At 59.4% G+C, this 56366-nt stretch carries 54 protein-coding genes, 3 tRNA genes and 2 pseudogenes (2 of these 59 cut by a window edge); 38 read left to right on the top strand and 21 right to left on the bottom strand.

Going from position 1 to position 56366, the window contains the following annotated elements; translation table 11 throughout:
* The 3 genes from rsxB to G5287_RS10190 form a co-directional block, all read right to left on the bottom strand.
* Positions 1–35 carry the start of an electron transport complex subunit RsxB gene (gene rsxB / locus G5287_RS10200; RefSeq protein ID WP_005350799.1) on the bottom strand. It extends 544 nt beyond the left edge of the window, so 35 of the gene's 579 nt are visible here — the first part of the coding sequence; it begins with the start codon at positions 33–35; the stop codon falls past the left edge of the window.
* 2 nt (positions 36–37) lie between these two features.
* Positions 38–619 carry an electron transport complex subunit RsxA gene (gene rsxA, locus G5287_RS10195; protein ID WP_005337600.1) on the bottom strand — a complete coding sequence of 194 codons (582 nt, stop codon included), beginning with the start codon at positions 617–619 and terminating at the stop codon, positions 38–40.
* Positions 620–800: 181 nt separating this feature from the next.
* Positions 801–3944: a DUF3427 domain-containing protein gene (locus G5287_RS10190; RefSeq protein WP_421231243.1), complete on the bottom strand. Its 3144-nt coding sequence runs from the start codon at positions 3942–3944 to the stop codon at positions 801–803.
* Between the two features lie 153 nt (positions 3945–4097).
* Here G5287_RS10190 and G5287_RS10185 point away from each other — a divergent pair, with 153 nt between their 5' ends.
* Together G5287_RS10185 and G5287_RS10180 are read left to right on the top strand one after the other, a co-directional pair.
* The gene (locus G5287_RS10185) at positions 4098–4565 is read left to right on the top strand and encodes a hypothetical protein (protein ID WP_421231242.1); all 468 of its coding nucleotides are present in this window, start codon (positions 4098–4100) and stop codon (positions 4563–4565) included.
* A gap of 163 nt (positions 4566–4728) precedes the next feature.
* Positions 4729–5097 carry a VOC family protein gene (locus G5287_RS10180; RefSeq protein ID WP_043825666.1) on the top strand — a complete coding sequence of 123 codons (369 nt, stop codon included), beginning with the start codon at positions 4729–4731 and terminating at the stop codon, positions 5095–5097.
* 221 nt (positions 5098–5318) lie between these two features.
* Here the strand turns inward: G5287_RS10180 and G5287_RS10175 are convergent, their stop codons facing one another.
* Entirely contained in the window at positions 5319–6899 is a 1581-nt protein-coding gene (locus tag G5287_RS10175; protein WP_421231241.1) for an alpha/beta hydrolase, read from the bottom strand.
* A 343-nt stretch (positions 6900–7242) separates the two neighbouring features.
* Here G5287_RS10175 and G5287_RS10170 point away from each other — a divergent pair, with 343 nt between their 5' ends.
* Both G5287_RS10170 and rluF read left to right on the top strand, forming a co-directional pair.
* Positions 7243–7365 (top strand): hypothetical protein, encoded by a 123-nt coding sequence (locus G5287_RS10170; RefSeq protein ID WP_005337590.1) that lies wholly within the window; start codon positions 7243–7245, stop codon positions 7363–7365.
* On the top strand, positions 7355–8371 hold the full coding sequence (gene rluF, locus G5287_RS10165) for a 23S rRNA pseudouridine(2604) synthase RluF (RefSeq protein ID WP_115544538.1): 1017 nt from the start codon (positions 7355–7357) through the stop codon (positions 8369–8371). Before G5287_RS10170 ends, rluF begins: the two co-directional genes overlap by 11 nt.
* A 68-nt stretch (positions 8372–8439) precedes the next feature.
* On the opposite strand, the gene G5287_RS10160 is transcribed toward rluF, so the two are convergent.
* Positions 8440–9702 carry a cyanate transporter gene (locus tag G5287_RS10160; protein ID WP_421231240.1) on the bottom strand — a complete coding sequence of 421 codons (1263 nt, stop codon included), beginning with the start codon at positions 9700–9702 and terminating at the stop codon, positions 8440–8442.
* 176 nt (positions 9703–9878) lie between these two features.
* On the opposite strand from G5287_RS10160, the gene G5287_RS10155 reads away from it, so the two are divergent.
* Positions 9879–10721: a LysR family transcriptional regulator gene (locus tag G5287_RS10155; protein WP_421231239.1), complete on the top strand. Its 843-nt coding sequence runs from the start codon at positions 9879–9881 to the stop codon at positions 10719–10721.
* 45 nt (positions 10722–10766) lie between these two features.
* Here G5287_RS10155 and rsmS read toward each other — a convergent pair whose 3' ends face one another.
* Together rsmS and G5287_RS10145 are read right to left on the bottom strand one after the other, a co-directional pair.
* Positions 10767–10922: a pleiotropic regulatory protein RsmS gene (gene rsmS, locus G5287_RS10150; RefSeq protein WP_005359642.1), complete on the bottom strand. Its 156-nt coding sequence runs from the start codon at positions 10920–10922 to the stop codon at positions 10767–10769.
* Positions 10923–11016: 94 nt separating this feature from the next.
* Positions 11017–11484, bottom strand: a complete 468-nt coding sequence (locus G5287_RS10145; protein WP_005337580.1) for an acyl-CoA thioesterase — start codon at positions 11482–11484, stop codon at positions 11017–11019.
* Positions 11485–11622: 138 nt separating this feature from the next.
* On the opposite strand from G5287_RS10145, the gene G5287_RS10140 reads away from it, so the two are divergent.
* Complete coding sequence (locus tag G5287_RS10140) at positions 11623–12261, top strand: tellurite resistance TerB family protein (RefSeq protein ID WP_005350838.1); 639 nt, start codon at positions 11623–11625, stop codon at positions 12259–12261.
* A 154-nt stretch (positions 12262–12415) separates the two neighbouring features.
* Entirely contained in the window at positions 12416–12874 is a 459-nt protein-coding gene (locus tag G5287_RS10135) for a GNAT family N-acetyltransferase (protein ID WP_421206461.1), read from the top strand.
* 93 nt (positions 12875–12967) lie between these two features.
* Here G5287_RS10135 and G5287_RS10130 read toward each other — a convergent pair whose 3' ends face one another.
* Complete coding sequence (locus tag G5287_RS10130; RefSeq protein ID WP_421231238.1) at positions 12968–14383, bottom strand: PLP-dependent aminotransferase family protein; 1416 nt, start codon at positions 14381–14383, stop codon at positions 12968–12970.
* Between the two features lie 122 nt (positions 14384–14505).
* Between G5287_RS10130 and G5287_RS10125 the strand changes: the two genes are divergently transcribed.
* From G5287_RS10125 to G5287_RS10090, 8 genes are all read left to right on the top strand, one after another.
* Entirely contained in the window at positions 14506–16077 is a 1572-nt protein-coding gene (locus G5287_RS10125) for a cytochrome ubiquinol oxidase subunit I (protein ID WP_216978458.1), read from the top strand.
* A complete protein-coding gene (gene cydB, locus G5287_RS10120) occupies positions 16077–17216 on the top strand; it encodes a cytochrome d ubiquinol oxidase subunit II (protein WP_421208727.1) in 1140 nt (379 codons plus the stop codon). Before G5287_RS10125 ends, cydB begins: the two co-directional genes overlap by 1 nt.
* Positions 17217–17232: 16 nt before the next feature.
* Entirely contained in the window at positions 17233–17343 is a 111-nt protein-coding gene (gene cydX, locus G5287_RS10115) for a cytochrome bd-I oxidase subunit CydX (protein WP_005337572.1), read from the top strand.
* A 129-nt stretch (positions 17344–17472) separates the two neighbouring features.
* A complete protein-coding gene (locus G5287_RS10110) occupies positions 17473–18432 on the top strand; it encodes an MBL fold metallo-hydrolase (protein WP_042081514.1) in 960 nt (319 codons plus the stop codon).
* On the top strand, positions 18425–18751 hold the full coding sequence (locus tag G5287_RS10105; protein ID WP_213386993.1) for a hypothetical protein: 327 nt from the start codon (positions 18425–18427) through the stop codon (positions 18749–18751). Before G5287_RS10110 ends, G5287_RS10105 begins: the two co-directional genes overlap by 8 nt.
* Positions 18739–19596 (top strand): DUF692 domain-containing protein, encoded by an 858-nt coding sequence (locus G5287_RS10100; RefSeq protein WP_421231237.1) that lies wholly within the window; start codon positions 18739–18741, stop codon positions 19594–19596. The genes G5287_RS10105 and G5287_RS10100 overlap by 13 nt, the downstream gene beginning before the upstream one ends.
* Complete coding sequence (locus G5287_RS10095) at positions 19589–20383, top strand: putative DNA-binding domain-containing protein (RefSeq protein ID WP_421231236.1); 795 nt, start codon at positions 19589–19591, stop codon at positions 20381–20383. The genes G5287_RS10100 and G5287_RS10095 overlap by 8 nt, the downstream gene beginning before the upstream one ends.
* Entirely contained in the window at positions 20380–20988 is a 609-nt protein-coding gene (locus tag G5287_RS10090; protein WP_041208529.1) for a DoxX family protein, read from the top strand. The genes G5287_RS10095 and G5287_RS10090 overlap by 4 nt, the downstream gene beginning before the upstream one ends.
* Before the next feature lie 113 nt (positions 20989–21101).
* Here the strand turns inward: G5287_RS10090 and G5287_RS10085 are convergent, their stop codons facing one another.
* The 7 genes from G5287_RS10085 to G5287_RS10055 form a co-directional block, all read right to left on the bottom strand.
* On the bottom strand, positions 21102–21773 hold the full coding sequence (locus tag G5287_RS10085; RefSeq protein ID WP_421231235.1) for an NAD(P)H-dependent oxidoreductase: 672 nt from the start codon (positions 21771–21773) through the stop codon (positions 21102–21104).
* 155 nt (positions 21774–21928) lie between these two features.
* Complete coding sequence (locus tag G5287_RS10080; protein WP_421231234.1) at positions 21929–23107, bottom strand: MFS transporter; 1179 nt, start codon at positions 23105–23107, stop codon at positions 21929–21931.
* Positions 23108–23657: 550 nt separating this feature from the next.
* The gene (gene dkgB / locus G5287_RS10075; protein ID WP_421231233.1) at positions 23658–24461 is read right to left on the bottom strand and encodes a 2,5-didehydrogluconate reductase DkgB; all 804 of its coding nucleotides are present in this window, start codon (positions 24459–24461) and stop codon (positions 23658–23660) included.
* A 65-nt stretch (positions 24462–24526) separates the two neighbouring features.
* Positions 24527–24823 carry a putative quinol monooxygenase gene (locus tag G5287_RS10070; protein WP_421231232.1) on the bottom strand — a complete coding sequence of 99 codons (297 nt, stop codon included), beginning with the start codon at positions 24821–24823 and terminating at the stop codon, positions 24527–24529.
* 210 nt (positions 24824–25033) lie between these two features.
* A complete protein-coding gene (locus G5287_RS10065; RefSeq protein WP_082044030.1) occupies positions 25034–25624 on the bottom strand; it encodes a HEPN domain-containing protein in 591 nt (196 codons plus the stop codon).
* Positions 25625–25889: 265 nt separating this feature from the next.
* Positions 25890–26252 (bottom strand): VOC family protein, encoded by a 363-nt coding sequence (locus tag G5287_RS10060; protein WP_421231231.1) that lies wholly within the window; start codon positions 26250–26252, stop codon positions 25890–25892.
* Entirely contained in the window at positions 26239–26637 is a 399-nt protein-coding gene (locus G5287_RS10055) for a DUF6404 family protein (protein WP_206901596.1), read from the bottom strand. Before G5287_RS10055 ends, G5287_RS10060 begins: the two co-directional genes overlap by 14 nt.
* 195 nt (positions 26638–26832) lie before the next feature.
* Between G5287_RS10055 and G5287_RS10050 the strand changes: the two genes are divergently transcribed.
* Positions 26833–27735, top strand: a complete 903-nt coding sequence (locus tag G5287_RS10050) for a LysR substrate-binding domain-containing protein (protein ID WP_042081961.1) — start codon at positions 26833–26835, stop codon at positions 27733–27735.
* A gap of 170 nt (positions 27736–27905) precedes the next feature.
* Here G5287_RS10050 and G5287_RS10045 read toward each other — a convergent pair whose 3' ends face one another.
* From G5287_RS10045 to G5287_RS10030, 4 genes are all read right to left on the bottom strand, one after another.
* Complete coding sequence (locus tag G5287_RS10045) at positions 27906–28139, bottom strand: hypothetical protein (protein WP_421231230.1); 234 nt, start codon at positions 28137–28139, stop codon at positions 27906–27908.
* 193 nt (positions 28140–28332) lie between these two features.
* Positions 28333–30309 (bottom strand): methyl-accepting chemotaxis protein, encoded by a 1977-nt coding sequence (locus G5287_RS10040; RefSeq protein WP_421231229.1) that lies wholly within the window; start codon positions 30307–30309, stop codon positions 28333–28335.
* 217 nt (positions 30310–30526) lie between these two features.
* Entirely contained in the window at positions 30527–32029 is a 1503-nt protein-coding gene (gene glpK, locus G5287_RS10035) for a glycerol kinase GlpK (protein WP_421231228.1), read from the bottom strand.
* A 54-nt stretch (positions 32030–32083) separates the two neighbouring features.
* Positions 32084–32932 (bottom strand): MIP/aquaporin family protein, encoded by an 849-nt coding sequence (locus tag G5287_RS10030; protein WP_421231227.1) that lies wholly within the window; start codon positions 32930–32932, stop codon positions 32084–32086.
* Positions 32933–33421: 489 nt separating this feature from the next.
* Between G5287_RS10030 and glpT the strand changes: the two genes are divergently transcribed.
* The 9 genes from glpT (at position 33422) to G5287_RS09985 (ending at position 43331) form a co-directional block, all read left to right on the top strand.
* A complete protein-coding gene (glpT, locus tag G5287_RS10025; protein WP_005337540.1) occupies positions 33422–34780 on the top strand; it encodes a glycerol-3-phosphate transporter in 1359 nt (452 codons plus the stop codon).
* A gap of 102 nt (positions 34781–34882) precedes the next feature.
* Complete coding sequence (locus G5287_RS10020) at positions 34883–35641, top strand: DeoR/GlpR family transcriptional regulator (protein WP_005337538.1); 759 nt, start codon at positions 34883–34885, stop codon at positions 35639–35641.
* Positions 35642–35958: 317 nt separating this feature from the next.
* Positions 35959–37446: a glycerol-3-phosphate dehydrogenase gene (gene glpD, locus G5287_RS10015; RefSeq protein WP_421231226.1), complete on the top strand. Its 1488-nt coding sequence runs from the start codon at positions 35959–35961 to the stop codon at positions 37444–37446.
* A 104-nt stretch (positions 37447–37550) separates the two neighbouring features.
* The gene (glpQ, locus tag G5287_RS10010) at positions 37551–38639 is read left to right on the top strand and encodes a glycerophosphodiester phosphodiesterase (protein ID WP_227342415.1); all 1089 of its coding nucleotides are present in this window, start codon (positions 37551–37553) and stop codon (positions 38637–38639) included.
* Positions 38640–38857: 218 nt separating this feature from the next.
* A complete protein-coding gene (eco, locus tag G5287_RS10005; RefSeq protein ID WP_005337529.1) occupies positions 38858–39340 on the top strand; it encodes a serine protease inhibitor ecotin in 483 nt (160 codons plus the stop codon).
* A gap of 298 nt (positions 39341–39638) precedes the next feature.
* Complete coding sequence (locus G5287_RS10000; protein WP_005350885.1) at positions 39639–40010, top strand: DUF413 domain-containing protein; 372 nt, start codon at positions 39639–39641, stop codon at positions 40008–40010.
* Positions 40010–40882, top strand: coding sequence for an HTH-type transcriptional regulator HdfR (gene hdfR / locus G5287_RS09995; RefSeq protein ID WP_005337525.1), 873 nt, complete (start codon positions 40010–40012; stop codon positions 40880–40882). The genes G5287_RS10000 and hdfR overlap by 1 nt, the downstream gene beginning before the upstream one ends.
* Before the next feature lie 171 nt (positions 40883–41053).
* Complete coding sequence (locus G5287_RS09990) at positions 41054–41995, top strand: hypothetical protein (RefSeq protein WP_227342417.1); 942 nt, start codon at positions 41054–41056, stop codon at positions 41993–41995.
* A 145-nt stretch (positions 41996–42140) separates the two neighbouring features.
* A complete protein-coding gene (locus G5287_RS09985; RefSeq protein ID WP_216978471.1) occupies positions 42141–43331 on the top strand; it encodes an amino acid aminotransferase in 1191 nt (396 codons plus the stop codon).
* Positions 43332–43447: 116 nt separating this feature from the next.
* Here G5287_RS09985 and G5287_RS09980 read toward each other — a convergent pair whose 3' ends face one another.
* Together G5287_RS09980 and G5287_RS09975 are read right to left on the bottom strand one after the other, a co-directional pair.
* A complete protein-coding gene (locus G5287_RS09980) occupies positions 43448–43951 on the bottom strand; it encodes a DUF2062 domain-containing protein (RefSeq protein WP_005359699.1) in 504 nt (167 codons plus the stop codon).
* A complete protein-coding gene (locus tag G5287_RS09975; protein WP_005350890.1) occupies positions 43945–44463 on the bottom strand; it encodes a DUF2062 domain-containing protein in 519 nt (172 codons plus the stop codon). Before G5287_RS09975 ends, G5287_RS09980 begins: the two co-directional genes overlap by 7 nt.
* A gap of 27 nt (positions 44464–44490) precedes the next feature.
* Here G5287_RS09975 and G5287_RS09970 point away from each other — a divergent pair, with 27 nt between their 5' ends.
* From G5287_RS09970 to G5287_RS09910, 13 genes and pseudogenes are all read left to right on the top strand, one after another.
* On the top strand, positions 44491–46692 hold the full coding sequence (locus G5287_RS09970; protein WP_421208735.1) for a DNA internalization-related competence protein ComEC/Rec2: 2202 nt from the start codon (positions 44491–44493) through the stop codon (positions 46690–46692).
* Positions 46693–46796: 104 nt separating this feature from the next.
* Entirely contained in the window at positions 46797–48560 is a 1764-nt protein-coding gene (gene msbA / locus G5287_RS09965; protein WP_157160501.1) for a lipid A ABC transporter ATP-binding protein/permease MsbA, read from the top strand.
* Positions 48560–49555 carry a tetraacyldisaccharide 4'-kinase gene (gene lpxK / locus G5287_RS09960; protein ID WP_421208736.1) on the top strand — a complete coding sequence of 332 codons (996 nt, stop codon included), beginning with the start codon at positions 48560–48562 and terminating at the stop codon, positions 49553–49555. Before msbA ends, lpxK begins: the two co-directional genes overlap by 1 nt.
* Positions 49556–49678: 123 nt before the next feature.
* Entirely contained in the window at positions 49679–49867 is a 189-nt protein-coding gene (locus G5287_RS09955) for a Trm112 family protein (protein ID WP_005347033.1), read from the top strand.
* Positions 49864–50613, top strand: a complete 750-nt coding sequence (gene kdsB, locus G5287_RS09950; RefSeq protein ID WP_421208737.1) for a 3-deoxy-manno-octulosonate cytidylyltransferase — start codon at positions 49864–49866, stop codon at positions 50611–50613. Before G5287_RS09955 ends, kdsB begins: the two co-directional genes overlap by 4 nt.
* 212 nt (positions 50614–50825) lie before the next feature.
* Positions 50826–51470 carry a UvrY/SirA/GacA family response regulator transcription factor gene (gene uvrY / locus G5287_RS09945; RefSeq protein WP_005337448.1) on the top strand — a complete coding sequence of 215 codons (645 nt, stop codon included), beginning with the start codon at positions 50826–50828 and terminating at the stop codon, positions 51468–51470.
* A gap of 127 nt (positions 51471–51597) precedes the next feature.
* Positions 51598–53451: an excinuclease ABC subunit UvrC gene (gene uvrC, locus G5287_RS09940; RefSeq protein WP_421231225.1), complete on the top strand. Its 1854-nt coding sequence runs from the start codon at positions 51598–51600 to the stop codon at positions 53449–53451.
* A gap of 199 nt (positions 53452–53650) precedes the next feature.
* A complete protein-coding gene (gene pgsA, locus G5287_RS09935; RefSeq protein ID WP_031227442.1) occupies positions 53651–54205 on the top strand; it encodes a CDP-diacylglycerol--glycerol-3-phosphate 3-phosphatidyltransferase in 555 nt (184 codons plus the stop codon).
* A gap of 181 nt (positions 54206–54386) precedes the next feature.
* A tRNA-Gly gene (locus G5287_RS09930) sits at positions 54387–54462 on the top strand.
* 35 nt (positions 54463–54497) lie between these two features.
* Positions 54498–54571, top strand: a tRNA-Cys gene (locus G5287_RS09925).
* Between the two features lie 41 nt (positions 54572–54612).
* A tRNA-Leu gene (locus G5287_RS09920) sits at positions 54613–54699 on the top strand.
* A gap of 391 nt (positions 54700–55090) precedes the next feature.
* Positions 55091–55826 (top strand): annotated as a pseudogene (locus tag G5287_RS09915) (IS3 family transposase); the annotation flags it as partial.
* A 93-nt stretch (positions 55827–55919) separates the two neighbouring features.
* Positions 55920–56366 (top strand): annotated as a pseudogene (locus G5287_RS09910) (IS5 family transposase); its annotated part runs 405 nt beyond the window's last position; the annotation flags it as partial.

Genomic DNA, 56366 nt, shown 5'->3' with positions numbered 1-56366 from the left:
GTGAGCACCAGAATGGCAAAGAGAATATGGATCATGGTTATATCTTGATAAGGCCGGTAAAGCCCATAAAGGCCAGCGACATCAGACCGGCGGTGATCATGGCAATCGACACCCCGCGAAACGGCGCGGGTACATCGGCGGCGACCAGACGCTCGCGCATGGCGGCAAACAGGATCAACACCAGCGAGAAGCCGGTCGCGGCGCCAAAGCCGTAGATCACGCTCTGGATAAAGTCGTGTCGCTCATTGATGCTGAGCAGCGCCACCCCGAGCACCGCGCAGTTGGTGGTGATGAGCGGCAGGAAGATCCCCAGCAGGCGATAGAGGGTCGGGCTGCTCTTGCGCACCACCATCTCGGTAAACTGTACCACCACGGCGATCACCAGAATAAAGGCGAGGGTACGCAGATAGGCGATATCCAGCGGCAGCAGGATATAGTGCTCCACCAGATAGGAGCTGGCACTGGCGAGGGTCATCACGAAGGTGGTCGCCAGCCCCATGCCGATGGCGGTTTCCAGCTTGCCGGAGACCCCCATAAAGGGGCAGAGGCCGAGGAATTTCACCAGCACGAAGTTGTTAACCAGCACGGTGCCGATCAATAAAAGCAGGTACTCAGTCATCAATTACCGTCACTGAAAGTCGGGTTATCGGGGTTTGAAGGCGGGCGGTATTATCTGACGTTAGGGCCAGTTAAACAACCGCAAGGCCGCATGGTTATTATGCAACTGGATAATTTAGCCGGGGTTTTGGGCGAGAATCCGGTGGGTTTTGCGTCATATCCCCACCGGGTGAGAAGCCATACTAACCAACAGCCAGTTTGGCGGCCTCTTTCCACATAAATGGCGGCATCGGAGTAGTGAGACGCCATTTTATGTTCATCGGTTGGCTGCCTGTGTGGGATACGTACTCCACCTCACCAAAGTTCACAAAGCCAAGGGTGCGGCCAAATTCATCTTTGCTCTGCTCGCGGACGAACAGAAACAAGCGCTTACCTTCTGCTCTGTGGTTTATGTAACTCAGCCCCTTACCCCGTTCTGGGCGAGCGCTGTTTTGGCTCTGCCAATGAAACAGCGACTCGTTGATGGCGTAGTCGTGATAACGGGTGGTGGGGGAGAAGTGCTGTTCCGTTTTGTTCAAGGTCACGAACAGCAACTCGATATGTTGCTCTGCGATGAGATAGACCCCTTCGCGAGCAGTGGGTTGCTGCGCGAAGGTAGTCGCGCCAAAGCCAACCAGCACCTGCTCTCTGGCATAACGGGCATGCAGCTGCAGTGGATTACCGGGAAGGTTTGGCATGGCGCTTTGTTCGTGTTGCACCCGGTTGATCAGCATGGGCAACAGATCTGCCAGCTCGGCCCTTAATTCAGGTTGATTGAGTTGTTTCAGGCTGTGCGCCAAGGAGCTAAAGCCAGCAGTGGGGCCGCTCTGTTGCCAGAAGTCGTAATGGCACATCAAGGCCATGCGTGCATCGTGCTCGGCCGTTAAGGTAAAGGCGTCTGCCACCAAGGTTTGTAAGAAGTTCAAGTAATGGAGCGCATCGCAGCCCAATAGCCGGGTTTTGATGGCCCGGGTGTAGAGAGTCGACAGCTTTTCATCGCTCATTTCAGAAATGGTATGGTTGTGGGCCTGTTTGACCAAGGCGCTCCAATTGCAGCGCTTGTAGATCTCCTCAAGGCTGATGTGAGGGTAGAACTTCAAAAAGTTCGCCAGCGTCAGCGGTAAATCACAGTCCTGTGAGAAACGGCGGATCAGGCCCATGAGGCGTGAGGTATTGAGGGTCGCCTTCTTGATATTGCTCAGAATTAACTCTTGGGTCTGTTTTGAGAGTTCGATGCGGCAGCCCAAGGGGGAGTGAGGGAAGCCCTGTTTGATCTCGTGGCTGATCGCCTTATTAGTTTTACCCACCAGTGCCCGGAATTTCTGGGCAAAGTCATACTCAGCACGGGCATTGCCAACAAAGTCCAACACGGTGCAGCACTCTTTATCGCTCGCCAGCCGCAGGCCGCGCCCTAATTGCTGCAAGAAGATAGTGAGGCTTTCCGTTGGTCGTAAAAACAGCAAGGTATCGACTTCCGGGATATCAACCCCTTCGTTGAAGATGTCCACCACGCAGAGAATATTGATAACCCCAGTGCGCAAATCTTGTTGTTTACTATGCCGCTCGTCTCGATTATCGCTGGTGAGGATGTCAGCCTTGATGCCCTTCAATAAAAATGCCTTGCACATAAAGTCGGCATGTTCACGGCTCACACAAAATGCCAGCGCTTTGATCTTGGTAATATCGGTGACGATCTCATTGAGGCTCTGGACTATTTTCTGTACCCGCTGCTGATTGTGGGTATAGATATTGGTGAGTTCAGTGATGTCATAACGGCCATTTTTCCAAGCCACTTGGCGCAAGTCAGTATCATCATCGATACCAAAATATTGGAACGGACAGAGATGGCGACGATTGATGGCCTCGGGCAAGCGGATCTCTGCTGAGATGACACCACAAAAGTCGGCAAGAATATCACCGCCATCATGGCGCTCTGGCGTTGCGGTTAATCCCAACAGAATGTGAGGTTCAAAGGCGGCGAGCAAACCACGATAACTGGCCGCCGCAATATGGTGAACCTCATCGATGACGATGTAATCGAAATAGTCTGGGCTAAGACGTAAATTAGCCAGCTGGTTATTCAAGGATTGCACCGAGGCAAATAGCTGACGGTAGTGGGTCGGCACGGCGCCGCCGACCAAGAGTTCGCCAAAATTGGATTGCTTGAGCACTCCGCGGTATGAGGCCAATGCTTGGCGCAAGATCTCCTCTTTGTGGGCGACAAACAGAAACTTGGCGTCGGGTTTGGTTTTCAGAAAACGCGCAAAATCAAAAGCGGAGATCAGGGTTTTCCCTGTACCGGTGGCCGCAACCACCAAGTTACGGAAGCGCTGGTGTAAAGCGCGCTCCATCGCCAATTGTTCAAGGATCTCCAGTTGATGGGGAAACGGCGTGATATCAAAGAAATAGGCAGGGCTATTTTTGTCCCCATCCCCACGGGCCTCTTGCAGTGCATGCTGCAATTTTGTACGGCTTTCGAGCTTGCCATCAAACAGCTCAAAATCATCGGATTCCCAATAGGTTTCAAAGGTACTTAGAGATTTCTCGATAATATGAGGGATCTCTTGCGAGGTGATTTTTAGGTTCCACTCCAAGCCGCTAGTGAGGGCAGAGTGAGAGAGATTGGAGGAACCTATATAGCCGGTATGAAAGCCGGTATTTCGGCAAAAGAGATAGCTCTTGGCATGCAACCGCTCGCGCTGGGTGTTATAGCTGAGTTTGACTTCGGTATTTGGGAGGCTGGCTAAAAATTCAACTGCCTTGGCGTCGGTCGCCCCCATATAAGAGGTAGTAATTACTTTTAATTGGCGGCCGCTGCGAGTGAACTCTTCCAGCTCATGACGGAAAATCCGGATACCTGCCCATTTGATAAATGAGACCAGCCAGCAGATGCTATCTGCCGATAATATTTCCCGTTTAATCTCCGACTCCATCGACAAACCCGCATTGCTGCCACAAAACAGTTCGCTCTGAGTGAGACCTGTCAGAGGGAAAATATCCTCGGCATATTGTTTTAAATTGGCGGAGATGGGGTTATCCAATTGGTAGAGCGCTGTCAGAATTTTTCCCTGACTATCGATGAGGTTCTCGCTAATAAAGTCTGGGTCTTGGGTGCGATCCTTTAGCCAAAGCAATAACTGGTTAGCCAGCTCGATCTGCCGTTGCAGCTGATCCTCTCCAGTTACCGAGCCCACCGCATATTCCAAAACCCGGCTCAGAAATCTGGATAACCAAACTGCCGCTTCGGCAGGTTCAAGCTGGCGTTCCCCTACGTAAAAGTGCTCGCGGTCGAGTCGAGATGTCAGCAGTTGAGTAATGAGCTGTTCATAAATACCGCATTGTTGCATCGCACTTTAGCCTTGAACGTTGTACATGAGGGTGGCGAGAAGAGTATCATTTTTTCCAACCAAATCAGTAAGCTGTTGTCGTCTGTTGCTCGTTTGAAAATCGCTCCGGTTTTCGTGATACAGCCCGACAGTGACAACCACAGGGAGGTGGTGATGGATCCGGTTTCCTATCTTTTTTCGGCTTATCTCAATCTGGTACAGCAGCAGGTCGCGGATATCTATGGCACTGAGGCCAAGACGCTGGTGGTGCAGTATGAGGGGGAGTCGGTCCCGTTCTCTTTTCAGCTGTGGCAGATCCAGCAGCCGAGCGTTTGTCGTTCCTACCAGCAGGATGTTCGGCGTTTTAGCCAGTGCACGGTCAAGGCGTCCGCCCTGTTTCACAAGCTGTGCGATGACTTGACCCGGCAGGATGACAGCAGTTGGCAACTGCCCAAATTTCGCACCATGTACTGCTCGGCGGCCATTAGTTATCGGCCGATGATTGCCGAGATTGGGGATGCCAAACAGAGTCCGGCCAAGCTGGCGGAGCGTGCCTGCAATCAGGCGATTCTGGCGGCAATGGACAGTGACGATGGCGCCCTGCTGGCCCAGCGGAATAAAGCGTGCGCAGCGGTGCAGTAACGCGAATTTATCTGACCAGATCATTTGCGCTCGCTTTGCGCGCCACGGCACACATGGGCTTCCCCTTGCCGGGTATGATGGGGTAGCCCGCCGTGGCGACGACAGTCGGATGCTTGCGGGTATATGCCGGTCACATCAGCCAGATCACCACCAGGAGGTAACCATGATCAGCCATATCGACCATCTGGTATTGACGGTCAGTGATATCGAACGGGCCGTGGAATTTTACAGTTCGGTGCTCAATATGGAGGCCATTACCTTCGGTGCGGGGCGCCGGGCGGTGGGGTTTGGCAACCAGAAGATCAATCTGCAACTGCTGGGGCAGGAGCCGCGCAATCGGGCGCAGGTAGGGTCGGGGGATGTCTGCCTGATCACCCGCTGGCCGCTGGAGCAGGTGATGGCCCAGCTTGCCTGCCACGGGGTGGAGATTGTCGAGGGACCTGTGACCAAAAGCGGTGCCTGCGGGCCGATAGAATCCATCTACTTCCTCGACCCTGACCAGAACCTGATAGAAGTGAGCATCTACCCCTGACAGGGTTGGCGTGGCGCTTAACGGTGCAACACCTATCAGAGTCACTCTATTTCCTCGATCAGGACCGGAACCTGATAGAAGTGAGCATCTATCCCTGAGCCCACCAAGCCATCAGTCCCATCGCCATCAGCAACAGAAAGGGGCCGTTAATTGACGGCCCCTTTCTCGTATCGCTATCGCGCCAAGCACGTTGGCCGCTTGGCCGATGTGGCAGAGACGCCCTAGAAAGGTGCGCTGCTCTCGTCGCTCTCCTGTAAAAACTGCTCCACTTCTGCCTGATAGGCCGCATCAGGTTGACCACTGCTGGCCGGGGTTACGGCGGCAGGCCGGGCGACGGGAGGGGCGATGAGGGTCTCCATCACCCGCTGCTGCAGATAGGGGTAGAAGGGGTTGGAGGAGGTGCGGGTGAGGGCGCCGGGGTTGACGATCAGCACGCCGCGCTCGCCACGCAGGGCCAGACCGCCGAGATTGATGCCGTATTGCTCCCGCTGCTCCGGGCGCGCCGCCATGCCATAGAGGGGGTCGTCCATCGGGAAGGGGAGCGCCACGTGGGAGAGGGAGTAGATCTCTTTGGGATAATCGATACCCAGCAGGCGAACCTGCTCAGGTTGGTCGGCGCTGGCCAGCGTTCTGGCCTGCGTTGCGGGGGCGGTTGGCTCGACATTGCCCACCACGGTGAGGCGATAGTGCCCGGGGGCGTTTGGCAGCAAGCGGTGCAGCGCCAGCTCGGAGGCCGAGCTCATCAGCGGGCCAAACAGGGTGCTGCGGTTGATATCAAACAGCACCAGTTCGCTGCCGTTGGCAGGCAGGTAGTGGTAGAGATCGGCAATGATGGAGCGGGTGCTGACGGTGTAGTCCATCACCGACTGGAAGGTGAGGGCGGGGGGAAACGCCGCCAGCTCGCCACTGGCGGCCAGTTGGCGCACCTGCTGCTGGATGGCGTGGGTCAGGCGATAGGACTGGCGCGCCCCGTTGACCGGGAACGAGTTGTATTTGAACGGGTTGAACTCCGGCATGGTGTCGAGCCAGGCGGCGCTGGCAAAGGCGGGCAGCAGGGCAGGGACCGCCTTGAGCCCGGCGAAGCGGGCAAAGCGGGTCACCCCGATCATCGGGGAGATCAGTACCAGCCGATCCGGTTTTGCCAGCGTGCCGCTCGGGTCGGCCAGCGCATCGAGCGCATATTTCACCGCCAGCGCGCCGCCGTTGGAAAAGCCCACCAGATGCAGCGGCCGCTTGCCCGGTGCCAGCAATCTGGCCTCCCGCACCGCCAGTCGGGTGGCGGCCAGCCAGGTCTCCCAATCCACATCCACGAGGCCAGCGGGCACAGTGCCGTGGCCGGGGATCCGCAGCCCCAGCGCGATAAAGCCCTGCTGCTGATAGCGTCTGGCCAGATGGCGCAGGCTGTAGGGGGAGTCGGTCAGGCCGTGCAGCAGCACAGCAACCCCTTTGACGTCCCCCTCGGGGCGCAGCAGGTAGGAGCGGTTCCAGTTCTGCTGAAAGCGGGCGGGATTGATGGGCGCGTCCTGATAGTAGCGATTGCTGGCCAGTTGCTGCTCCGGCGGCGTCTTGGCGACCACCTCGGTGGCCACCAGCTCGAACAGCTCTGCTTCGCGGGTCAGATAGGCTTGCCAGTCGCTGCTATCGAGCTCATCGGCGCTGAGTTCGGGGGGCACCACAGTGTGCCACAGTTGTAGCGGCGCTGCCTGCCAGGCGAAGTAGGCGATCACCGCCCATGCGGTCAGCAACAGCAGCAACAGAGTTAGCAGAGCACGGCGAACAAGGCGGCGAGTGTGAGCCAGCATGGTGCAATCCTTGGCGATAGGGGGGGCCGCCTTTGGGCGGGCGAGTTCGGTGCAGCACATTGGGCGCTGCCAATCGGCTTAAAGCCTAATGGAAACAAGGTGATATGTATAGTTGATGGCGTTCGGCCGCGCTGGCTGTGGGCGCCTGATCCCGCCGCTTACATCAGGCTGGCCGTTCGAAGGCTGCATCGCGGGCCATCTGGCGGCGTGAACTTGTCCGCAGATGCCCGCTTGGGCGCTGCGGCCCTGCAACTATCTGCCCCTGAAAGGGGGCAATTATGCTACTGTAGCGGCGTTTTTTGATGGATAAGCTGGCATTGGCCTTTTTTGAAGATGGAATGGTATGCAGAACTTTGACGTAGTGAATTGGCTGATGCAGCAAACAGCCTCCCCGGCACAGCCGGAACAGGCGATGGCACAACCGGGCGCGGCCCAGAACCTGTGGCAGGTGACCCATGCTGGCTAACGAATCCATGCGCCTGAACAAATACATCAGCGAGAGCGGTATCTGCTCGCGTCGCGAGGCCGACCGCTTTATTGAGCAGGGCCACGTCTTTATCAACGGCAAGCGGGCCGGGATCGGTGATCAGGTGCAGGTCGGCGATCTGGTCAAGGTGAACGGTCAGGTGATCGAGCCGCGCGAGGCGGACAGTCTGGTGCTGATCGCTCTCAACAAGCCGGTGGGCATCGTCAGTACCACAGAGGCGGGCGAGAAGGACAACATCGTCGATTTCGTCAACCACAGCACCCGGGTCTTCCCCATTGGGCGGCTCGACAAGGATTCGCAGGGGCTGATTTTTCTCACCAACCACGGCGATCTGGTCAACAAGATCCTGCGGGCGGGCAACGATCACGAGAAAGAGTATCTGGTGACCGTCGACAAGCCGGTGACCGACGAGTTTGTGCGCGGGATGGCGGCCGGGGTGCCGATCCTCGGTACTGTGACCAAGAAGTGCAAGGTGAAGAAAGAGGCGCCGTTCGTTTTTCGTATCACGCTAGTGCAGGGGCTGAATCGCCAGATCCGCCGGATGTGCGAGCACTTCGGTTTTGAAGTGACCAAGCTGGAGCGCATTCGCATCATGAACGTCAGCCTCAAGGGGCTGCCGGTGGGCGAGTGGCGCGATCTCACCGACGACGAGCTGATCGATCTGTTCAAGCTGATTGAGGACTCCTCCTCCGAGGTGAAACCGGCCAAAGGCGACAAGCCCAAGGCGGCCAAGGCCCCTGCGGCGCAAACCGCCAAACCGGGGCAGGGCAAGAAGCCGCGCCGCGATGATGATCACGAGATTGGCGGGCGTCCCAATGTGCCGGGCCCGGAAGCCTTCGAGAAGAAGCTGCCGGTGGGCAAGGGGGGCGCGGGTAAAGGTGCTGCCAACAAGGGCGGCGCTGGCAAAGGGGCTCCCAAGGGTGGCAAACCGGCCGCTGGCAAGCCGCGCACCGCTAACACCGGACGGCAGAAGAAGGGGCGCTGAGTTGCCCCCCTGAGTGGCGTCAGCCTCGTCTTGTGATCCTCAACACTGCTATCCCCAACACACCGGCCTCAGTCCGGTGTGTTGCTTTGGGTCGCAGAGTCGGTTGGGCGGGGCGCCGAAAGAGTTGGCTCGCTGGCGGTCGGTAACCGCATAACGCGGGGGTAGTGGCGCGGGTCGAGGCGCAGCACCAGCAGGCTCATCAGCAGCAAGCCCCCCAGTTGCCACTGCCAGGCGGCAGCGAAGTCGCCCACATAGTGATAGAGCCGCGCCGCCACCCAGGGGCCGGTGGCTGCCAGCATAAAGCCGAAGCCCTGCATCAGGGCGCTCAGGGTGCCGGCGCGGCGCGGGTCGGGCAGGTGATCGAGCGCAATCACCATGATGAGCGAAAAACTGCCGCCAAGACCGGCGCCGCACAGCATGCACCAGAGAATGGGGGCACTGGCTGGCGCCAGCCAGAGACCGCCGAATCCCGCCAGCTGCATGGCAATTGCCAGCGCCATCCACGGCCGCCGATCCATCTTGCGCGCCGCCAGCAGCGGCAGACCGAGGCCGCTGGCGGTCTGCGCCAGCGCCAGCCAGGCGACCAGCTCGCCCGCTTGCGCGGCGCTCCACCCTTGCGCCATATAGGCGGGGGCCAGCCAGGCCACTACGATGCCGTAACCGCTGTTGATGATGCCAAAGCAGGCGATCAGCAACCAGCTGCGGGGCAGGGTGATCAATCGCTGCTCGCCGTCGGGAATAGCGACCGCCGCGGTGCTTGGCAGACGCACTTTCCACCCCAGCCAGACGAGGGCCAGCAGCAGCGGCAGGCTCCAGAGCGCCAGTGCCTGCGACCAGTCGAGGCTCGCTGCCAGCCTTGGGGTAAGGCTGGCCCCCAATGCCCCGCCCCCCATCATGCAGGCGGAGAAGATCCCCATCACCAGCGGTACCTTGTGGGCGAAGGCCTGCTTGATCAGTGCGGGCAGCACCCCCTGTACCAGTGCCGAGCCCAATCCACACAGCGCAGCACTGGCGATCAGCAAGCTGCCGCTTTGGGCATCGAAGCGCATGGCGCTGCCAATGCCGAGCAGCAGCAGGGCCGCCCCCAGCAGTTGGCACGCACTGGCGCGTCTACGCAGGCTGGGGGTGAGCAGCACGCCGACCCCGATGAGCCACAGCGGCAGCAGGGTGAGCCAGGCGACGGTGTCCATCCCCAGCGACAGGGCGCGGCCAATCTCGCCGCTCAACGGGCCGATGGCGGTAAGAAAGGGGCGCAGGTTAAGGCCAATCAGGATCACCAGCACCAGCAGTGCGGTCTGGCCTGCGGGTTGATCCGTATTTCGTTGATTCATCGGGTGCTGTTTCCGGTTCTGGGAGAGACAGGGGGCACTCGGGACACGGAGTCATCGGGGCTGAACATGGCAGATCACCGTCAAAGGAGGCAAAAGCGCCAGCCTAACGGGCTCGAAAGTCATTTGGAAATTAAATGATAGAATGGGTTTAAGTGGTTTTGTAAATGGAGTGCCCCATGCTGGATCCCCTGTTACTGCGCAGTTTTGTCGCCATTATCGACACCGGCAGCTTTACCCGCGCCGGTGAACGGGTCCATCTGACCCAATCCACCATCAGCCAGCAGATCCGCCGCCTTGAGCAGCAGCTTGGCTGCCCGCTGCTCGATCGTGCTGGCCGTCAGGTGGTGGCGACGGCGGAGGGGGAAAAATTGCTGGGGCTGGCCCGCCGCATTCTGGCGCTGCTGGCGCAGGCCGAAGAACAAGTGACGGAAGGGAGCGTGGCGCTCAGCCTCGGGGTGCCGGAGGATTTCGCCGCGGGTGCCATCACTCCGGTGCTGGCCGCCTTTGCCCGCGACTACCCCGAGGTGCGGCTGGAGGTGGAGAGCGGCCTGAGCCATCAAATCTGGCAGCGCTTCGCGGCGGGGGAACTGGATCTGGCGCTGGTCAAGCAGGTGCGGGGGCAGGGTTCGCCCCTTGCCAGCTGGCGCGAACCGCTGGTGTGGGTCGATAGTCGCGACTGGCCGGCGAAGGGGCGTGATCCGCTGCCGCTGGTGGTGTTCCCGAGCGAAGGGCTCTATCGGCGGCAGATGACCGAGGCGCTTGATGGTCTGGGTCGGCGTTGGCGTATCGCCTATGTCAGCGCCAGCCTTGCCAGTTTGCAGGGGGCGGTGAGCGCGGGGATCGGGGTGAGCTTGCTACCCAAACGGCTGATGCCCGCCGATCAGCTGGCCCTGACCCAGTGGCCCAAGGTGGCGCCGGTGGAGCTGGCGCTCCATGCCGGGGGAAGCGGGAGCGAGCCGCTCACCCGCTTGAGCGCGGCCCTGATCGCCCTCTGTGACGAGGTGATGGGGCCGCAGTAACTTGTGGTATGGGGAAAACTGAAGTCGGAAAGATAAACGGGGGGATCAGTGATCCTTCCCCTCCGCCAGCTTGCGCTCGTAGTCATTCTTGACGATGGCCAGCGCCGCCAGCACCAGCTCGGGGGCCAGCTGGTTGGTCTCCAGCAGTTCAATCAGATCCACCGCGAGTTTCACCTCGGGTGGGGCAGTTTCCAGTGACATGGGCAGGGTTCCGGTTGCGGGAAGAGGGGGGATTATACAGGGGTGCCGTCGTTGGCAGAAAGCGCCCGCTCTATCGGGCTGTGAGGCACCCGGGTCAGAGGTGCTGGCGCATCTCCTTGTCGATCTCCTCGCGCAGGGCGATCAGCTTTTTGGCGTACTGCTGCAACTGCAGATCGCTCTCGCTCACCGGTTGCCACTGAGGCACCGGGGTCGGTTTGCCCTGCTCATCCATCGCCACAAAGATGATGATGCAGTGGGTGGTCTTGTGGCGCTCGGTCTCGGTGGGGTGGCGGCTGTAGACATCCACCGCCAGATGCATGCTAGTGGTGCCGGTGTGGATCACCTGGGCGTGCACCTCCACCAGCTGGCCAATCTGGATGGGGCGCAAAAAGCGGATCCCCCCCACATAGACGGTCACCGCATAGCCGCCGCACCAGCCGGCAGCGCAGGCGTAGCCCGCCTGATCGATCCACTTCATCACCATGCCGCCGTGGACCTTGCCGCCGAAATTGACGTCGGAGGGTTCGGCCAGAAATTGCAGGGTCAGTTCGCGATTTGGCACAGTTACATCCTTATTGCCTGAAGGGTTTCCCTGAGCTTTGCCCCATCGGCCTGCCCGGTCAAGGGTTCATCCCCGATTCAGGGGGGCGGGGTCACTATCTTGCTCTATCGACGGGAACATAGCCGCAGGAGTGACACCATGAAACAGATGCTGGAACAGTTGCTGGGGGCTGGCAAAGGCTGGCTCAACGAAGGCGGAGACAAGCGCAAGGGGCAGATGCAGGGAGCGCTGGCCGGCGGTGCGCTCGGTCTGCTGCTGGGCAATAAAAAAGTGCGCAAATATGGCAGCAAGGCCGCTGCCGTGGGCGGCGCTGCGGCCCTTGGCGGGCTGGCCTACAAGCTCTATCAGGATTGGCAGGCCCAGCAGGCGGCGCCCGCCCAGCCTACCCATCCCATCAGCGGGCTGGAAGGCAATGCGCTGGATGCCCGCGCGGCGCTTTTGGTGCGTGCCATGGTGGCCGCGGCCCGGGCCGATGGCCATATCGACGGCGCCGAGCGCCAGAAAATTCAGGAGTACCTGACCGAACAGGGTCAGAGCGATGTCGCCCGCTGGATTGACGCCGAGCTGGCCCGCCCCCTCGATCCCCACGCGCTGGCGCGGGAAGTGACCGACATGGAGCTGGCCACCGAGGTCTATCTCGCCTCCCTGCTCGCCATCGAGGTGGATCACTTTATGGAGCGAGGCTATCTCGACGAACTGGCGCGCGCCCTCAAGCTCGATGACAACCTCAAAGGCAGCATCGAGCGGCAGGTGGCCCAACTTAACGCCCCCGCCTGATACCCCTCATCGCCATGGATTGCCGATAACGCCCCGCTCAAGGGGCGTTGTTGTTTCTGCTGCCCGCCAAAAGATACGGATGAGCCTATTTGGATTGCGGGACACAGCCCCTAAGATGGCGCAGGACCATCACCATTTTTGCAAGGAGCAACCGTTGGAGATACGCAAGGCAAGCGAACTGGATATCGACGCCATTGTCGAGCTGAACCGGCAGATAGGAGAGATCCACCATCAACACTATCCCGAGGTGTTCTGCCCCCCTTCGACAGAGGCGCGGGCATTTTTGCTGAGCGCCATTGCCGCAGAAGGGCGTCTGTTCTGCGTTGCCGAGCAGGATGGCTGGGTGGTGGGCTTTTTGACGGCGCGGATAGACATCAATGAGAGCGTGCCTTTTCTCACCCGTGCGCCGATTTGCCGTATCGGCTCCGTGGTGGTGGATGAGCAGCACCGCTCCCGCGGGATTGGCAAGGCGCTGATCGCCCATTGCGATGAGTGGGCCAAGGCCCGTGATGCTCAGCAAATCCGGCTGGAGGTGATGGCCTTCAACGAGCGTGCCCAAGCGCTCTACGAGGCGCTGGGCTTCAAGGTGCAGTCGCAGATCATGGCCAGATAACCAGTTTCTGATGGCGAGCCAAGGCGCGTCACTCCCCAACTACACAAGCCCGTTACGGGCCTTTGTTCGTTTCGTCAGCGGCTCTTTACCTCGTTACTTTTCACCGAGCTGCGCGGCAATCAGCTCCGCCAGTCGGGTGAGGGCCTGCTCCAGCTGTTCGCTCCAGGGATGGGAGCTGTTGAGGCGCAGGCAGTGGTTGTGTTGTCCCTGACTGGAGAAGAGCGCGCCGGGGGCCACTGAAAAACCGCTGCCCAGAGCCTTGGCGTGCAGGGCTCGGCTGTCGAAATGGGCAGGCAGCGCCAGCCAGAGGAAGTAGCCGCCATCGGGGGAGGAGATCCGCACCTCGTCCGGAAGCAAGCGCTGCAGGGCCGCCCGCATCTGCTGCTGGCGCTGGGCCAGGGTGTGGCGCAGGCGGCGAAAGTGGGCATCGACCCCGCCCTGGCGCAGCATCTCGGCCAGAGCAAGCTGGCTCGGTACATTGGTGGAGAGGGTGGACATCAGTTGCAGCCGTTGCACCCGCTCGGCATGGGGCCCCGCCACCACCCAGCCGACCCGAAAGCCCGGCGCCAGACACTTGGAAAAGGAGCTGCAGAGCAGGCTGTCGCCACGCTGATCCCAGTGGCGGATCGGCTTGGGGCGCTCGCGGCCGAAGTAGACCTCGGCATAGACGTCATCCTCCACCAACGGCACCCCATGGCTGTTGAGCAGTGCCATCAGCCCCTGTTTGTGTGCATCGGGCATGGTGTGGCCGAGCGGGTGCTGCACATTGCCCATCAGCCAGCACGCCTTGACCGGCATTTGGCTGAGGGCATCTTCCAATAGCGCCAGATCGATACCCACTCCCGGAATAACCGGGATCTCCACCGCCTTGAGTTTCAGCCGCTCGATGGCCTGCAGGGCGCCATAGAAGGTGGGGGACTCCACCACCACCCAGTCACCGGGCTCGGTCAGCACCTGCAGGCTGAGGGAGAGCGCCTCCATGGCGCCGGTGGTGATGATGATCTCCTGCGGATTGACCGCCACTCCGTCGCTGGCGTAGCGCTGGGCGATGGCGCGGCGCAGCGCTTCGTTGCCGGGGGGCAGGTCGGCCACCGTGCTGAAGGGGTCGAGCTTGCGCATGCAACTGGCCAGCGCCCGCCCGAGCTGGGGATGGGGGAATAGGGTCGGGTCTGCTACCGACATGCCAAGGGGCACCAGATCCCGCGATTTGCTCGCCTGCAACACCTCGAACACCAGATCGTTGATATCCACCGAGCCGCTGTAGTGGGTCTGGCTCGGCGTGTGCTGCACGACCTGTGGTGAGGCGGCTTTGACGTAGTAGCCGGACTGGGGGCGGGCGAGGATCCGCCCTTGACTCTCCAGCAGTTGATAGGCCTGCAGCACCGTCATGGGGCTGAGCCCGTGGGTCTTGCAGCTCTGGCGAATGGAGGGGATGCGCTCCCCCGGTTGCCAGATACCATCGTCGATCTGGCTTTGCAGGCGGTCGGCCAACTGCTGGTAAAGAGACATGATCTGGATCAACTGTTATAGGTGTAATTCAATATAACTGCATCTGTTATAGGTGTCATGCTCCGTGATGTACTTGTCACGCACGAAACGTGCAAGGCAAATACAACAAAAGAGAGTGACGCATGATCAATCCGGATGACGTGGTCAGCCTGTCTCGCCTGCAATTTGGCGCCACGGCCCTGTTCCACTTCCTGTTTGTGCCCCTCACGCTGGGGCTGTCCTGGATCCTGGTGATCGCCGAGTCGGCTTATGTGATGACCGGCAAGGTGATCTATCAGGACATCACCCGCTTCTGGGGCAAACTGTTTGGCATCAACTTCGTCATGGGGGTCACCACGGGGATCACCATGGAGTTTCAGTTCGGCACCAACTGGGCTTACTACTCCCACTATGTGGGGGACATCTTCGGTACCCCGCTGGCCATCGAGGGGCTGATGGCCTTCTTTCTCGAATCGACCCTGGTGGGGCTCTTCTTCTTCGGTTGGGACAAGCTCTCCCGCGGCAAGCACCTGCTGGTGACCATGCTGGTGGCGCTCGGCTCCAATCTCTCGGCGCTCTGGATCCTGATCGGCAACGGCTGGATGCAAAACCCGGTGGGGGCCGAGTTCAACCTGCTGACCCAGCGCATGGAGCTGGTGGATATCGCCGCCGTGCTGTTCAACCCGGTGGCGCAGGTGAAGTTCGTTCACACCGTCGCGGCGGGCTATGTGGCGGCCTCCATGTTTGTGATGGGGGTGAGCAGCTGGTATCTGCTGCGCAAGACCGAGGTGCAGTTTGCCCTGCGCTCTTTTGCCATCGCCTCCGGCTTCGGACTGGCGGCCATCCTCTCGGTCATCGTGCTCGGGGATGAGTCGGGCTATCGCACCGGCGAGGTGCAGAAGGTGAAGCTCGCCGCCATCGAGGCGGAGTGGGAGACCGAGCCGGCACCAGCTTCCTTTACCCTGTTCGGCTTCCCGGATCAGCAGGCGCAGACCACCCATGCCGCCATCAAGATCCCGTATCTGATGGGGATCATCGCCACCCGCTCCATCGACGAGGCGGTGACCGGCCTCAAGGATATCAAGGTGCAGAACGAGGCACGCATTCGCAGCGGCATGGTGGCGGCAGAGGCCCTCGACCAGATCCGTCGGGGCGATGACAGCCCGGCCAACCGCGCTCGCTTCGAGCAGCACGGCAAGGATCTCGGCTACGGCATGCTCCTGACCCCCTATGCCAGCAATATCGCCAAGGCCGGTGAGGCAGAGATTGCCAAGGCGGTCGATGACTCCATCCCGCCGGTGGCACCGCTGTTCTGGGGCTTTCGGGTGATGGTGGGGCTTGGCGTCACCATGCTGGGGCTGATGGTAGTGAGCTTTGTCCAGCTCTGCCGCAACCGGCTGCAAGACTCACCGCGCCTGCTCAAGACCCTGCTCTGGAGCATTCCGCTGCCCTGGATTGCCATCGAGGCGGGCTGGCTGGTGGCCGAGCTTGGCCGTCAACCCTGGACCATCAGCGACGTGCTGCCGGTCTCGGCCTCGGTCTCTTTGCTTCAGCCGGGCCAACTCTGGTTCAGCCTCATCGCCATCTGTTCCATCTACACCCTGTTGCTGGTGGTGGAGCTGTTCCTGTTGCGCCATGTGATCCGCAAGGGGCCCGCCATTCTCCATACCGGCCGCTACAGCGGTGAACAACCCGAACTTGCGAGGATCGCCTGATGGATTACGCAACCCTGAAACTCATCTGGTGGGCGCTGGTGCTCTTCATGATGGTCGGTTTTATCGTGATGGATGGCTTCGATCTCGGCATCGCCATGCTGCTGCCGGTGGTGTCGAAAGATGACGATGACCGCCGTCTGGTGATCAACAGCGTGGGGCCGGTGTGGGAGGGTAATCAGGTGTGGCTGATTGCCGGTGCCGGTGCCCTGTTCGCCGCCTGGCCGCTGGTTTATGCCGCCGCCTTCTCGGGGCTTTACATCCCCATGGTGGTGCTGCTGCTCGGGCTATTTTTGCGTCCGGTCGGCTTTGACTATCGCAGCAAGCTGGCCGATCCGGTGTGGCGCCGCTGGTGGGATCGGGCGCTGGTGGCCGGTGGCCTGATACCGGCGCTCATCCTCGGTGCGGCTATCGGTCTGGTGATGGAGGGGCTGCCGTTTCGCTTCGACACGGCGCTGCGTCTGCACTATGGCGCCTTCGACTTCCACTGGGGCTGGCTGCTCTCGGTGCTGGCCACCGCCATCAGCCTGTTGCTGCTGCACGGCGCCGGTTTTCTGCAAGCCAAGGTGACCGGCACCCCTGCGCTGCGCGCACGGGGGATCGCCATCCTGCTGGCCCCGCTGGTGAGCCTCTGCTACCTGCTGGCCGGCTGGCATCTGGTGGATCTGCAAGGGTTTCAGCTGACCGGTGTCGGCACACAACCCTTTGACCCGAATGCTGCCATCAGCCCGCTGATGAAGGGGGTGATCCCCCACGCCGGAGGCTGGCTGCGCAACTACTTTGACTATCCGCTGCTGTGGCTGGTGCCGATCATCGGGGCGCTGGCGCCGCTGGTGAGCGGGATTGCCTCCTGGCTGGAGCGGGGCCGGATTGCGCTGCTGGCCAGCGCCATTGCCTGCGCCGCCATGCTCTGCTCGGTGGCCATCGCCCTGTTCCCCTTCGTGCTGCCCTCATCCCTCGATGCGGTCAGCAGCCTGACCCTGTGGGACAGCACCTCCAGCTACAGGACCCTGGCCATCATGTTCGGCCTCGTGCTGGTGCTGATGCCGATCAACCTGGGCTACACCGGCTGGGTCTATCGGGTGGTGCGCGGCAAGCTCGACCGTGCCCGCATCAAGCGCGACAGCCATCAACTCTACTGACCTCAAGGGATCTGCTATGTGGTACTTCACCTGGATTTTGGGCCTCGGATTCGCCCTGCTGCTGGGCCTGTGCAACCTGCTCTGGCTGGAAGCGCGCTGGCAGGCGGACGAACGGGACGGTAACTGACGGCGGGGGCTCGCGCCCCGCCACGGCCGGTGGTGGGCGTTCACACGTCGCCATCGGCCCCTCTCTCCCCCTCTTTAAACGACACAAACGACACACTTTCAACCGACAACCAACCGACAGGTAATTGTGATGAAACAGAGATTGAAAGCGGTGGCGCTGGCCATCGGGTGCGCGCTCACCGTCGCCCCGGCCTGTGCCGAACCGGTACAACTGACGCCACTGGATAAAACCTTCACCCTGCAGGTGCTCGGCAGTGGTGGCCCCATCTCCGACGACCTTCGCGCCTCCTCCAGCGAGGTGATCTGGTGGAAGGGGAAATCCCGCATCCTGATCGATGCCGGTGGCGGCGTCTACCTGCGCTTCGGCCAGGCGGGGGCCAAGCTCGAAGAGGTCGATTTTATCGGCATCACCCACTTTCACACCGACCATGTGACCGACCTGCCCGCCCTGCTCAAGGGGGCCTACTTCTTCGAGCGCAGCGATCCGCTGGATCTGGCGGGGCCAGAGGCCGGTTCGGCCTTCCCCAGCATGAGCGGCTACTTTGATGCCCTCTTCAACAAAGACAAGGGCGCTTATGCCTACCTGAGCGGTTTCAAGGATGGCACCGATGGCCTCTTCCCCATCACCTTGCACGATGTGCCCTACCAGAGCCCGCAGCCCCACACCGTCTATCAGCAGGATGGGCTGACCATCACTGCACTCGGCATCCCTCACGGTGACGTGCCCTGTCTGGCCTATCGCATCGAGAGCGCCGAGGGGACCATCGTTATCTCGGCGGATCAGAACGGCAGCAACCCGGCCTTTGTGCCGTTTGCCAAGGGGGCCGACATTCTGGTGATGCCGCTCGCCATCCACGAAGGGGCCGATCCGGTCTCCGCCTCGCTCCATGCCAAGCCATCTGTGGTGGCCAAAATTGCCGCCGAGGTGAACCCCAAGCTGCTGGTGCTCAACCACTGGATGGGGGTTGGCCTCAATCATAAGAAAGAGGCGATGGCCATCGTCAAACAGCAGTTCCACGGCCAGATCGTGGCCGCCCGCGATCTCTCCAGCTACCCCGTTTCATCCGTCAAGGAGTCCGCCCATGAGTAACTCAAGCAGCAACAAAACCAACAAACTGACCCTCTCCATCGCCATGACCAGCCTGATTGCCCTCACTCCGGGACTTGCGTTGGCGGCCACCCCGAGCGATGCGCCGGTCAAGGCCGCCCCCAGCGAACAGCACGGCGGCAAGTGTGCGGCGGGCAAGTGCGGCACCGAGAAGCGCTTCGAGAAGCAGGCCCTCGACAGTGATCCGCAGGGGCGGCTGGTGCGCGCTCGCGATGGCAAGTGTGGCGTGGCGGGCGAGGGGATTGATGGCAATACATCCAGCAAGGGCAGCAAGATGACGGAGGGGGTATGCGGCCAATAAGCTCCCGCAGTCGGGGGATCGGGCTGCGTCAGGAGCATCTGGATGCGCTCTGCTCCGGCCCCGTCCGTCCCGGCATCGACTTTCTCGAGCTGGCGCCGGAGAACTGGATGGCCATCGGCGGCGCCAAGCGGGCGCAGCTGCATCAGCTTGCCGAGCGTTACCCGCTGGTGGCCCACGGCCTCAGCCTCTCTCTCGGCGATTGCCAGCCCCTCAATCGCACCCTGCTCAGCCAGATCCGCACCTTTCTGGACGAGTTCGGAATAGAGATCTATAGCGAGCACCTGAGCTTTTCCCGCGACCAGCAGGGCTATCTCTATGAGCTCTTACCGGTGCCGCGTCAGTGGGAGAACATTCCCTATCTGGCAGAGCGGATCGCGCAGGTGCAGGAGGCGCTGGCCCGCCCGCTGGTGCTGGAAAATATCTCTTACTACCACGGCTATGACCACGAGATGCCGGAGGAGGATTTTCTCGCCGAGCTGGTGGCGCGCAGTGGCTGCGAGCTGCTGCTCGATATCAACAACGTCTTCGTCAACAGCCGCAACCACGGTTACTGCCCCAAGCGGATGATCGCCGGGCTGCCGGGCAATGCGATCCGTTACTTCCATATCGCCGGTCATCTGGAAGAAGCGGATGGCACCTTGCTGGATACCCATGGTCGTCCGGTCTGTGAGGAGGTGGTAGCGCTGGCCCGTTATACGGTGCAGACCCATGGCCTGCGTCCCCTGCTGCTGGAGCGGGATCACCATCTGCCGCCGCTGGCAGAGCTGGAGGCCGAGCTGGCACGGGTGCACGGCGCCTGTTGCGAGGCGATCGACCATCAGGTGCGGGAGGTGCGCTATGGATAGACGGTTATCACTGATCTCCTCGCCCAAAACGGCGCCGCAGCGGATGCAGCAGCAGACCGCCTGGCTGGCGAGCCGGGTGCGGCTGCCGCAGGATGGCATCGCCAGCCACTATGCCCGCAGCGTGCGTGCCAATGTGGAGTCGGTGCTGGAGAGCGCCTTTCCGCTCACCCACGCTCACTGGGCGCCGCTGGACAGAGGGCTGCTGGTGGAGGGCTTTGTCATCGCGCACGGCGCCGAGGCCCCCGAGTTTCACCATATCGCCACCGAGTTTGTCCGCTATGTGCAGCATCGCCACGGCGAGGGCTCTCTCAACTGGCCCAGGCAGCGGCTGGCGCTGCTGGAGTATGAGTGGGCCTGCCTCTGTGTCGAGATTGATGAAGGGGTAGTGCCGCAAGTTGTACCGGGGGTTGAGGTGACGGCGGAGAGTCCGCTTGTGCTCAATCCCACCCTGCAACTGCTTGAACTCCCCTTTGCCATTCGTCGCAGCGGCGTGGTGCCGACCCGGCAGGGCAACCACTTCTATGGCCTGTTTCGCAGCCCGGATCATCAGGTGGTGACTCAGCGGTTGCGCGAATGGGATGTGGCGCTGATCCAGTTGCTGCAACAGCAGCCGGGGATCACCCAAGCCGCGTTCCAGCAACAGGTGCAACAGGTTCGCAGTGATTTTGATCTGAGCGAGTGGGCACGCCATTTTTACCGGCTTGGTCTGCTTACCCTGCCCGTCGGTGAGCGCCAGCCTGGCACTCCCTTGCCCTCATTTAGCAAACACCAAGGAGAATTCCCATGAACAACACCCTGATCCAGTGGTACGAGCGGGCGGTAGCCCAGTGCAAGCGGCTCGATTTTCTGGCCCTGCTGGCCATTCGCCTCTATCTCATTCCGGTTATCTATGTGGGGGCCCACTCCAAGGTGGTGGGTTTTGCCGGCACCGTCGCCTGGTTTGGTGCCCCGGTCTCGGAGGGGGGGCTCAACTTGCCGTTCCCGACCCTGCTCGCCTTTCTGGCGGCAGGCACCGAGGTGCTGGGCTGCATCTGCATCGCCCTTGGCCTCTTTACCCGCATCATGGCCATTCCCACCATCTTTCTGATGAGCGTGGCGAGCGCCATGGTGCACTGGAAGCACGGCTGGGACGCCATCGCCACCGGCAGCATGGAGGCCACTGTGCGCCTCAACGGCTTTATCGAGTGGCTGGCCGCCAACTTCCCCGGTCGCTACAACTACATCACCGAGCTCGGGGATCCCGTGATGCTCAACAACGGGATGGAGTTTGCCGCCACCTACTTCGTGATGCTGTTGGTACTGCTGGTTTACGGCGGGGGCCGTTACGTCAGCCTCGACTACTGGCTCAAACGTGCCGTGACCGGCAAAGCAGGCGTGCAACAGGCGGCATAAGACCCGCCAACGGATAACAAAAACCATAACGACAGAGCGTGAAAAACAGCGAGCGGCCGGGTGCCGCTCGCTGTTTTTGTGCTGTGTGGGGAGAGTGTCAGCTGCGTCAGCCGTTACTGGTAGCGGCCGACCGCGATGGTGGACTCCTGCTCAATCTGGCCAAGGCGCTCGGCCCACTGGGCGAGCCAGGCTTCCCGCTCTTCTTGCGAGACCCGCACCGGGGCATAACAGATATGGGGGCGCAGCACGTCGAAGCCGACAAATTGCAGGATCCCGCGCTGGATGGGGCGCAGCACCCCGTCGATATCGCCGTTGAAGCCGTCGGGCAGATAGGTCTCGGCAGGGCCGCCGGTGGTGAGGCTCAGCAACGCCCGCTTGCCGCGAAACTTGCCGCTCTCGTAGATATGGCCCTGACCGTAGACCCGCCCCATGGCAAAGACCCGCTCCACCCACCCCTTGAGGATGGCTGGCAGGCCAAACCACCAGAGCGGGAACTGGAAGATCAGCAGATCGGCCGCCTCCAGCTTTTGCATCTCCTGCTCCAGCTGCGGGGCGAAGCTGCCTTGCTCGGTGGCAGCCAGCTCTTCGAGTTGCAGCTTGAGAAAATCGGGATCGCTGGCGGCGGTGAAGTTGCGCCGATCCGAGACGGGATCAAAGCCCATGGCATAGAGATCGCTGGTCATCACTGTGTGACCCGCCTGCTCCAGCGCCCTGATGGCGTGGCAGAAGAGGGCACCGTTGAAGCTTTTGGGTTCGGGATGGGCATAGACAATAAGCACCTTCATAACAGACTCCGTGGCAAATGATGCGAGGGTGACAGGCTTGGTTGCTGAAAAAGTTACTGAAACAGTTGCCGGGTTGGCGCTGTGTCACAGCATAGAAGCCTGCCGCGCCGATTGCAGCAGGCGCCACGCCCTTGCGTGACGCCTGCTGGCGCAGCTTATGCCTGACAGGCTGCGAGCCGGAGGGCTTCGCGGCGCTCGCTGACATGGGTCAGCCCGTAGGCCAGCAGCACGATAAGGGCGCCGATCCAGGGGGTGTGCATCAGGCCGAGGTGTTCTACCACCAAGCCACCGACCACAGATCCCAGCGCGATGCCGACGTTGAAGGCGGCAATATTGAGGCCCGATGCCACATCCACCGCCTTGGGGGTGTGCAGCTCGGCCTGCTTCACCACCAGTACCTGCAGACCCGGCACGTTGCCGAAGGCAAAGGCGCCCCACACCAGCACGGTCAGTACCGCCAGCACCGGATGGGGGGCGGTGAAGGTGAGGGCCAGCAGCACCAGCGCCAGACCGGCAAACAGCAGCTTCAGCGCCGGCAATGGGCCCATCTTGTCGGCCAGCTTGCCACCCCAGATATTGCCGATGGCGACCGATACCCCGTAGACCAGCAGGATCAGGCTCACCGCACCGGCGCTAAAGCCGCTCACCTGCTGCAGGATGGGGGCGAGGAAGGTAAAAGCTGTGAAGGCACCGCCATAACCGAGGGCGGTTTTGGCGTAGACCAGCAGCAGCGGTTTTTTGGTGAGCACCGAGAGCTGTTCGCGGATGGTCGAGGCCGCCCCCTTTGGCAGGTTGCTCGGGATCAGCAGCAGGCTACCCACCATGGCGATGAGGCCGAGCAAGCTTACTACCAGAAAGGTTTCACGCCAGCCAAAGACCTGACCAATCCAGGTGCCGAGCGGTACGCCGGTTACCAGCGCCACGGTAAGGCCGCTGAACATGATGGCGATGGCGCTCGCCGCCTTCTCTTTGGCCACAAGACCCGTGGCGATGGTGCTGCCCACCGAGAAGAAGACTCCGTGCGCCAATCCGGTCAGGATGCGGGCTACAATCAGGCTTTCATAACCGGGGGCCTGCCAGGCCAGCAGGTTGCCGGCGGTAAAGAGTGCCATCAGCCCCACCAGCAGCCACTTGCGCGGCACCTTGCCGGTCAGTGCCGTGAGCACAGGGGCGCCGATGGCCACCCCAAGGGCATAGAGGCTGACCAACAGGCCCGCCGAGGGGAGCGAGACATTGAGCTGCTCGGCGATGGTGGGGATAAGCCCCACGATCACAAATTCGGTAGTGCCTATCGCAAAGGCACTCAGGGTAAGGGCAAATAACGCCAGTGGCATAACAACTCCTTGGTTAGGGACTCCCGACGGGAGAATGGCGCCAGTATGCCGAGACAGTTTGTTGGCAAAAATGATGGTTACATCAAATTACTTTTGCCAAATAAGCAGCAATGGCGATGAGTAGGAGGGGAATGGGAGAGACAAGAGTGGCCGCAAAGAGGGGGGAAGAGAGATGAGATCGAAGTGACTGGAAAGCAGAGTAGAAGCGTGTTGAGCGAGTAGGGTATAAAGAGGAAACGGGGGCGGGGGTAATGTAAGGAGACAGGGTTGGCTGAACCTGCTGTGCGTGGGGGAATGAGCAACGAGTGAGATGAAAGGGCAAAAAAAGCGGGAGGCATTATACCTCCCGATTTTGCTGAAAAATGTCGTTGAGCGTTATTTGCACCCTTCTCCCCTTGTGGGAGAAGGGTTAGGGATGAGGGGGAGGTCGCTTGCCCCCTCACTCTGACCTTCTCCCGTCGGGAGAGGGGATAGTTCGCAGTTGCAATAGGCTCGTGAGAGTTGCCGGTATCCGCCGTCGAAGCAAGAGAGCCCATGTCTCCCTTCCCGTTTAATCCCAATCCGGGGCAAAGTCCGGGTTGGCGCAGCGCTCGCCCCGATCCAACGTGGCGATGGCGGCTATCTCCTCGCTGCTCAAGGTAATATCGAGAGCGGCCAGATTGGCGGTCTGATTCTCCCGCTTGGTGGAGCTCGGGATCACCGCCATATTCTGAGCCAGCAGCCAGGCCAGCGACACTTGGGCCGCCGAGACGCAGTGGCGCTGGCCAATCTCCATCAGCAGCGGCTCGCTCAGCACCTTGCCATAGGCGAGCGGCATATAGGCGGTGACGGCGATACCCTGGGCCTTGCAGAACTCGACCACCTTGCGGTTTTGCAGCAGTGGATGAACCTCGATCTGCTGGTGGGCGATGGCCCCAGGCCCCAAAATCTCGATAGCCTGTTTGAGCTGGGCCACGGTGAAGTTGGAGACCCCGATCTCCCGGGTCAGGCCCCGGGCCTTGGCCTCGGCCAACTGCTCCAGATATACCGCCATCGGCACTTCATCTTTGGGGGAGGGCCAGTGGATCAGCGTCAGATCCAGATAGTCGGTGCCCAGTTTTTCGCGGCTCACCTCAAGGCTCGGGATCACCTTGCCCGGCCCGAATTCGCTGGTCCACACCTTGGTGGTCAGGTAGATCTCGTGACGGGCAACAGTACTGCGGGTCAGCACGGCGCCGACCTCGGCTTCATTGTCATAGATCTGGGCGGTATCAATATGGCGATAGCCCAGCTCCAGACCGTTGGTCAGGGTGGCAAGCAGCGGCTCGCCCTTCAGGCGGAAAGTGCCCAGACCCATGGGTGGCATATTGATCATCTCGTTCCTCAATGGGGTGGTGGTTGGCCCTTGATGGGCTGAACAGAAACAGGCTCTAGGGCCAATCAGGCGCCCAGTGGCTGATAGCGGCGAATGGTGCTGCTGGCAAACCAGGGCTCGGCCTTGGCGACAAATTCGGTAAAGTGGGGTTGGCCCTGATGGGTGGTGAGGGCCGCTTCGCTCTCCCACACCTCGTAGAGCATCCAGCTGTTTGGATTGTCCAGATCCTGATGCAGCTGATAGCGCTGGCAGCCCGCCTCTTGCAAGGTGGCCGCAATCAGCGGCTCAAGGGCGGCGCGAAACTGGGCGGCGAATTCGGGTTTGGCTTCAAGCTGGGCAATCACAATCACGGGTGATGACATCTGAACCTCCTTGGCAAAAACGAAGGGTCAGTATGCCTGCCGTGACTTGCTGGAAACAGGGCGCTGGTTGCAAAACAGTATTGAGGGGAGAGCAGCAATGGGATCCGATAAATGACACCGACAAAGTCGGTGTCAAGTGATAGTTAGAGCTGTATAGACTTGCGTAGTTATTATGGAATCGCCAAGATACAGCACTTTTTTTTCAGTTGTTTAGCTTGATATCTGATGCTGTCTCTCAAAAACAGAAGCATGGTGCTGATCTATCTTTTCATTGACATAGTTGTCGGTGGCCTTCACCAAGTCTTTTATAAATCTGATTACTTTTTCAAGTTCGTCACGTTTAATCAAATGAGCTGATGGAATTCCTGAGTTTATAGGTTTTGATCGATGGGCTGCATCCCCACGCTTCTTAATCCATTGATTCAATGTTGATCTGGCTTTATCTGGCTCGTAATTTGACCACCGCCACCCTTCAGTGACATCAAACCCTAAATAGTCTTGAAAAATTCGTTTTGTTTTATCGGAGCTAGGGTTGTGGAATGTTTTCAAATCTGTATGAAGTTTTTTTAATATAAAATCACCAAGATAGCTACCTTGAACAATCGCAAGCTTTTTATGCATTTCTTCGACAACACGATCTTCTACATAGGTTTCCCATGCAGTGAGTGCCATTACAAGTCCTGCTCGTTTTAGTACTTCGCTGTTTGGTGGAGGTGGGTTTGCATTTACACTATCAAAATGGGCTAATAACTCTTCAGCATCCTTTATTGCGTATTCAAATCCTTGAATTGCTTTTGACATAATCCCTTCCAGATAAAACGGTATTTAAATATTGTATGGTTGGTATTCAATGTATGGATATGAAAAACATATATACAAGAGCAGCATCATGCTAATAACAAACATTAGCATTGAATGTCGATGATACTTCATTGTTTCCAAAGAATTGCATCGGCAAGATCACAAAACAAGTTATTAATTAGTATTTTTAGATATTTGTAAGAGATCACGGCTGATTATGGATATTGTTGGGGCGCATCGTGTGGATGCTTCTCCCACTAACCCATCACGCACAAGCCGGTTCAGCCCAGACGGCAAACTCATTACCGCTGGGCTCAACGAAGTGGAAACGACGGCCACCGGGAAAATCGAAAAGAGGGCGGTTGATGATGCCTCCGTGTTGGCTCACCTTGGCTTGAGTCGCTTCAATATCCGCGCTGTAGAACACCAGCAGGGCGCCGCCCTGAGCGGTCAGGTTGCACTGATCCGCACGATAGAATCCGCCATCCAGTCCTTCATCGGCAAAGGCACAGTAGTCGGGGCCGTAATCGACAAATTGCCAGCCAAATACGGCCTGAAAGAATGCCTTGGTCGCGGCGAGATCCTTGGCCGCAAACTCCACATAGTTCAATTTTTCATGGGCTTTCATTCAGTTCGTCTCCCTCATCATCAGCATCGCTGGGTTCAGCAAGTTGTTCCCACGGGGTCAGTTTAAGCTGCTTGCGCCGTAGCCAGAGCCAAGATGCCATGGTCAGGCCGCAGAATCCCGCAAACAAGGCTGTTTGGCGCAGGGCAAACAGCGGATCTATCCCCATGGGGTGCCAACTGAAAAACCACATCGCCATGCCCCATACCAGACCAATGCCTACCCCGAATACCAGAACGTTGGTTAGCCAACCTTCATAGTGAGGCGGTTTGACGGGATAACCGAACCTGCGCAGTAGTCTGCACAGCGGTGGATTGTAGTTGGCATGCCATACCCCTTTGTTAGCCAGCTCCTGATGGGCGGCGGCCAGCCGCTCTTCAAATGTCATGGTATTCATCCTTGTGAAATAAGTGGTGTCATACGGTGCTTTTCAGGCTGCATTGTACTGACAAATCGCGGGTATGATGTGGGCTCGCGGTCACGTTCTTTCTCTGTAGAAAAAAAGAACTGGCCTCACCGCACGCTTGCCAATCCACAGCGGCTGCGTCTATAAAGGCCCATTACTCTTGTCCGGATAACAGCAATGAAGACTCATTCTGATGAACTGACCCTGTTTGTGGCGGTGGTGGAGGCGGGCAGTTTTCGCCAGGCGGCGGAGAACCTCGGCATGGACAACTCGGTGGTGAGCCGCGGCATCAAACGGCTGGAGGAGAAGCTCTCCACCGTTTTGCTCAATCGCACCACCCGCCGGGTCAGTCTGACCGAGGAGGGGAGCTGGTTCTATCAGCGGGCGGTGAAGATCCTGACCGAGATGAGTGAGGCGGAGGGGCATCTGCTGATGCGCCGGGAGCAACCAGAGGGGATCTTGCGGGTAGATGCCGCTACCCCCTTTATTCTGCACCGGCTGGTGCCGATCATCGGCGAGTTTCGCCGCCGCTACCCCGCCATCGAGCTACAGCTGCACAGCTCGGAGGGCTTTATCAATCTGATGGAGCGGCGGGTGGACATGGCTATCCGCATCGGCGAGCTGACCGACTCCTCCCTGCGCGCGCTGCCGCTGGGCCGTTCGCGGCTGCGGCTGCTGGCCTCTCCCGCTTATTTGAGCGAGCGCGGCACCCCGCGCCAACCGGCGGATCTGCTGAGCGGTCACGAGCTGCTCGGCTTTTTGCATCCCGATCACCTCAACCACTGGCCGCTGCTAAGTGCCGAGCAGGGGGATCGCTTTGCCATCACCCCCAGCCTGCGTGCCAGCAGCGGTGAAACCTTGCGTCAGCTGGCGCTGGCGGGGCAGGGGATCGTCTGTCTGTCGGATTTCATGACCGGGCCGGATCGGGAGAGCGGCGCGCTGGTGGAGGTGCTGGCCCGCAGCAACAGTGGCGCCTCGCGCCCCATCAATGCGGTCTTCTACTCCGATGCCCAGCGGGATATCCGGCTGCGGGTCTGGCTCGATTTTCTCAAAGAGCAGCTGGGCAGCCATACCCTGTAGTTCAGGTTGGTTTGTGCGGTTTGTTTGAACGGTTCGTCGCTGCGGTTTGCTTAACGAAAAACAAGCGCGCCTTCGTTGCGGTCAATCAGCATTAGCCAGGCGGCAGATACACAGACGGCCGACTTGAGAGTTGGCTACCGGTTCGGGAAGGTGTGTGAGCTGAAGCGCAGTTAGCGGGGTGGTTTGCCCCATACCCGGCTGAGCAAGGCGCCGCCGATCACCGGCGGAATGGCCAGCAGCAGGGTCCACTGCCAGGAGAGGCCGCCGACGGTGGCGGCCAGTACGATGCTGGTGAGCACCACCAGTTGGGCCACCATTATCAGGAAGGTGCCTTCGCGGGGGGTCAGGGTCTCTTTTTGAGTGGCGACGTGAGCTACGGGCGCTTGAGTGGTGGTGGGTTTCATGGCGATATCCCTCTGTTGAGTCTGATATCACTAAGCAATGGCTGTTCCACATTTTTTCATGTTAATAATCAATGTGTTGTGCTCTTGCTCGTCATTCCCGTTCCGAGAGCGCAGGCAAAATGATTTGCAAAATGAAAACGCCACCCTGAGGTGGCGTCTTGGTTATTGAGAAGAGGAGGGGGAAGCGCCGGGCCTAGCCAATCCGGTATTGGCGGATCTGCTCGTCGATGGCTTTGGCCAGTTCGAAAAGTTCGCGGCTGGCGGCATTGCTCTCCTCTGCGTGTTCACGCTGATGCTCGGCCACCATGGCGAGCTCGTCAAGCGCAGCTCTGGCTTGCCCCATCTGTTGATCCTGAGCTTGTGCCAGCGCGCTGATTTCGTTGAGTTCCCTTGCTGTCTGGTTAATTTGGCTGGTGGCATCGACCAGCACCTCTCTGGCTTGATGCATCCGGCTATAGCCCTCTTCGCTCAGGGTGTGGGAGCCTGCCATCGAGCTGCTGGCCTGCCGGGTACCCTCCTGCAGACGCAAGATAAGATCCTGCACGTCCTTGGTGGCGGTCTGGGTGCGCACCGCCAGTTGGCGCACCTCGTCGGCCACCACCGCAAAGCCCCGCCCCATATCCCCTGCCCGGGCAGCCTCGATAGCGGCATTGAGGGCCAGTAGGTTGGTCTGGTTCGAGACATCGCGGATGAGGTTCATGATCTGGGTGATGTTGTTGCTGTCCCTGACCACCTCTTCAAGCAGCGCGGACGAGGTGCCGATGCTGCTGCGCAAAGTATCGAGACGATCGGCACTTTGGATCACATCCTGTTCGACACTGAGCATGTGGTCAGCGATGCGCCGGGTCACGTCGTTGACCCCCTCGGAACGGCTGGCGATCTGCTCGGCATTGCTGCCGATGGCAGCGACTACGTTGGTCAGTTCTTGGATGCTCCTTGCCTGCTGGCACGCTTCTCCCGCCAGTGCCTGCGCCTGATGAAGGGTTTGCGAGGATTGGGCGGAGAGGGCACTCCCCGATTGTTGGAAGCGGGAGAAGCTCTGGTTAAGACTCTGGATCAGCCGGTTGAAGCTCTGGGCCATCTGGCCCAGCTCCGACTCGTCGGAGAAGTCGAGGCGGGTCGCCAGATCCCGATCGGCGGTGATGTGGTGCATGCCATCGGCAGCCTGACGAATCGGGCGACTGATGGAGTGAGCCAACCAGGCGGAGGCCAGCATCGCCAGAGTGCCGATGGCGAGCGACACCATGATGATGAGCTGGCGTGACTCATGTAATCCCTCTTCCAACTCGGCGCTGTTGATCTCGCCAATCAGCAGCCGGTTGAGGGTGGGGATGTAGCGTACAGCAAGAAGGTAGGTTTCTCCCTCCAGCGTCAGTGCCTCAACTGCCACCTGTTCCCCAGCCTTGGGGATAAGCCGTTTGACGGTATCGAGAAAGGATTGTTGATGGTGAGCGGCATCTTTTTGCTCCAGTGCGGGGTGGATCTCGATATTGCCTTCCATGTCCGCCAGATAGACCTGACCGCTCTTGCCGATCCGATAGCTGCTGATGAGCTTGCTCAGGGTGCTCATGTCGATGGAGGTACCGGCCACCGCCAGGGTATTGCCCTCGTGGGTGACGGCGGTGTTGATATAGAGGGAGGCTCGCTGGTTGAAATCGGAGATGTCGAGGTTCAGTTCGTAAGGTTGATTGCGCTGGAGAAAACCGTAAAACCACTCATCTTTCGGGTCTGACTCGCTCAGCGCTTTCTGGGCGGTGGGGCCGTCACTGAAGTTGAGCAAGGTGTTGGTCTGGCGAGGGGCAATAAAGACGTTACCGCCGAGACGTCGTTGCAGAGCCTGAAAGTAGCGCTCCATCTCGGGCCACTCAGCTTCTGGCATGCCAGCGGTCAGCCAGTCGATGACGAAGCTGTTGCTGGCGAGCGCTTGCGCCTCTGTCAGGTGCTGGGTCAGCTGGGCGGTCAGCTGGTTGGCAATGCGGTCCACACTGCTTGGCAGCTCATAGCGTTCGACCCGCTGCTGTGCCTGCGTGTGGGATATCTGCTCGAGGATCAGGGTGATGCAACTGATGGCGATAACCATCAGTATCGCTACGCCGGAGAGGATCCGGGTGCGGATCCCGAGCCCTGACCAGAGTGAGTGCAGTGTAAAACGGTGTATCGCCCTCTCCATATTTCTCTCCTCCATAAAGAAAGGCCGCATATGCGACCCAGATGATGATTATAGATAGAGAACTCAATTGTGTTGTGACGGTTGGTGAGAACAAGATTCACCAGATAAAAACAGGGGGAGCAACGGGAGGGGAGGGCCGGCAAGGGGTAGACAAAAAGAGGCCGACGTGATGGTCGGCCTCCTTGGTGTTTATCTCAACGGAATGTCGGGAGCCCGATCACTCCTCTTCTGCCCAGCGGCGTGAACGTTCCACCGCCTTCTTCCAGCCGTTGTAGCGCTTGGCGCGATCGTCGCGGTCCATCTGCGGGATAAACTCACGGTCCACGCTGAACTTGTCTTCCAGCTCTTCCGAGCTCTTCCAGAAGCCGACGGCGAGGCCAGCCAGGAAGGCAGCGCCCATGGCGGTGGTCTCGATACGGGTCGGACGCACTACCGGGGTGTGCATCATGTCGGCCTGGAACTGCATCAGGAAGTCGTTGGCTACCGCGCCACCGTCGACCTTGAGGGCGGCCAGCTTGATGCCGGAGTCTTGCTGCATCGCATCCAGCACATCGCGGCTCTGATAGGCGATGGATTCCAGCGCGGCACGGATGATGTGGTTGCGGTTGGCGCCACGGGTCAGACCGACCATGGTGCCGCGAGCATACGGATCCCAGTAGGGGGCACCCAGACCGACGAAGGCCGGTACCAGATAGACGCCGTTGGTATCGCCAACCTTGGAAGCGAAGTAGTCAGTATCGCGGGCATCGTGAATGATCTTCAGCTCGTCACGCAGCCACTGGATGGTGGCGCCGCCCATGAATACTGCCCCTTCCAGCGCGTAGTTCACTTCCCCTTTCGGGCCGATGGCGACGGTAGTCAGCAGGCCGTTGCTGGAGCGAACCGGCTCGGTGCCGGTGTTCATCAGCATGAAGCAACCGGTGCCGTAGGTGTTCTTGGCCATCCCTTTTTCAAAGCAGAGCTGGCCAAACAGGGCAGACTGCTGGTCACCGGCAATACCGGCGATGGGGATGCGGGAGCCGCCGCCACGGGTGGTGTAGCCGTACACTTCGGAAGAGGGTTTCACTTCCGGCAACATGGACATGGGGATGCCCAGCTCGTCCAGCATCTTCTCGTCCCACTTCAGCTCGCGGATGTTGTAGAGCATGGTACGGGAGGCGTTGGTCGGGTCGGTGACGTGCACTTCGCCATTGGTCATCTTCCAGACCAGCCAGGTGTCGATGGTGCCGAACAGCAGCTCGCCGTTCATTGCCTTCTCGCGGGCACCTTCCACGTTATCGAGGATCCACTTCACCTTGGTACCGGAGAAGTAGGCATCCAGCACCAGACCGGTGTTCTCGCGAACGTACTCTTCCAGACCGCGTGCTTTCAGCTCCTCGCAGATGGCGGCGGTACGGCGGCACTGCCAGACGATGGCGTTGTAGATGGGCTTGCCGGTGGCCTTTTCCCATACCACTGTGGTTTCACGCTGGTTGGTGATACCGATGGCGGCGATCTCTTCGCTGCGAAGGCCAGTCTTGGCCAGCACTTCGGTAAAGACAGAGGATTGGGTCGCCCAGATCTCCATCGGGTCGTGCTCTACCCAGCCCGCTTTCGGGTAGTGCTGGGTGAATTCGCGCTGGGAGGTACCGACAATATTGGCATCCTGATCAAACACGATGGCGCGGGAAGAGGTGGTTCCCTGGTCCAGAGCGACGACATATTTCTTTTCAGCAGACATGATGTTCTCCACGTTTCTATTTTCCACGTTTTTATACGTTGGAGGGGGCCGCTCTTATGCGGCAGCCTCTTCTTTGGCGGTTTGGGTCGCTTGCTCGGTGGTGACGACACGGTTGCCCGGGACGCAGGGAGCCAGCACTTTGACATACAGAGCGGTACCAATCTGGGCGCCAACGATGGGGCCAAGGATCGGAACCCAGAAGTAGGGGTTGTCACGACCACCGGTCAGGGCAACATCACCCCAGCCAGCAAAGAACGCGAACAGTTTCGGACCAAAGTCACGGGCCGGGTTCATGGCAAAACCGGTTAACGGGCCAAGGGAGGCACCGATCACCGCGATCAGGATACCGATCAGCAGGGCGGCAGCGAAACCCTTGGGGGCGCCGTTGTTGTTGTCACCCAGCGCCATGATGCCCAGCATCAGGACGGCGGTGATCACCAGCTCGACGGTAAAAGCTTGCATGTTGGTCAGCAGGGCATTGGGGTAGGTGGAGAAGATCCCGGCGGTGCCGAGGCTCTCGACACTGCCGCGCACCACGTTATGGGTCACTTCCCATTGGGTGAAAAGGTTACCATAAAGGAAGTAGACAAGGGCGGCGAAGCAGAAGGCACCGGCCATCTGGGCGATGATGTAGGGCACCACCTTACGCTTGTCGAAACCGCAGAAGGTCATCAGCGCCAGGGTGACGGCCGGGTTCAGGTGGGCACCTGAAATACCGCCGGTCACATAGATGGCGATGGCCACGCCCAGACCCCAGGTAATGGAAATTTCCCACTGCCCGAAGTTGGCGCCTGCCAGCACCAGTGCCGCCACACATCCGACACCGAAAAATATCAGCAGGCCGGTTCCGATAAACTCGGCGATGCACTCGCCAAGCAGGGTATTGGGTCTTTGTATGCTCATACTTTTGTTCCTTATATCCACCCGTAGAGGTTTGATGTTCCGTTCTATCTTTTTGTGTCTATCCGTTGCTGCCGAAAACGTTTCCTTGTTGTTTTTGCGTCTTGCGCAAACGTTATGCTCGTTTGTGCTCGTTATCGGTCGTGACAGAAAATAACCCTTCCCAATAATTTCACCATCCCCCCTCCATAGGAAATGTGGACAAGATCCCACTCATTGCTAAGAAAATGTGACGTAAAGCATCTTGATAACAGCTAGTTACCACTTAGGGGGTAGCTTGCAACCCTTGCCACACAAGGGCTGGCGCTTGCTGAGCAGTTTCTCATTTGGAGCTTTTATTTGTAATAAAACTGCAATATTTGAGCATGCATCACAGATTAAATGAGCGCATATGAGCACAATTGGCTCGCTTGCGAATCGGTGGACTCACATGATTCGTTGGAATGGTCAGGGCATCCTCAACCGCCCATAACAACAATAAGGAAGCAGAACATGCTTAGTCTCTTCAGGCCTGCGGCGCACATCGACAGGCTCCCGGCTGACAAGGTCGACCCCTTCTACAAACGCATGCGTTGGCAGGTGTTTTTCGGGATCTTCTTCGGTTACGCCGGCTACTATCTGGTACGGAAAAACTTCAGTCTGGCGATGCCCTATCTGATCGAGCAGGGCTTTTCCCGTGGTGATCTCGGTTTCGCGCTCTCCGGGGTCTCCATTGCCTATGGTCTCTCCAAATTTCTGATGGGGAACGTCTCTGACCGTTCCAACGCCCGTTACTTCCTCTCCGCCGGTCTGCTGCTCTCGGCTGCCATCATGTTCATGATGGGTACCATGCACTGGGCCACCTCCAGCATTGCCATCATGTTCGTGCTGTTGTTCCTGAACGGTTGGGCACAGGGCATGGGCTGGCCGCCCTGCGGTCGCACCATGGTGCATTGGTGGTCACAGAAAGAGCGCGGCGAAGTGGTTGCGGTCTGGAACGTGGCGCACAACGTGGGTGGCGGCATGATTGGCCCGCTGTTTATCCTCGGGATGGGTTGGTTCAACGACTGGCGCAGTGCCTTCTATGTGCCTGCGGCAGCGGCGGCCGCCATCGCAGTGATCGCCTTCTTCGTGATGCGTGATACCCCGCAATCGGTCGGTCTGCCTCCTATCGAGGAGTACAAGAACGACTATCCGAAGGATTACAACGAGAGCCACGAGCAGGAGTTCTCCGCCAAGGAGATCTTCGTCAAGTACGTGCTGCACAACAAACTGCTGTGGTACATCGCGATTGCCAACGCTTTCGTTTACCTCATTCGTTACGGTGTGCTGGACTGGGCGCCAACCTACCTGAAAGAGGCCAAGCACTTCACCGTCGACAACTCCTCCTGGGCTTACTTCCTCTACGAGTGGGCCGGTATTCCGGGCACCCTGCTGTGTGGCTGGATCTCTGACAAGATGTTCCAGGGCCGCCGTGCCCCGGCCGGTATCCTGTTCATGGTGCTGGTGACCCTGGCTGTACTGGTTTACTGGTTCAACCCGGCCGGCAACCCGACCATCGACATGATGGCGCTGGTGGCTATCGGCTTCCTGATCTACGGCCCTGTCATGCTGATTGGCCTCTATGCTCTTGAGCTGGCACCGAAGAAAGCAGCCGGTACTGCGGCAGGTTTCACCGGTCTGTTCGGTTATCTGGGCGGCGCGGTCGCGGCCAACGCCATGCTGGGTTATACCGTTGACCACTTCGGTTGGGATGGCGGCTTCATGGTGCTGACTGTCTCCTGCGTGCTCTCTATCATCCTGCTGGCGATGACCCTCAAGCACGAGAACATTGCCGTTGCGGCCAAGAAAGCGGCTGCCCATAAGGCATAAAACGTGATCCTCAGCTTATTGAGCCCAAAGGGGATCAGGTAAACTGCCAAAAGGCCCCGCATCTGCCGGGGCCTTTTTTTGTCTCATCATCGGAGTGCAAGCGTGAAGCAAACCCAACGACATCTGGAGATCCTGGACGTCCTGACGCGGCAGGGATTTGTCTCGACCGACGATCTGGTGACCCACTTTGACGTCAGCCCCCAGACCATTCGCCGGGATCTGAACGATCTGGCCGAACAGAACAAGATCCGGCGCCATCATGGCGGTGCCTCCCTGCATTCGAGTACCGTCAATACCGCCTACAGCGCCCGTAAAGTGATGCAACTCAAGGAGAAAGAGCGCATCGCCCGCGAGGTAGCGGCCAATATTCCCGACGGCTCATCGCTCTTTATCGACATAGGTACCACCACCGAAGCCATTGCCCGCGCCCTGCTCGATCACCGCGAGCTGCGCATCGTCACCAACAACCTCAACGTGGCCAGCATTCTGACGGCCAAGGATGACTTCACCGTCATCATTGCCGGCGGCGAGATCCGTAACCGCGATGGCGGCATCGTGGGGGAGGCGACCCGCGACTTTATCGGCCAGTTTCGCATGGACTATGGCGTCATCGGGATTTCGGGGATCGACAACGACGGCTCCCTGCTCGATTTCGACTATCACGAGGTGAAGATCGCCCAGGCCATCATCGCCCACTCCCGTCAGGTGTTCCTGGCCGCCGACCACACCAAGTTTGGTCGCAATGCCATGGTCAATCTGGGCAATCTCAGCCAGATCCACGCCCTCTTTACCGATCAGGAGCCACCGGAAAAGCTGGCGCGATTGATGGCGCAACACCAGATCGCCTGCCACATCTGCTGACGGCGAAACACGCCAAGGCTGTGCCGGTCGCCCGTCAGGGCGGCCTCCTTTCTCTTTCTCTCCCCCAGTCCCGCACTCATCTCACCCCTTTATGGGTATTGCCAAAACCACTATTCAATCAGGTTTTTTTGGCTATTAACCCGCCGGTTTTGGCCCGACGCCATTCGGTCACTTGCCGTATCACTTTTGCCACCTCTGGCGGGCTGTGGCGATCACACTTTCGCCATAAAATGTTCGTTTGTTGTATTTTCATGTTCTAAAATGAGCGAAATCAAACATTGCTGTTATAGCAATCATAAAAATGAAAGTAGGTGAACATGAGCGAACATTATGATCTGGTCGTCGTCGGTGGCGGCATCAACGGGGTCGGCATCGCAGCCGATGCGGCAGGACGGGGTCTGAAGGTTGCCCTGTTTGAGGCGCAAGATCTCGCCTCTGCCACCTCGTCCAACTCCAGCAAGCTGATCCACGGCGGTTTGCGCTATCTCGAGCATTACGAATTCCGGCTGGTGAAAGAGGCGTTGGCGGAGCGTGAGGTGCTGCTCGGTATGGCGCCTCACATCGCCCGTCCCATGCGTTTTCGCCTGCCGCACCGCCCGCACCTGCGTCCGGCCTGGATGATCCGCGCCGGTCTGTTCCTCTATGACAATCTGGCCAAGCGCGACAAGCTAAAGGGGAGCTGTGGCGTGCGCTTCCTGCCGCAAGATGGTTTGACCGCAGGGATCAACAAGGGGTTTGAATACTCGGATGCCTGGGTCGACGATGCCCGGCTGGTTGTGCTTAACGCCATGATGGCCCGTGACAAGGGGGCCGACGTGCAGACCCGCACCCGTTGCATCAAGGCGGTGCGCGGATCCAAACACTGGACGCTCACTTTGGAGCGGGAAGGGGGCGAGCAGTTCACCGTCACCTGCCGTGGTCTGGTCAATGCGGCGGGCCCCTGGGTCAAGACCTTCTATGACGAGAGCCTGCACGAGAAATCCCCCCGCGGCATTCGCCTTATTAAAGGCAGCCACATGATAGTGCCGCGCATCCATGAGCGCGAAGAGGCCTATATCCTGCAAAACGAAGACAACCGCATCGTCTTCGTCATCCCTTATCAGCAGGACTACTCCCTCATCGGCACCACGGATGTGGAGCACCACGGCAGTCCGCGGGAAGCGAAGATCAGCGAGGCCGAAATTACCTACCTGTGCAAGGTGGTCAACGCCCACTTCACTCGCCAAATTGCGCTGAAAGATGTGATCTGGACCTATGCCGGGGTGCGCCCGCTCTGTGACGACGAGTCAGACTCGCCGCAGGCGGTGACCCGCGACTACACCCTCGAGCTCTCTGGCGAGTCTGACGGTGCGCCGCTCTTGTCGGTGTTTGGCGGAAAGCTCACCACCTATCGCAAGCTGGCACAGGCCGCCTGCAACAAGCTCAAGCCCTGGTTCAGCCAGATGGGGGATGACTGGACGGCGACCAGCCGTCTGCCCGGCGGCGAGTTTGACTGCTCGGTACGCGAGCTGGCCCGCGCCTTTGCGCTGGAGTTTGACTGGCTCGATGATCGCAGCGCCCTGCGCATTGCCGAGGCCTATGGTGCCCATGCCCGTCTCTGGCTGAAAGAGGATCGCGGCATTCACTTCGGTGGCGGCCTGTACGAGTCGGAAGTGCGTTATCTCATCGAGCGGGAGTGGGCCTGTTCACTGGACGATATCCTCTGGCGCCGCAGCAAGCTGGGGCTGCGCCTGAACGAGTCAGAGCAGCAAATGCTGCAGATCTGGCTCGACCAATACCATCAGGCTCTGCGCAAGGCGAGCTGATGAGTGACGGTGGGCAGTGCGCTGCTGCCCACCGCTTTTCACCGTAAATATGCAACAAACCTCTGATAGAACAATTACCTACACAATAATAAAGAGCATCACATATGAAAAAACTCGCCGTTTCCCTCATCGCCTTGAGCCTTGGGGCATCCCTCTCATTACCCGTGTTGGCTGCCGATGAAGGCAAGGTGGTGATCGCCCACCGTGGCGCTTCCGGCTACCTGCCCGAGCATACCCTGGAGTCCAAGGTGCTGGCTTATGGCATGGAGGCCGACTATCTGGAGCAGGATCTGGTGATGACCAAGGATGATCAGCTGGTGGTGATGCACGATCACTTCCTCGATGGCATCACCGATGTGGCGGCGCGCTTCCCCGGCCGTGCCCGTCCGGACGGCCGTTACTATGTGGTGGATTTCACCCTGGACGAGGTGCGTTCCCTGCGCATGACCGAGCCGTTCCAGCTGGTGGATGGCAAGCAGGTGCCGGTCTATCCGGCCCGCTTCCCGCTCTGGAAGTCAGACTTCAAGATCCATACCTTCCAGGAGGAGATCGAGATGATCCAGGGGCTCAACAAGAGCACCGGCAAGAACATCGGGATCTATCCGGAGATCAAAGCGCCCTGGCTGTTCCGTCACGAAGGTAAGGATATCTCCAAAGCAGTGCTGAAGGTGCTCAAGGAGTACGGCTACACCGGGAAGGATGACAAGGTCTATCTGCAGTGCTTCGATGCCGATGAGCTCAAGCGCATCAACAGCGAGCTGATGCCCGCCATGGGTATGGATCTGAAACTGGTGCAGCTGATGGCCGAGACCGACTGGAACGAGACCATGGTCTACGACGCCAAGGGCAAGGCGACCCCCTACAACTATGACTGGATGTTCAAGCCGGGAGCGATGAAAACCATCGCCAGCTATGCCGAAGGGATTGGCCCGTGGAAACCGATGATCGTCACCGAGCCGGGCACTTTGGGCAAGCCGGTCTTCACCGGCATGGTAAAAGAAGCCCACGCGGCGGGCCTGAAAGTTCACCCCTATACCTTCCGTCAGGATGAGGGGCAGATCCCGGCCTATGCCAAGGACTTCACCGATCTCCTTAACATCTTCCTCTATCAGGCCGATGTGGATGGGGTGTTCAGCGACTTCCCCGACAAGGCGGTGGCCGTCATCAAGGCCCATCAAGAGGCGGCCAAATAGCACTCTGGCGCCATTTGAATGCAAAGCGAGGCTAATTGGCCTCGCTTTTTGTTTCAGGTTCCCGCAACGGGAGTGTGCGCCCTGTCAGAAAATAGCCAGATCACGTCATGGTGTGCCGGATCTGCATCATTTTACGCAGTTTTTACGTAGCAGATCGCTGGCATGAAATCGGCAGAGCGGTTAGTCTAGCGGCGTTGAACCAACCCCATGAGGTACAGATGAAAACCGTATTGCGTTTTAGCCTGCTGGGCGCCTTGTTGCTGGGTGGCCATGCCTTCGCCGCCGAGCCGAAAAAATTTGATATCAGCATGTTCCCAGCCGCTGACGTGAATCAGGAACGTGTGGTGATCCGCCTGCCTGAAGTCGAGAAAGAAGCCGACATGATGGTCGAGCTGCAGGTCGGCAAAAAGATGATGGTTGATTGCAACGTACCGCGTTTTGCAGGCAACCTGGAACAGCACAGCGTTAAAGGCTGGGGCTACAACTATCTGAAACTGGGCAAAGTCTCCGACCCCATCAGCACCCTGATGATGTGCCCGGATAACCAGCAAAAAGAGACCTTCGTCCAGATCTACGGTCAGGGCTTCTTCGTGAACTACAACTCAAAACTGCCGTTCGTGATCTACGTGCCGCAGGAGTATGAAGTGCGCTACCGTCTGTGGCGTGCCGACAACCTGGCCCAACCGGCCATGATTGAGTAAGCATGTTTGAACCAAAGGTTCAGCTGGTTCACCTGATGTGATAAATAAAGCGCCGTATGGCGCTTTATTTTTGCCTGCACAGTCCAGAAAGTGACGTGTAAATTGGCTGCACGTTTACATAAGTTTATTATTTATCAACGTTTTTTGTGTGTTATGCCACAAAATCGGCGTCAGCGATGGGGCAAAGTGACATCGATAAAAGATATTTATTAACATAGTGAGAAAATTGATTTTGCACTCGGCGATGGCCTGATGATACTTGCCCGCAAAGGTCAAACTAACCAGAAAAAAGAGCACTATGAGCTTCGAATCAGACAAGCGTTTCAACGACTTCAAACATTTTCCCCGTGGCCTGCGTCGCAGTGGCGAATTCACTGTGGCCGAAGCGGACAGTCTGGAAAAGTATGGTACCGCCATGCTGGCACTCTACCAGGGCAACCTTGCACCCCGTGACGATGTCGAGTCCGCCTTCGTCGAGCAGGTCAAATCCGGCGAAGCCGGTGCCAACCCCCATGCCAAGGTGTGGTTCAAATACCTCAAGGTGATCGGTCCCAAGCGCGTTCATCGCCTCTGCACTGTCGTTGGCGGCGCCAGCGAAGAGAGCAGCGGTGGCGGCAGCTTTGATGTCGGTGGTGGCAGCGGCGGTGGCAGTGACGAGTCCATCGATTAATGGATACCGAGCTGCTTCGGACCTTTATCGAGGTGAGCAAGACCCGGCACTTTGGCCGGGCTGCTGAAAATCTCTACCTGACCCAGTCGGCGGTGAGTTTCCGGATCCGCCAGCTAGAGCAGCAACTGGGTGTCAGTCTGTTTGCCCGTCATCGCAACAATATCCGTCTGACCGCCTCCGGTGAGCGTCTGCTGCCCTACGCAGACGCCATCTTGCACACCCTTGGTCGTGCCAAGCAGGATGTGGCACTCTCGCCGGGATTCAGCCAGCAGTTGGCCATCGGCGCGCCCGCTGTGTTCTGGGAGCTCGATTTCAACGACTGGCTCAATCACATCTATGCGCTGGCGCCCGGTTTGGCGGTGCGGCTGGAAACAGCCTCCCGCGAGCACCTCTGCCGCCAGTTGCTGGAGCGCTCCCTCGATCTGGCCCTGCTCTCCGAGCCCACCAAGATCGACGAGATTGCCCTGCATCCCATCGGTGAGCTGGTGTTCGAGCTGGTGAGCCGGGATCCGGCCGCCAATGCCGACAACCTGATGCAGATGCCGCACATCCACCTCGACTGGGGCACCAGCTTCGAGCCGCAACCCAGCCGGTTGCAGAGCCTGCAAAAGACCCCGGTGCTGCACTCCAGCTCCGCCAGCATGGCGTTGCAGTTCGTGCTGGCCAACGGTGGTGCTGCCTACCTGCCACGGCGGATGGTCAGCCCCTTCCTCGAGAAGGGGGCGCTCCATCTGGTGGAGGGGGGCCAGCCGCTGAGCCGTCCGCTCTATCTCGCCTATCTGGAGAAATCCGATCGCCGGGAGCTGATCGATCAGTTGCTGACCCTGCCACTGGGTTGGCACGATGCCGAGTTGCGCCTCAACGTCGAATAAGCGTCGAGTGTTATCCAAGGAAGAGCCCACCCCACGGTGGGCTCTTCTGTTTGGGGAAAATTGCAGGGAGCGAGGTCACGTAATTGGCGTGGGAGGCTTGGCGTCATCGGCCTGTAACGGTACCTTTTCAGGCTGTTTATCCGATTGAGCACTGACAGGGATGGATTGTAATTGATCGACTTTAGTCACCCCGAATGGCGGGCGCTGGCGCAGCAGTTGCTGAGCCACTCACCTGTGGTGATCCGTGGCCGCCAGTGGCAACCGCTGGTGGGCCTGCTCAAGGATAATCAGCTGCTGCTCGCCCATGGCAGCCACAGCTATGAGCTCACCCCGGCCGGACGGCGCTATCTCACCCGCGAGCTGATGCTGGCCGAGATCGCCACCGCTCCCCCCGAGCCCGAGGAGTGGTTACATGCTCAGGGCTGGCAATTGGGGGAGCAGGTCAACGAGCGGGTGTTGGCGGCGCTCTATCGCAAGAGCGAGGTGAACTTCACCCCCAACGAGCAGATCGATTTCGAGGACAAGGGGATCCGGCTCTGTGCCGATCAGCTGTTGCGCTTGCGCGCAGCCCAGCCGTTCAGCCTCTTTTTCAGCGGCGGTACCCTGATCGACGCAGCCCCCTGGTTGCAGGCGCTGGGGGAGGTGGCCTTGCCCGAGCGCACCCTGGCGGGTCTTGGCAAGATCCTGTGGGGGGAGGGGAGTATCGAGCGGGTGATCACCACAGACAGCGTCGGCGCCTTTGCCGAGCTGCCTCTTGAACCCGGCACCTTGCTGGTGTGGGCCCCCCCATCGGCTCCTCTTGCCTTGCAGCAGGTGGTGGCCGCCTTGCCCCCCAATGTGCTGTGGAGTCATCTCACCGCCCTCGACCCTGCCGGGGTGGATCGGCTGCAGGCGCTGGCCCAGCGCTTGGGTCGTCCGGCCAGCTGGTGGCTGCCTCGTGATCTGGCCCCCATCCTCAGCGCATATGCCCAGCCTTTGACTGAGGCTCGGCACTGGGAGCCGAGCCGGATTCCCAAGCCATTGTTAGCAGTTTGTAGCGGTTTGGTTGAGTCCAATGGTGGCTTGTCGGCCGAGGTGTGCGCGCTGGCACCAGCGTGGCATGCCGTTGGTTGAAATTGGCCCGAAAGCGAGCCAAAAAGCGGTTTTCCCCCATTGAACGCGGTGATATAAAGAGTTGACGAAGCGCTCGCCAGATGAGCGCTTTTGTTTATCAAGCCGCTTTGCCACCCAACGAACTCAACGGAATACAGGGAATACCATGTTTGAAAAGGTTGTTGCCGCCCCAGCGGATCCGATCCTGGGCCTGACCGAAGCCTTCCGTGCTGACTCTCGCAGCCACAAGATCAATCTGGGCGTAGGGATCTACAAGGACGAGTCCGGTGCCACCCCCATTCTTCACTGCGTCAAGAAAGCCGAGCAGAAGCTGCTGACCGACGAGAAGACCAAGAACTACCTCGGTATTGAAGGCAATATCGAATATGGCCGTATCGTGCAGCAACTGCTGTTCGGGCAGCATTCTGCGCTGGTTGCCAGCGGTCGTGCCAAGACCGCCCAAGCGCCGGGCGGTACCGGTGCCCTGCGTATCGCGGCCGAATTTGTGGTGCGCAACGGTCTGGCCAAGACCATCTGGATCTCCGATCCCACTTGGGCCAACCACGTCAGCGTATTCCAGGCCGCGGGCCTGACCGTCAAGTGGTACAAGTACTACGACGCCGCCACCAAGGGGCTCGACTTTGCCGCCATGCAGGCTTCGCTGGCCGAAGTGCAGCCGGGTGAGCTGGTGCTGCTGCACGGTTGCTGCCACAACCCGACCGGTATCGATCCCACTGCAGAACAGTGGCGCGCGCTGGCCAAACAAAGTGCTGCCGCCGGCTGGTTGCCGCTGTTTGACTTCGCCTATCAGGGTTTTGCCCGTGGTATCGAAGAGGATGCCGAAGGCCTGCGTATCTTCGCCGAATGCCATGACGAGCTGCTGGTGGCGAGCTCTTTCTCCAAGAACTTCGGCCTCTACAACGAGCGGGTCGGTGCCTTCACGCTGGTCAGCGCGACCAAGGAGATCGCCGATGTGGCCTTCACCCAGGTCAAGACAGTGATCCGTGCCAACTACTCCAACCCGCCGTCACATGGCGCCGCTGTGGTCACCGCCGTGGTGAGCGATCCGGCTCTCTATGCCGAGTGGGTCGAAGAAGTGGCCGCCATGCGGGTGCGGATTCGCGAGATGCGTGAGCTGCTGGTCGAGAAGCTGGCTGCCCTCGGTGTGAGCCAGGATTTCAGCTTTATCCGCGAGCAGAACGGCATGTTCTCCTTCTCCGGTCTCACCAAGGATCAGGTGGAGCGCCTCAAGAGCGAATTTGCCATCTACATCGTCGGCTCAGGCCGGATCAGCGTAGCCGGTATTACCCGCGCCAATATAGATCCCCTGTGCGAGGCCATTGCCAAGGTGCTGTAATCGCATTGCCTTGTGCTCTGGCACTATGCGGCACTATGCCATGAAAAAGCCCGTCACCTTGGTGACGGGCTTTTTTGATCGCCAACGGCTGATCGTCAAACGATGGGAAGGGGAGCTCACTGGTGGCGGGCACCTTGCCACAGTTTGCGCAGTTGCAGCAGCAGCGCGGTCAGGGCGCCGCCACTCAGGGCGGTGAGTACCGCCAGCAGCAGGCTGCCGAGCAGGAAGGGGGGCACCAGGGTGGCAGCCTCCTGCTCCAGCCAGTGGAGGGTCCAGCTGAGGTGGAAAGGCTCCGGCGTCTGGTGCAGTACCAGACAACCGGTGCGATAGGCGTAGAGATACATGAACGGCAGGGTCAGCGGATTGTTGAACCAGACCGCCAGCAGCGCCAGTGGCAGGTTGAGGCTGAATGCCAGCGCCAGACCGACTGCGATGAGCGAGTGCATCGGGATTGGGAACCAGCAGGCGAAGATCCCGGCCGCCACCGCGCCACTCAGGGCGCGAGTGCCCCCTTGCCAGAGGGCTGGGGCAAGCAGTCGCTCACCAAACAGGGCAAACCACTTCTGTTGGCGCAGGGTATCGGGATCTAGCTTGAAGCGGGCAAACCAGCGACTCAGCATGGGCGGGCCATCTTGCGTTTTTGCCACTGGCGCACCGTGCTGATCCGCCAGAAGGTGCGGATCAGGGTGTAACCGATAAGAGAACTGAGCAGGGCCAGGATGAGCGAGCCCAGCAACAGCGGCGGTGCCACTGTGCCCAGTACCGAGACCAGCCACTCCCAGGTGAATTCAATCTCTATCTGCTGCGCCGAATGTCCCAGCAGCTGGCAACCTACCAGATAGGCACCATAGAGCAGGGGCGGCATGGTAAAGGGGTTGGAGAGCCAGACCAGCGCCACCGAGAGCGGCAGATTGACCCGGCACAGGATGGCGCCACCGGCGGCCAGCAGCATCTGGCAGGGGAGCGGCACCCAGGCCATGAAGAGGCCCACCGCAAATGCCCCGGCTGCAGAGCGACGGTTGAGGTGCCAGAGGTTGGCATCGAGCAGCAGTTTGCCGAACAGCCGCAGGTGCTTGTGTTCTTTCAGGGTTTGCTGATCGGGCATCCAGCGTTTAATGAGTCGTTTGGGCATATTGAAACCTTGCTAAATACTTGCTCCATGGATCTGCGTCTGTTGTCGTTTGCCCTGGGGGCAAGCTCCTCACTGCTCTGGCCATGGTTACCTTCACTCGCATGGGGGGGCCTGTTGCTGTCCCTGCTGATCCCCCTTGCATATTGCCGTGCCTGGCGGTGGCTGTTTCTCCTGCTCGGCATCCTCTGGATGCAGGCCAATCTTGCCTATCGGCTGGCCTGGCTGGAGCGGCTGGGCGATCAGACGAGCCACATGATAACCGCAGAGCTGCAAAGTGCAGAGCCCGAGGGGGATAAATTTGTCCGGCTGCTGCTGCGGGTGAGCATCCTCGACGAACAACCGGTGACACCTGAGCCCCTGATCCGGGTCAATGCCTATCAGGCATTGCCCGCCATGACGGTAGGCAGCCGGATCACCCTGGTGACCTCGTTGAAACCGGCTCACGGTCTGGCCAACGAGGCGGGGCTGGATGGGCGGCGTCTGCTGCTGGGCAAGGGGATCACCGCCACTGGCAATCTGCGTCGGGTGATAGATATTCAACAGGCACCTGCGGGTTGGCGTGAACGTTGGTTGGGGGCAGCGACCGAGAGTTGGCGTCCACTTGACTATGCCCCCTTGCTGGCGGCGCTCGCTTTTGGCGAGCAGAGCGGCATCACGGATGCCCAGTGGGAGCTGTTTCGCGGCAGTGGTCTGACCCATATCATCGCCATTTCAGGGCAACACATTGCGCTGGTGGCGGTGCTCGGGTGGTGGTTGGGCAGGCTGTTTGGCCTGCGTGGCGCCATCATCACCTCCCTGCTGTTTGCCGCCGTCTACAGCGCGTTGGCCGGGTTTGCGGTGGCCACCGAGCGGGCCCTGATCATGGTGCTGGTGTGGAGTGTATTGCGCTGGAGCCGGCGAGAGTGGCCGGCCTGGCGCATCTGGCTGTGGGCCTTTGTGGTATTGACCCTCTGGGATCCCTTCGCCCTCTATTCGGCCGGCTTCTGGCTCTCGTTTCTGGCGGTGGCCATCTTGCTGCTGGTGGGATATGTACACGACAAGCCGGGGCTCTGGCAGATCCAGCTCTGGCTGCTGCTTGGTCTGCTGCCGCTGCAACTGGCATTGTTCGAGGGGATAGCGCCTCTTGCCATGGTGATCAACCTGTTGGCGGTACCGCTCTTTTGTATCGCCATCATCCCGCTGGCCCTGATCAGTGTGCTGCTGGCGCCGCTCTCCACCTCGCTTGCCTATGTCCTGTTCTGGCTGGCGGATCTGGGGCTCGGGTGGGTGCTGACGATCCTGAATTGGCTGGCCGATCAACTGCAACTGTGGTGGCCACTACCCGGCTGGTGGCTGCCGCTCTGCACCCTGCTGTTGCTGCTCTGGTTCGCCGCAAAGTGGCGCCCGGCACGCTGGCTCTGGTTACCGGGCACCCTTGCGCTGGTGTTGGCGTGCTGGCCAGCTCCCGCCCGCTGGCAACTGCGGGTGCTGGATGTGGGACAGGGGCTGGCGGTGCTGATCAGCAAGGGGGAGCGTGCCATCCTCTATGACACCGGCGATCGTTATCCCGGAGGCTACAACATGGCGGACGCGGTGATCCTGCCCCAGCTAAGCCATCTGGGGATCCGGGTCATCGATCGCCTCATCATCAGCCACAAGGATCGGGACCATGCCGGCAATCGCAAGCGACTGCTCAGCGCCATGCCGGTGCGTCACGAGTTCTCCTCTTACCCCTTCAGTGAGGGAACCACCCTGTGCCAGCGTGGGCAACAGTGGCGCTGGCAGGGGCTCTCGTTTGTGGTGCTCTGGCCCGAATACCCAGGCGGTGGGCGTAACAACGATGGCTGCGTGGTACGCATCAGCGATGGCGAGCGCAGCATATTGCTGAGCGCCGATATCGAACGGCAGGCCGAACAACGACTGGTGGCGCTGGAGGGGGAGGGGTTGGCCAGCACCTTGCTGGTGAGCCCCCATCATGGCAGTCGCACCTCCTCCACACCCTCGTTTGTCGCGGCGGTGGCGGCAAAGGATGTGATCCACAGCGCCGGTTTTATGAATCAGTGGGGCTTTCCCCGTCCCGATGTAGTAGCCCGCTATCGGGATGCCCGCCAGTGGATCACCGGTCAGCAAGGGGCGATGCTGGTCGAACCCACCGCAGAGGGCTTGAGCGTCACCGCCGAGCGAGATCTGGGGCCTTGGTACCGGCGCAGTGGCGAGTGGTGGCGACCGCGAGTGTGGTTTGAGCAATAATCGGCCATTTCTGCCGTGTAGGAATGCGATATAGGTGGCGGCGCTTGGTGTAAGCCTGCGCTTTGGCTAGAATAGCCCGTCATTTCCATTACTAACGGCTATTCATGCAACAAGAAACCTCACAAGAGAGCTGGCCAGTATTCAAGCGCCTGCTCGGTTATGTCCGTGATCGCAAGCTGGGCCTGGTCGGTGGCATCATCGGGATGCTGGGCTACGCCGCCGTGGATACCACCTTTGTCTACTCCATCAAGCCGCTGATCGATCAGGGCATCAATGGCAACGACAGCACCGTTTTGAAATGGATGCCCTTCTTCGTCCTCGGCATCGTGGCCCTGCGCGGTGTCGCCAACTTTCTCTCCAACTACTGCATGGCCTGGGTCGGCAACCACGTCGTGATGCGTCTGCAACAGCAGGTGTTCAATCACATGGTGGCGATGCCGATGAGCTTCTTCGACCGTCAGAACACCGGTCATCTGCTCTCCAAGGTGACCTATGACGCCAGTCAGGTCTCCTCGGCGGCGAGCACCACGCTGGTGACCCTGGTGCGGGAAGGGGCGACCGTGGTCGGTCTGCTCGGCCTGATGTTCTGGCACTCCTGGCAGCTGTCGGTGATTTTCCTGGTGGTTGGCCCGCTGGTGGGGGTCATCATCGGCCTTATCAGCCGCCGTTTCCGCCAGATCAGCCGTCACATCCAGCAGGCGGTAGGGGATATCACCACCTCCACCGAGCAGATGCTCAAAGGGCACAAAGAGGTGTTGATGTTTGGTGGCCAGAAGGTGGAAGAGAAACGCTTCTTCCAGGTCAGCAACAACATGCGCCAGCAAACCATGAAGATGGTCGCTGCCGATGCCATCGGCAGCCCTGTGGTGCAGATGGTTGCCTCCATCGCGCTGGCTGCCTTCCTCTATGTAGCTACCATCGACAGTGTGCGCAGCGAGCTGACTGCCGGTACGTTTACCGTCATGATCACCTCCATGATGATGCTGCTCAAGCCGCTGAAAAGCCTGACCGACGTCAACAACCAGTTTCAGCGCGCCATCACTGCCTGCCACAGCCTGTTTGGCCTGCTCGACAGCGAGCCTGAGCAGGATACCGGCACCCGTACTCTGGAGCGTGCTCGCGGCGAGATCGAGTTTCGCAACGTCACTTTCACCTACCCGACCAAGGACACCCCGGCGCTGCACAACGTCAGCTTCAAGGTGGAGGCGGGTAAGTCGGTGGCGCTGGTGGGCCGTTCCGGCTCTGGCAAGAGTACCATTGCCAGCCTGCTGACCCGCTTCTACGACATCGATCAGGGCGAGATCCTGCTGGATGGCATCAACATCCGCGAATACAAGTTGAGCGAGCTGCGCAAGCAGTACGCGCTGGTCTCCCAGCATGTCCACCTGTTCAACGACTCGGTGGCCAACAACATCGCCTACGCCGCGGAAGACAAATACAGCCGCGACCAGATCGTGCAGGCTGCCCGCATCGCTCATGCCGACGAATTCGTCAGCAAGATGAGCAACGGGTATGACACTGTGGTTGGCGAGAACGGTGCATCCCTCTCCGGTGGTCAGCGTCAGCGTGTTGCCATTGCGCGCGCCCTGCTGCGCGATGCGCCGGTTCTGCTGCTGGATGAGGCCACCTCGGCCCTCGATACCGAATCCGAGCGCCACATTCAGGCGGCTATCGACGAGCTTTGCAAAGCGCGTACCTCGCTGGTGATCGCCCACCGTCTCTCCACCATCGAGAAGGCGGACGAGATCCTGGTGATCGACGAAGGCCATATCGTCGAGCGCGGGAACCACGAAGCATTGATGGAGCAGCGCGGCACCTATGCCCAGCTGCGCGCTATTCAGTTTGGCAACGCGGGAAGCAAGGCCTGATGCTGGAACGGCTCTGGTATCGCAAAAGTGGCTGGCGCTGGTTGCTGGCCCCCTTTGCCCTGCTGTTCGCCATCATCAGCGGCACCCGCCGCTACGCCTATCGTCATGGCTGGCGCAAGGGGTATCGCTCCTCCTTGCCGGTCATTGTTGTGGGCAATATTTCGGTGGGGGGCAACGGCAAGACGCCAGTGGTGGTCTGGCTGGTGGAGCAGTTGCAAGCCCGCGGCTATCGCCCCGGGGTGGTGAGCCGTGGTTATGGCGGCAAGGCGCCCCATTACCCCTATCGGCTGGATGAGACCAGCACCACGGCGCAGGCCGGAGATGAGCCGGTGCTGATTGCCCGGCGCTGCGGCTGCCCCGTGGTGGTTGCCCCGAAACGGGCCGACGCGGTACGACTGCTGGAGCAGAGCGGTGAGGTGGATATCATCATCACCGACGATGGTCTGCAGCACTATGCGCTGGCCCGCGACATCGAGCTGGTGGTGGTGGACGGAGCGCGCCGTTTCGGCAACGCCTGCTTGCTGCCGATGGGGCCGCTGCGCGAGCCGATCACTCGGCTCAAACGGGTGGACGCCATCATCTGCAACGGCGGCGAGCCGGGCAAGGGGGAGTACCCCATGCAACTGGTCGCCGACACCCCGCGACGGGTGCGCGACGATGCACCGCTTGCCGCCCCCTTGTCGGGGCCGGTTGATGCGCTGGCGGGGATCGGTCATCCACCCCGCTTCTTTGCCACCCTAGAAGGGCTCGGCTATCAGCTGGATCAGCAGGCCGCCTACGGCGATCATCACCCCTTCGATCGGGATGAGCTGGTGGGGCGCTTTGCCAGCAAGCCGCTGCTGATGACCGAGAAGGATGCGGTCAAGTGCCGCCCGTTTGCCCTCGATAACTGGTGGTATCTGCCGGTCAGTGCCGAGTTGCCCGCCTCCCTGCTCGATGCCCTGCTGCACAAGCTGGGGGCGAAGGCAAAGGGTGCGACTAAGGCGCAAGATTAATCTCCCTTGCCTGAGCGAGGGAGAAGTGGACCAATAGCGGTCCCGTATGGAATATCTGGTTGCTCGACATCCATCGCTGGCGTGATGAAGCCGCCAGCGCGACATCGTTGAAGGAGTATCGTTTTGGCTTTGGACATCAAGTTGCTCGACATCATCGCCTGCCCGGTCTGCAAGGGTAAGCTGCACTACAACAAAGCAGTTCATGAGCTGGTCTGCCGCTTTGACAAGCTGGCCTATCCGCTGGAGGAGGGGATCCCGGTGCTGCTGGAGAACCGTGCCCGTCCGCTCAACAGCGATGAGCTGCCGTCATGAGTTTCGTCGTCGTCATTCCTGCCCGCTATGCGTCAACCCGTCTGCCGGGCAAGCCGCTGGCGGATATCCATGGCAAGCCCATGGTGCAGCACGTGGTGGAGAAAGCCCTGCAATCGGGTGCCGATCGGGTGATCGTCGCCACCGATGACGAGCGGGTGCAGCAGGCACTGCTGAGCACCAGCGTCGAGGTGTGCATGACCTCACCGGATCATCAGTCCGGCACCGAGCGTCTGGCCGAGGTGTGCCGTCACTACGGCTTTGCCGCCGATACCATCATCGTCAATGTGCAGGGGGATGAGCCGCTCATTCCGCCCGCCATCATTCGTCAGGTGGCAGACAATCTGGCTGCCGCCACGGCGCCGATGGCGACCCTGTCGGTGCCGATCAAGGATGCCGAAGAGGCGTTCAACCCGAACGCAGTGAAAGTGGTGACTGACAAGGATGGCTACGCCCTCTATTTCAGTCGCGCCAGCATTCCCTGGGATCGGGATCGCTTTGCCAAGAGCCATGAGCAGATTGGCGACCACTACCAGCGTCATATCGGTATCTACGCCTATCGCGCCGGATTTATCCAGCGTTACGTAGACTGGGCACCGAGCGTGCTGGAGCAGGTCGAGGCACTGGAGCAACTGCGGGTGCTCTGGTACGGGGAGAAGATCCACGTCGCCCAGGCCTTTGAAGCGCCGCCGGTCGGGGTGGATACCCAGGCCGATCTGGAGAAGGTGCGCGCCTTTTTGGCCAAGTGATGGCCACAGCACTAACGTCATGAAAAACGGTGTCGCAAGGCACCGTTTTTTGTTTTGAAAATTTATATAATTATTTGATTTTAAACGCTAAACATGGGTTTTCTCAAACTTTTGGCGTGCATGGTTTGCCAAAGCGACGAGTTTGGTTATGATGCAAGACGCCCTGTTAACCCTAACCGGGCGGCTAAAACGAGATAAAACGGGGTGTTTGGGTGATAAATGTATTCCTGGTCGATGATCATGAGCTGGTGCGTACAGGGATAAGACGCATTCTTGAAGATGTGCGCGGGATCAAGGTGGTAGGCGAGGCACAGAGCGGCGAGACCGCAGTCACTTTCTGTCGCCAACACCATCCGGACGTGATCCTGATGGACATGAACATGCCGGGTATTGGTGGTCTGGAAGCGACCCGCAAAATTCTGCGGATCCGCCCCGATGTGCGCATCATAGTGCTGACAATTCATTCAGAAAATCCGTTCCCCACCAAGGTGATGCAGGCCGGCGCCGCCGGTTACCTTACCAAGGGGGCTGCCCCTGACGAGATGATCCAGGCGATCCGGTTGGTGCACTCCGGTCAGCGCTACATCTCCCCGGAGATTGCCCAGCAGATGGCCCTCAGCCAGTTTGCCTCCGCTGACGAGAATCCCTTCAAGTCCCTCTCCGAGCGCGAGCTGCAGATCATGATGATGATCACCAAGGGGCAGAAGGTGACCGATATCTCCGAGCAGCTCAACCTGAGCCCGAAGACGGTCAACAGCTACCGCTATCGGCTGTTCAGCAAGCTGGGGATCAACGGTGACGTGGAACTGACCCATCTGGCCATTCGCTATGGCATGCTGGATGCCGATACCCTCTAATCGGGTGGCGTGTGGTCACAAAGGCGGCGCGTGCCGCCTTTTTGCTTTTCTGCCCTTTTGCTTTTCAGGCGGCGGGGGCAGTATGCTCTGCCCGTCAATTTTTGCCTTTGTGTGAGCCGAGTAGCTGATGACCCTCTCTCCCGAACCTCTCTTCGATAGCAAGGCGTTTCTGAGCGCCGTCACCCATCAAAGTGGCGTCTACCGCATGTATGACAGCGGTGGCACCGTGATCTATGTGGGCAAGGCCAAGGATCTGAAAAAGCGGCTCGCCTCCTACTTTCGCACCAACGTCGACAGCATCAAGACCCGCACCCTGGTGCGACAGATCGCCGATATCCAGGTCACCGTCACCCACACCGAGACCGAGGCGCTGATCCTCGAGCACAATCTCATCAAGCAGTACCAGCCCCGTTACAACGTGCTGCTGAGGGACGACAAATCCTACCCCTGGATCATCATCACCGCGCACCAGCATCCGCGTATCGGCGTCCATCGCGGTGCCCGCAAGATCAAAGGAGAGTACTTCGGCCCGTACCCCTCTGGCGGCGCGGTGCGCGAGAGTTTGCATCTGATGCAGAAAATATTTCCGGTACGCCAGTGCGAGGATGCGGTCTATGCCAACCGCACCCGTCCCTGTCTGCTCTATCAGCTCAAGCGTTGCGCTGGCCCTTGCGTACCCGGGTTGGTGAGCGAAGCCGAATATGCCCAGCAGGTGGAGCTGGCCAAGCTGTTTCTGGCGGGCAAGAACCAGCAGGTAATAGGCGAGCTGGTGGGCAAGATGGAGTCCGCCAGCGGCGATCTGCGCTTTGAAGAGGCAGCCCGCTATCGGGATCAGATCCTGGCGCTGCGCCGGGTCACCGAGCAGCAGTCGGTGAGCGGCAACGTGCTGGACGAGCTGGATGTGGTGGGGGTCGCCTTCGAGCAAGGCGCTGCCTGCATCCACGTGCTCTTTATCCGTCAGGGCAAGGTGCTGGGCTCGCGCAGCTACTTCCCGAAAGTGCCGGCTGACACCCCGCTCGACGAGGTGGTGCAATCCTTCCTGCTGCAGTTCTATCTGTCGGGGCAGGGGGGGCGGCAGATCCCGAGTGAGGTGCTGCTCGATGTGGCGTTGGAGGATGAGAGCGTCATCGCCGAGACCCTGAGCCAGACCGCAGGCTACAAGGTGCGGGTGGTGAGCCGAACCCGCGCTGAACGGGCCCGCTTTATCAAGCTTGCCTCCATCAATGCCGAGACGGCGCTGCGATCGCGGCTGGCTCACAAGAGCACCATTACTGCTCGCTACGATCAGTTGGAAGAGCTGCTGGAGCTGGAGCGCCCCATCGCCCGCATGGAGTGTTTCGATATCTCCCACACCATGGGGGAGCGCACCGTGGCCTCTTGCGTGGTGTTTAACCGGGAGGGGCCGCTCTCATCGGAATATCGTCGTTTTAATATCGACGGTATCACTGGCGGTGATGACTACGCGGCGATGGAGCAGGCGCTGGAGCGCCGCTTTGGCAAGCAGCAGGAGCCGGACAAGGTGCCGGACGTGCTATTTATCGACGGCGGCCTTGGCCAGTTACGCCGGGCCGAAGAGATCCTGGCTCGTCAGCTGGAGTTCCTCGGCGGCAAATACCCGCTGCTGGTGGGGATTGCCAAGGGGGTCACCCGCAAGGCGGGGTTGGAAACTCTCATCATGGGGGAGAGTCACGAAGAGTTGCATTTACCGGCAGATATGCCCGCTTTGCACCTTATTCAGTATATTCGCGATGAATCCCACCGTTTTGCTATTACCGGCCACCGGGCCAGACGGGCCAAGGCCCGCACCAGCAGCAGTCTGGAGGATATTCCGGGGGTGGGGCCGAAACGGCGGCAGGCGCTGCTCAAATATCTGGGCGGCCTGCAGGAGGTCAAAAAGGCGAGCGTGGATGAACTGGCCAAGGTACCCGGCATCAGTCAGGAGCTGGCCCAGACCATCCACGATGGCTTGCACAGCGCCTGAGCAGGGTTAGCGGTATGGCAAAATCGCTAACTCCTTGATGCACAAGAGCCGTGACGCGGGGGGGCCGTAAATGCCATAATGGCCCTCGCATTTTGAGAAGATTGATGGATTAAAAAGACCAAGACGGGCGCCAGTGCGGTTGCATCGCAAATCGGCTTTGGCGCACTATGTAGCGACGTACAAGAAGTGGCTGAAAATAATGACAAACATACCTAACCTGTTGACGTTTTTCCGGATTTTGCTCATTCCCGTCTTCGTCATCCTGTTCTATCTGCCTTATCAATGGTCCTATCTGGCTGCCGCCATCATCTTTATTCTGGCTGCTGCTACCGACTGGTTTGATGGCTATCTGGCTCGTAAGCTCAATCAGTCCACCGCCTTTGGCGCCTTCCTTGACCCGGTTGCCGACAAGATCATGGTCGCTGCCGCACTGGTGGTCATCGTCGAACACTACAACACCATCTGGGTGACCATCCCCGCCATGACCATGATTGGCCGAGAGATCATCATCTCCGCCCTGCGCGAATGGATGGCCGAGCTCGGCAAACGCTCCTCGGTGGCGGTCAGCTGGATTGGCAAGTGGAAGACCATGATCCAGATGGTGTCGCTCACCGGTCTTATCTGGCAATACAACGTCTGGATGGTGTGGCTCGCCTATGTGATGCTCTATGTCGCCACCGTGCTCACCTTCTGGTCGATGTTCCAGTACATGAAGGCCGCCTGGGGCGATCTGACCCACCACGCCAACCTGTGAGTCACTTGCGCCGCAAGGTGAGGTTTCCACTGATTTGAGGCAGGAAACGGCCAAAGGCGCTAAAACTGTTCAAAAAGGGTAAAAAATGCCCGAACGATCAGGTAATTAAATATTTCTGGTTGACTGGGCGAGGAACATCGCTAGAATGCGTTCTCGTAGTCAGGCAGTCAGCCAGACCAATGCGGGAATAGCTCAGTTGGTAGAGCACGACCTTGCCAAGGTCGGGGTCGCGAGTTCGAGTCTCGTTTCCCGCTCCAAATTCAGACAATAGAGAGCCAACTCTCTTTTGCATGGCGCGTTAGCAAAGCGGTTATGCAGCGGATTGCAAATCCGTTTAGTCCGGTTCGACTCCGGAACGTGCCTCCATATTGACAAGCCCGCCACGCGAGCTTGATACCGATTGCGGTGCCCGAGTGGTGAAATCGGTAGACACAAGGGATTTAAAATCCCTCGACGTTCGCGTCGTGCCGGTTCGATTCCGGCCTCGGGCACCATTAAAATCAAAGAGTTACGAAAGGCCACTAGAAATAGTGGCCATTTTCTTTTTCCTAAATGGCGCCAAAATGGCGACAGCGATTGTGTCGAGTCCACTGCTTCATAACAACAAAGCCTGCTGAAGGCAGGCTTTTATAGGGGTCTGTATATAGCCGAGGGATTTACCTCGTGGGGCAGGGTATGGCCGCTTACTTCCACCACTCCTTACCCGGTAAGTTATTCCATTCTCCAACCGGGTATTCATGGCCATGAAAGCGCTGCGTGGTGCCTAATGTTCTCTGACTGGTGGTCTGAGAGGCTCCGTCCTGCTCTACGGTCCCTGTTTTCGCTTTGGTTACTACTCTCAGATCATTTAGCCCGTTAGATATCCCTGACAGGACTTGGAGGAAAGCCCTCATCACTTTGGTCTGCTGCGCTTGCGATGCTCCCTCGTTCTGTTTTTATGATTATCTGGTTCGTAGGAGAGTAATTAACCGTGAGTGCATGCAACAGTGCCGTTAGTTGCGCCGTTTGTTCAAAGAGAGCCGGGATTCCGCAGGCAGTCGCGCCTTGATGTCGATGATGCGAACGCTGGGGTATCAGATTGGCCGATTCAAAGTCCGTAACCTGATGAAGGAATCCGGGTTGGCATCCAAACAGCCGGGCGCACACCGTTATAAGGTGCCCGGTCTGCACGACCGGATATTCCCGATCTGCTGGCCCGCAAATTTGATGTCCAGCAACTCAATCAGGTGTGGCTATATCACCTAGGTTTGGGCAGGGGCTAGTTGGCATTATCTGGCTGTGATGCTCGACCTGCATACCCAGCGAGTTGTGGGCTGGACGATCTCTGGTAAGCCTGATGTAGATCTGGCCATCAAAGCTCTGGAGATGCCCTATCAGCAGCGGGCTTGTCAATCAGGGTGTGCTGTTTCACTCCGACCAGGGCAGCCAATAGGGCAGTCGGGCATTTCGGCAACGACAGTGGCGCTATCGCATGGCCTGGAGCATGAATCATGGTGGTAACTGCTGGGATAACGTCCCGATGGAGTTGCTGTTCAGAAGCTTGAAGTCACAGTGGCTCCCAGCAACGGGATACCTGAACCTGCGGGAAGCGAAGCTGGATATCAGCTATTACCTGATGGATTGCTAGGCGTTGTTGCCCAAATCGATGCAGCTTGAATGGAACTAGCTGAGGACTCGGTGATCTGCTCATCACCATCCTCTTCAAGTTTGCATCATGGGCATTTCGCTGCACCCCATCACCAACTGGCCTAAATACAACAAGTCTTTGATTCACCGTGGTTCACCCACTTTCTGGGTTGATGCCGAGGCCATGAGCAACTGGTTTCACCACGACTATCACGGACGGCAAGGCCGCAGCCAGTTCTACACCAACCAGACCATCTGTACCTTCCTGATGCTCAAGGGAATTTTCAACTTCACCCCGCGGGCCACTCGGGGACTACTCGACTCCCTGCTCGAGTTGAGGAATCTGGCGTTGTGCGCACCGGACTATAGCTGTGTCTGCAAGCGAGCCCGTATGGTGAAAGTGGCTTATCGCTCCCCCCAAGGGGACGCGTTACCGACTTGGTTATCGACTCAACCGGGCTGAAGGTGTTTGGTGAAGGTGAGTGAAAGGTCAGCAAACACTGCGCCGAAAAACGGCGAGTGTGGCGCAAGTTGC

Origin of the sequence: Aeromonas sp. 603079 (assembly GCF_049172135.1) — a bacterium.
In the GTDB taxonomy this organism is placed as follows: Bacteria; Pseudomonadota; Gammaproteobacteria; order Enterobacterales; family Aeromonadaceae; genus Aeromonas; species Aeromonas veronii.
The sequence above is the reverse complement of the archived record's forward strand: the minus strand, read 5'-3'. Positions and strand labels throughout refer to the sequence as shown.

Bases quoted from the DNA above. Each gene is read 5' to 3' on its own strand.
- rsxA (WP_005337600.1), bottom strand. From the start codon at position 619: ATGACTGAGTACCTGCTTTTATTGATCGGCACCGTGCTGGTTAACAAC.
- G5287_RS10190 (WP_421231243.1), bottom strand. From the start codon at position 3,944: ATGCAACAATGCGGTATTTATGAACAGCTCATTACTCAACTGCTGACA.
- G5287_RS10185 (WP_421231242.1), top strand. From the start codon at position 4,098: ATGGATCCGGTTTCCTATCTTTTTTCGGCTTATCTCAATCTGGTACAG.
- G5287_RS10180 (WP_043825666.1), top strand. From the start codon at position 4,729: ATGATCAGCCATATCGACCATCTGGTATTGACGGTCAGTGATATCGAA.
- G5287_RS10175 (WP_421231241.1), bottom strand. From the start codon at position 6,899: ATGCTGGCTCACACTCGCCGCCTTGTTCGCCGTGCTCTGCTAACTCTG.
- G5287_RS10170 (WP_005337590.1), top strand. From the start codon at position 7,243: ATGCAGAACTTTGACGTAGTGAATTGGCTGATGCAGCAAACAGCCTCC.
- rluF (WP_115544538.1), top strand. From the start codon at position 7,355: ATGCTGGCTAACGAATCCATGCGCCTGAACAAATACATCAGCGAGAGC.
- G5287_RS10160 (WP_421231240.1), bottom strand. From the start codon at position 9,702: ATGAATCAACGAAATACGGATCAACCCGCAGGCCAGACCGCACTGCTG.
- G5287_RS10155 (WP_421231239.1), top strand. From the start codon at position 9,879: ATGCTGGATCCCCTGTTACTGCGCAGTTTTGTCGCCATTATCGACACC.
- rsmS (WP_005359642.1), bottom strand. From the start codon at position 10,922: ATGTCACTGGAAACTGCCCCACCCGAGGTGAAACTCGCGGTGGATCTG.
- G5287_RS10140 (WP_005350838.1), top strand. From the start codon at position 11,623: ATGAAACAGATGCTGGAACAGTTGCTGGGGGCTGGCAAAGGCTGGCTC.
- G5287_RS10130 (WP_421231238.1), bottom strand. From the start codon at position 14,383: ATGTCTCTTTACCAGCAGTTGGCCGACCGCCTGCAAAGCCAGATCGAC.
- G5287_RS10125 (WP_216978458.1), top strand. From the start codon at position 14,506: ATGATCAATCCGGATGACGTGGTCAGCCTGTCTCGCCTGCAATTTGGC.
- cydB (WP_421208727.1), top strand. From the start codon at position 16,077: ATGGATTACGCAACCCTGAAACTCATCTGGTGGGCGCTGGTGCTCTTC.
- cydX (WP_005337572.1), top strand. From the start codon at position 17,233: ATGTGGTACTTCACCTGGATTTTGGGCCTCGGATTCGCCCTGCTGCTG.
- G5287_RS10110 (WP_042081514.1), top strand. From the start codon at position 17,473: ATGAAACAGAGATTGAAAGCGGTGGCGCTGGCCATCGGGTGCGCGCTC.
- G5287_RS10105 (WP_213386993.1), top strand. From the start codon at position 18,425: ATGAGTAACTCAAGCAGCAACAAAACCAACAAACTGACCCTCTCCATC.
- G5287_RS10100 (WP_421231237.1), top strand. From the start codon at position 18,739: ATGCGGCCAATAAGCTCCCGCAGTCGGGGGATCGGGCTGCGTCAGGAG.
- G5287_RS10095 (WP_421231236.1), top strand. From the start codon at position 19,589: ATGGATAGACGGTTATCACTGATCTCCTCGCCCAAAACGGCGCCGCAG.
- G5287_RS10090 (WP_041208529.1), top strand. From the start codon at position 20,380: ATGAACAACACCCTGATCCAGTGGTACGAGCGGGCGGTAGCCCAGTGC.
- G5287_RS10085 (WP_421231235.1), bottom strand. From the start codon at position 21,773: ATGAAGGTGCTTATTGTCTATGCCCATCCCGAACCCAAAAGCTTCAAC.
- G5287_RS10080 (WP_421231234.1), bottom strand. From the start codon at position 23,107: ATGCCACTGGCGTTATTTGCCCTTACCCTGAGTGCCTTTGCGATAGGC.
- dkgB (WP_421231233.1), bottom strand. From the start codon at position 24,461: ATGATCAATATGCCACCCATGGGTCTGGGCACTTTCCGCCTGAAGGGC.
- G5287_RS10070 (WP_421231232.1), bottom strand. From the start codon at position 24,823: ATGTCATCACCCGTGATTGTGATTGCCCAGCTTGAAGCCAAACCCGAA.
- G5287_RS10065 (WP_082044030.1), bottom strand. From the start codon at position 25,624: ATGTCAAAAGCAATTCAAGGATTTGAATACGCAATAAAGGATGCTGAA.
- G5287_RS10060 (WP_421231231.1), bottom strand. From the start codon at position 26,252: ATGAAAGCCCATGAAAAATTGAACTATGTGGAGTTTGCGGCCAAGGAT.
- G5287_RS10055 (WP_206901596.1), bottom strand. From the start codon at position 26,637: ATGACATTTGAAGAGCGGCTGGCCGCCGCCCATCAGGAGCTGGCTAAC.
- G5287_RS10050 (WP_042081961.1), top strand. From the start codon at position 26,833: ATGAAGACTCATTCTGATGAACTGACCCTGTTTGTGGCGGTGGTGGAG.
- G5287_RS10045 (WP_421231230.1), bottom strand. From the start codon at position 28,139: ATGAAACCCACCACCACTCAAGCGCCCGTAGCTCACGTCGCCACTCAA.
- G5287_RS10040 (WP_421231229.1), bottom strand. From the start codon at position 30,309: ATGGAGAGGGCGATACACCGTTTTACACTGCACTCACTCTGGTCAGGG.
- glpK (WP_421231228.1), bottom strand. From the start codon at position 32,029: ATGTCTGCTGAAAAGAAATATGTCGTCGCTCTGGACCAGGGAACCACC.
- G5287_RS10030 (WP_421231227.1), bottom strand. From the start codon at position 32,932: ATGAGCATACAAAGACCCAATACCCTGCTTGGCGAGTGCATCGCCGAG.
- glpT (WP_005337540.1), top strand. From the start codon at position 33,422: ATGCTTAGTCTCTTCAGGCCTGCGGCGCACATCGACAGGCTCCCGGCT.
- glpD (WP_421231226.1), top strand. From the start codon at position 35,959: ATGAGCGAACATTATGATCTGGTCGTCGTCGGTGGCGGCATCAACGGG.
- glpQ (WP_227342415.1), top strand. From the start codon at position 37,551: ATGAAAAAACTCGCCGTTTCCCTCATCGCCTTGAGCCTTGGGGCATCC.
- eco (WP_005337529.1), top strand. From the start codon at position 38,858: ATGAAAACCGTATTGCGTTTTAGCCTGCTGGGCGCCTTGTTGCTGGGT.
- G5287_RS10000 (WP_005350885.1), top strand. From the start codon at position 39,639: ATGAGCTTCGAATCAGACAAGCGTTTCAACGACTTCAAACATTTTCCC.
- hdfR (WP_005337525.1), top strand. From the start codon at position 40,010: ATGGATACCGAGCTGCTTCGGACCTTTATCGAGGTGAGCAAGACCCGG.
- G5287_RS09985 (WP_216978471.1), top strand. From the start codon at position 42,141: ATGTTTGAAAAGGTTGTTGCCGCCCCAGCGGATCCGATCCTGGGCCTG.
- G5287_RS09980 (WP_005359699.1), bottom strand. From the start codon at position 43,951: ATGCTGAGTCGCTGGTTTGCCCGCTTCAAGCTAGATCCCGATACCCTG.
- G5287_RS09975 (WP_005350890.1), bottom strand. From the start codon at position 44,463: ATGCCCAAACGACTCATTAAACGCTGGATGCCCGATCAGCAAACCCTG.
- G5287_RS09970 (WP_421208735.1), top strand. From the start codon at position 44,491: ATGGATCTGCGTCTGTTGTCGTTTGCCCTGGGGGCAAGCTCCTCACTG.
- msbA (WP_157160501.1), top strand. From the start codon at position 46,797: ATGCAACAAGAAACCTCACAAGAGAGCTGGCCAGTATTCAAGCGCCTG.
- lpxK (WP_421208736.1), top strand. From the start codon at position 48,560: ATGCTGGAACGGCTCTGGTATCGCAAAAGTGGCTGGCGCTGGTTGCTG.
- kdsB (WP_421208737.1), top strand. From the start codon at position 49,864: ATGAGTTTCGTCGTCGTCATTCCTGCCCGCTATGCGTCAACCCGTCTG.
- uvrC (WP_421231225.1), top strand. From the start codon at position 51,598: ATGACCCTCTCTCCCGAACCTCTCTTCGATAGCAAGGCGTTTCTGAGC.
- pgsA (WP_031227442.1), top strand. From the start codon at position 53,651: ATGACAAACATACCTAACCTGTTGACGTTTTTCCGGATTTTGCTCATT.